At 72.6% G+C, this 54,234-nt stretch carries 47 protein-coding genes and 1 pseudogene; 27 read left to right on the top strand and 21 right to left on the bottom strand.

Annotated elements, in window-relative coordinates:
- Nucleotides 1-134: 134 nt before the first annotated feature.
- On the bottom strand, nt 135-563 hold the full coding sequence (locus tag D6689_10270; protein RMH41670.1) for a hypothetical protein: 429 nt from the start codon (nt 561-563) through the stop codon (nt 135-137).
- A 186-nt stretch (nt 564-749) separates the two neighbouring features.
- On the opposite strand from D6689_10270, the pseudogene D6689_10275 reads away from it, so the two are divergent.
- Nucleotides 750-851, top strand: a pseudogene (locus tag D6689_10275) (cold-shock protein).
- A gap of 420 nt (nt 852-1,271) precedes the next feature.
- Here D6689_10275 and D6689_10280 read toward each other — a convergent pair.
- Complete coding sequence (locus D6689_10280) at nt 1,272-1,991, bottom strand: hypothetical protein (protein ID RMH41671.1); 720 nt, start codon at nt 1,989-1,991, stop codon at nt 1,272-1,274.
- Here D6689_10280 and D6689_10285 point away from each other — a divergent pair.
- From D6689_10285 to D6689_10335, 11 genes are all read left to right on the top strand, one after another.
- Nucleotides 1,972-2,370 carry a hypothetical protein gene (locus tag D6689_10285; GenBank protein RMH41672.1) on the top strand — a complete coding sequence of 133 codons (399 nt, stop codon included), beginning with the start codon at nt 1,972-1,974 and terminating at the stop codon, nt 2,368-2,370. The genes D6689_10280 and D6689_10285 overlap by 20 nt on opposite strands.
- Nucleotides 2,371-2,516: 146 nt before the next feature.
- Nucleotides 2,517-4,052 (top strand): amidohydrolase, encoded by a 1,536-nt coding sequence (locus tag D6689_10290; protein RMH41673.1) that lies wholly within the window; start codon nt 2,517-2,519, stop codon nt 4,050-4,052.
- Nucleotides 4,049-5,359: a hypothetical protein gene (locus D6689_10295; GenBank protein ID RMH41674.1), complete on the top strand. Its 1,311-nt coding sequence runs from the start codon at nt 4,049-4,051 to the stop codon at nt 5,357-5,359. Before D6689_10290 ends, D6689_10295 begins: the two co-directional genes overlap by 4 nt.
- 48 nt (nt 5,360-5,407) lie before the next feature.
- On the top strand, nt 5,408-7,219 hold the full coding sequence (locus D6689_10300; protein ID RMH41675.1) for a serine/threonine protein kinase: 1,812 nt from the start codon (nt 5,408-5,410) through the stop codon (nt 7,217-7,219).
- 151 nt (nt 7,220-7,370) lie between these two features.
- Nucleotides 7,371-9,158 (top strand): serine/threonine protein kinase, encoded by a 1,788-nt coding sequence (locus tag D6689_10305; GenBank protein ID RMH41676.1) that lies wholly within the window; start codon nt 7,371-7,373, stop codon nt 9,156-9,158.
- 79 nt (nt 9,159-9,237) lie between these two features.
- On the top strand, nt 9,238-10,158 hold the full coding sequence (locus D6689_10310) for a TPM domain-containing protein (protein RMH41677.1): 921 nt from the start codon (nt 9,238-9,240) through the stop codon (nt 10,156-10,158).
- Nucleotides 10,159-10,308: 150 nt separating this feature from the next.
- A complete protein-coding gene (locus D6689_10315; GenBank protein RMH41678.1) occupies nt 10,309-11,046 on the top strand; it encodes a hypothetical protein in 738 nt (245 codons plus the stop codon).
- Entirely contained in the window at nt 11,043-11,609 is a 567-nt protein-coding gene (locus D6689_10320) for a LemA family protein (GenBank protein ID RMH41679.1), read from the top strand. Before D6689_10315 ends, D6689_10320 begins: the two co-directional genes overlap by 4 nt.
- Before the next feature lie 91 nt (nt 11,610-11,700).
- Nucleotides 11,701-12,315, top strand: a complete 615-nt coding sequence (locus D6689_10325; protein RMH41680.1) for a DUF2760 domain-containing protein — start codon at nt 11,701-11,703, stop codon at nt 12,313-12,315.
- Nucleotide 12,316: 1 nt separating this feature from the next.
- Nucleotides 12,317-14,104: an Hsp70 family protein gene (locus D6689_10330; protein RMH41681.1), complete on the top strand. Its 1,788-nt coding sequence runs from the start codon at nt 12,317-12,319 to the stop codon at nt 14,102-14,104.
- Entirely contained in the window at nt 14,101-16,884 is a 2,784-nt protein-coding gene (locus tag D6689_10335; GenBank protein ID RMH41682.1) for a molecular chaperone DnaK, read from the top strand. Before D6689_10330 ends, D6689_10335 begins: the two co-directional genes overlap by 4 nt.
- Nucleotides 16,885-17,002: 118 nt before the next feature.
- On the opposite strand, the gene D6689_10340 is transcribed toward D6689_10335, so the two are convergent.
- The 5 genes from D6689_10340 to D6689_10360 form a co-directional block, all read right to left on the bottom strand.
- Nucleotides 17,003-17,917, bottom strand: a complete 915-nt coding sequence (locus D6689_10340) for a glutathione S-transferase family protein (GenBank protein ID RMH41683.1) — start codon at nt 17,915-17,917, stop codon at nt 17,003-17,005.
- A 145-nt stretch (nt 17,918-18,062) separates the two neighbouring features.
- Complete coding sequence (locus D6689_10345; GenBank protein ID RMH41684.1) at nt 18,063-20,156, bottom strand: serine/threonine-protein phosphatase; 2,094 nt, start codon at nt 20,154-20,156, stop codon at nt 18,063-18,065.
- Nucleotides 20,157-20,262: 106 nt separating this feature from the next.
- Nucleotides 20,263-20,841 carry a hypothetical protein gene (locus D6689_10350; GenBank protein RMH41685.1) on the bottom strand — a complete coding sequence of 193 codons (579 nt, stop codon included), beginning with the start codon at nt 20,839-20,841 and terminating at the stop codon, nt 20,263-20,265.
- A 17-nt stretch (nt 20,842-20,858) separates the two neighbouring features.
- Entirely contained in the window at nt 20,859-21,419 is a 561-nt protein-coding gene (locus D6689_10355; protein RMH41686.1) for a hypothetical protein, read from the bottom strand.
- Nucleotides 21,420-21,518: 99 nt separating this feature from the next.
- Nucleotides 21,519-22,043, bottom strand: coding sequence for a hypothetical protein (locus D6689_10360; protein ID RMH41687.1), 525 nt, complete (start codon nt 22,041-22,043; stop codon nt 21,519-21,521).
- Between the two features lie 167 nt (nt 22,044-22,210).
- On the opposite strand from D6689_10360, the gene D6689_10365 reads away from it, so the two are divergent.
- A complete protein-coding gene (locus D6689_10365; GenBank protein RMH41715.1) occupies nt 22,211-22,909 on the top strand; it encodes a hypothetical protein in 699 nt (232 codons plus the stop codon).
- Between the two features lie 10 nt (nt 22,910-22,919).
- Here the strand turns inward: D6689_10365 and D6689_10370 are convergent, their stop codons facing one another.
- The 4 genes from D6689_10370 to D6689_10385 are packed head-to-tail and all read right to left on the bottom strand — an operon-like array spanning nt 22,920 to nt 26,743.
- Nucleotides 22,920-24,020, bottom strand: a complete 1,101-nt coding sequence (locus D6689_10370) for a hypothetical protein (protein ID RMH41688.1) — start codon at nt 24,018-24,020, stop codon at nt 22,920-22,922.
- A 49-nt stretch (nt 24,021-24,069) separates the two neighbouring features.
- Nucleotides 24,070-24,534, bottom strand: coding sequence for a hypothetical protein (locus D6689_10375; protein RMH41689.1), 465 nt, complete (start codon nt 24,532-24,534; stop codon nt 24,070-24,072).
- Complete coding sequence (locus D6689_10380) at nt 24,507-26,300, bottom strand: serine/threonine-protein phosphatase (GenBank protein RMH41690.1); 1,794 nt, start codon at nt 26,298-26,300, stop codon at nt 24,507-24,509. Before D6689_10380 ends, D6689_10375 begins: the two co-directional genes overlap by 28 nt.
- Nucleotides 26,297-26,743: a hypothetical protein gene (locus tag D6689_10385; protein RMH41691.1), complete on the bottom strand. Its 447-nt coding sequence runs from the start codon at nt 26,741-26,743 to the stop codon at nt 26,297-26,299. The genes D6689_10380 and D6689_10385 overlap by 4 nt, the downstream gene beginning before the upstream one ends.
- Before the next feature lie 74 nt (nt 26,744-26,817).
- Between D6689_10385 and D6689_10390 the strand changes: the two genes are divergently transcribed.
- From D6689_10390 to D6689_10400, 3 genes are all read left to right on the top strand, one after another.
- Nucleotides 26,818-27,624, top strand: a complete 807-nt coding sequence (locus tag D6689_10390) for a response regulator (GenBank protein RMH41692.1) — start codon at nt 26,818-26,820, stop codon at nt 27,622-27,624.
- 36 nt (nt 27,625-27,660) lie between these two features.
- A complete protein-coding gene (locus D6689_10395; GenBank protein RMH41693.1) occupies nt 27,661-28,989 on the top strand; it encodes a Xaa-Pro aminopeptidase in 1,329 nt (442 codons plus the stop codon).
- Nucleotides 28,990-29,200: 211 nt separating this feature from the next.
- Nucleotides 29,201-30,466, top strand: coding sequence for a hypothetical protein (locus D6689_10400; GenBank protein RMH41694.1), 1,266 nt, complete (start codon nt 29,201-29,203; stop codon nt 30,464-30,466).
- A 79-nt stretch (nt 30,467-30,545) separates the two neighbouring features.
- On the opposite strand, the gene D6689_10405 is transcribed toward D6689_10400, so the two are convergent.
- Complete coding sequence (locus D6689_10405) at nt 30,546-31,394, bottom strand: hypothetical protein (GenBank protein RMH41695.1); 849 nt, start codon at nt 31,392-31,394, stop codon at nt 30,546-30,548.
- Between the two features lie 64 nt (nt 31,395-31,458).
- On the bottom strand, nt 31,459-32,310 hold the full coding sequence (locus D6689_10410; GenBank protein RMH41696.1) for an MBL fold metallo-hydrolase: 852 nt from the start codon (nt 32,308-32,310) through the stop codon (nt 31,459-31,461).
- Nucleotides 32,311-32,331: 21 nt separating this feature from the next.
- On the opposite strand from D6689_10410, the gene D6689_10415 reads away from it, so the two are divergent.
- Nucleotides 32,332-33,231: a hypothetical protein gene (locus tag D6689_10415; GenBank protein RMH41697.1), complete on the top strand. Its 900-nt coding sequence runs from the start codon at nt 32,332-32,334 to the stop codon at nt 33,229-33,231.
- 6 nt (nt 33,232-33,237) lie between these two features.
- Nucleotides 33,238-36,828 carry a 5-oxoprolinase gene (locus tag D6689_10420; GenBank protein RMH41698.1) on the top strand — a complete coding sequence of 1,197 codons (3,591 nt, stop codon included), beginning with the start codon at nt 33,238-33,240 and terminating at the stop codon, nt 36,826-36,828.
- On the opposite strand, the gene D6689_10425 is transcribed toward D6689_10420, so the two are convergent.
- From D6689_10425 to D6689_10450, 6 genes are all read right to left on the bottom strand, one after another.
- Nucleotides 36,801-37,379, bottom strand: a complete 579-nt coding sequence (locus tag D6689_10425; protein RMH41699.1) for a hypothetical protein — start codon at nt 37,377-37,379, stop codon at nt 36,801-36,803. The two genes, D6689_10420 and D6689_10425, sit on opposite strands and share 28 nt — an antisense overlap.
- Nucleotides 37,372-38,055, bottom strand: coding sequence for a molybdopterin-binding oxidoreductase (locus D6689_10430; GenBank protein RMH41716.1), 684 nt, complete (start codon nt 38,053-38,055; stop codon nt 37,372-37,374). The genes D6689_10425 and D6689_10430 overlap by 8 nt, the downstream gene beginning before the upstream one ends.
- Nucleotides 38,056-38,189: 134 nt before the next feature.
- Nucleotides 38,190-39,008, bottom strand: coding sequence for an SDR family NAD(P)-dependent oxidoreductase (locus D6689_10435; protein RMH41700.1), 819 nt, complete (start codon nt 39,006-39,008; stop codon nt 38,190-38,192).
- Nucleotides 38,882-39,883, bottom strand: a complete 1,002-nt coding sequence (locus D6689_10440) for a TerC family protein (GenBank protein ID RMH41701.1) — start codon at nt 39,881-39,883, stop codon at nt 38,882-38,884. The genes D6689_10435 and D6689_10440 overlap by 127 nt, the downstream gene beginning before the upstream one ends.
- An 11-nt stretch (nt 39,884-39,894) precedes the next feature.
- The gene (cls, locus tag D6689_10445; GenBank protein RMH41702.1) at nt 39,895-41,322 is read right to left on the bottom strand and encodes a cardiolipin synthase; all 1,428 of its coding nucleotides are present in this window, start codon (nt 41,320-41,322) and stop codon (nt 39,895-39,897) included.
- A gap of 90 nt (nt 41,323-41,412) precedes the next feature.
- Complete coding sequence (locus D6689_10450) at nt 41,413-42,210, bottom strand: hypothetical protein (protein ID RMH41703.1); 798 nt, start codon at nt 42,208-42,210, stop codon at nt 41,413-41,415.
- Nucleotides 42,211-42,616: 406 nt separating this feature from the next.
- Between D6689_10450 and D6689_10455 the strand changes: the two genes are divergently transcribed.
- From D6689_10455 to D6689_10475, 5 genes are all read left to right on the top strand, one after another.
- Nucleotides 42,617-43,579 carry an agmatine deiminase family protein gene (locus D6689_10455; GenBank protein ID RMH41704.1) on the top strand — a complete coding sequence of 321 codons (963 nt, stop codon included), beginning with the start codon at nt 42,617-42,619 and terminating at the stop codon, nt 43,577-43,579.
- The gene (gene aguB, locus D6689_10460; GenBank protein ID RMH41705.1) at nt 43,576-44,442 is read left to right on the top strand and encodes an N-carbamoylputrescine amidase; all 867 of its coding nucleotides are present in this window, start codon (nt 43,576-43,578) and stop codon (nt 44,440-44,442) included. The genes D6689_10455 and aguB overlap by 4 nt, the downstream gene beginning before the upstream one ends.
- Nucleotides 44,439-45,236 (top strand): enoyl-CoA hydratase/isomerase family protein, encoded by a 798-nt coding sequence (locus D6689_10465; protein ID RMH41706.1) that lies wholly within the window; start codon nt 44,439-44,441, stop codon nt 45,234-45,236. Before aguB ends, D6689_10465 begins: the two co-directional genes overlap by 4 nt.
- Nucleotides 45,237-45,440: 204 nt before the next feature.
- A complete protein-coding gene (locus D6689_10470; GenBank protein RMH41707.1) occupies nt 45,441-46,004 on the top strand; it encodes a YqgE/AlgH family protein in 564 nt (187 codons plus the stop codon).
- Nucleotides 46,005-46,063: 59 nt separating this feature from the next.
- Nucleotides 46,064-47,176: a response regulator gene (locus D6689_10475; protein ID RMH41708.1), complete on the top strand. Its 1,113-nt coding sequence runs from the start codon at nt 46,064-46,066 to the stop codon at nt 47,174-47,176.
- A 69-nt stretch (nt 47,177-47,245) separates the two neighbouring features.
- On the opposite strand, the gene D6689_10480 is transcribed toward D6689_10475, so the two are convergent.
- Complete coding sequence (locus tag D6689_10480) at nt 47,246-48,391, bottom strand: acyl-CoA dehydrogenase (protein RMH41709.1); 1,146 nt, start codon at nt 48,389-48,391, stop codon at nt 47,246-47,248.
- Nucleotides 48,392-48,665: 274 nt separating this feature from the next.
- Here D6689_10480 and D6689_10485 point away from each other — a divergent pair, with 274 nt between their 5' ends.
- The 4 genes from D6689_10485 to serC all read left to right on the top strand — a co-directional run bounded on the left by D6689_10485 (nt 48,666) and on the right by serC (nt 53,215).
- Nucleotides 48,666-49,862 (top strand): hypothetical protein, encoded by a 1,197-nt coding sequence (locus D6689_10485; protein RMH41710.1) that lies wholly within the window; start codon nt 48,666-48,668, stop codon nt 49,860-49,862.
- Nucleotides 49,863-50,280: 418 nt separating this feature from the next.
- Nucleotides 50,281-50,778: a hypothetical protein gene (locus D6689_10490; protein RMH41711.1), complete on the top strand. Its 498-nt coding sequence runs from the start codon at nt 50,281-50,283 to the stop codon at nt 50,776-50,778.
- A gap of 102 nt (nt 50,779-50,880) precedes the next feature.
- Entirely contained in the window at nt 50,881-52,095 is a 1,215-nt protein-coding gene (locus D6689_10495) for a hydroxyacid dehydrogenase (protein ID RMH41712.1), read from the top strand.
- A 34-nt stretch (nt 52,096-52,129) separates the two neighbouring features.
- Nucleotides 52,130-53,215 carry a 3-phosphoserine/phosphohydroxythreonine transaminase gene (serC, locus tag D6689_10500; protein ID RMH41713.1) on the top strand — a complete coding sequence of 362 codons (1,086 nt, stop codon included), beginning with the start codon at nt 52,130-52,132 and terminating at the stop codon, nt 53,213-53,215.
- Nucleotides 53,216-53,238: 23 nt separating this feature from the next.
- Here serC and D6689_10505 read toward each other — a convergent pair whose 3' ends face one another.
- On the bottom strand, nt 53,239-54,225 hold the full coding sequence (locus tag D6689_10505; GenBank protein ID RMH41714.1) for a hypothetical protein: 987 nt from the start codon (nt 54,223-54,225) through the stop codon (nt 53,239-53,241).
- Nucleotides 54,226-54,234: the final 9 nt, after the last annotated feature.

The raw sequence follows: 54,234 nt of genomic DNA on the forward strand, positions 1-54,234 counted from the left end.
CTGTCGGGGAAGGCGACCATCCGCGCGGCAGCGTAGCAAAGTCGCGCGGACCGCGGCGGCGGGCGCGCGGCCGCAGCGCGCGGACCGCGGCGGCGGGCGCGCGGCCGCGGTCCAAAGTGGCGGGCGCCGCGAGACTACCAGGTGCGGACGAACGTGAACCGGCCGGCGACCGCGTCCGCCCCCGACGCTGCCTGCGTCTCGTAGCCGACGAACAGCCCGAGGGTGTTGTGGTCACCGTAGCCGAGGTTGACGCGGCCGCCGATCGGAAGGCTCACGAGCCCGGACGAAAACGGAGCCGCGCCGGCGGCCGCGTCGCCGGCGAAGTCGTTGAGCCGGTAACCGACCTCGATCTGCGGGCCGACGTGCACCGCGTCCGACAGCTTGTACAGCGCGAAGTTGCGCGTATAGGCGAGATCCTCGGCGCCGTCGGAAAACGGGCTGTTGAAAAACACCTGCACCCACGACTCGACGTACGCCCGGTCGAGGTCCACGACGGTGAACAGTTGCGGCGCGATCAGCGAGGCGAAGTCCGCCGCGGCGAAGTCAAAGCCGATGCCGACCATCGGCGTGAACGTCGCCGGGCCGATCGCCAGCGACGGTCCGAGGTCGAGTTCGGCGAACGAACCGACGACGTAGATGTCCGACGCGAGCGCCCAGTCGCCGACGGAATGGGTCGCGCCGACCCACAACTGCGTTCCGAGGGCGTCGGTGTCGATGCGAAACCAGCCGGAGGTCGCCGGCTCCGGCCCGGCGCTCGCGGTGGCGCCGACGACCGCCGGGGCGCCGGCGGCGTCCCCGGACGCGGCGTCCGCGCCGGCGGCGTCCCCCGACGCGGCGGTCGCGCCGGCGGCATCCCCGGACGCGGCGTGCGCGCCGGCGGCGTCCCCCGACGCGGCGTCCGCGCCGGCGGCCCGATCGTCGCCGGGCGCCGTGCCGGCGCCGTCGGGCGCTCCGCCGGCCCCGTCGACCGGTCGAGCGGCCGCGGGCGCGGCGGCGACGAGCGTGGCGAGCAGACTCCAGTGCGCGATGCGAATGCGTGTCATGGCGTATCCCCTTTCGCGGTTCCGAGCGCACAGACATAGCCGGCGCGGATTTCGCCGGAATGCACGGCGGGTAACGCCGATGTAACTTCGCGGTGAACGCGCGTCGCGCGCGGCGGCCAACTCGTTGCCGTTACATCTCGATCGGCACGCTGCCGAGGCGGCGCACGAAAAAACGGGGCCGGTGCGACCGGCCCCGCCGGGGATACGTCCCGTCCTGCACCCGCTCGGCTACGGGTGCCACTCGGCGAACGCGCCGAACGTGAGCGTGTCGGCCACGCCCATGCCGTCCTGCGTCACCAGGCTGCTGAAGCCGAAGAAGGCCCCGGCGGCGAGGTTCGCGTTGACGGCGTAGTGCCCGCCGAGCACGAACGGCAGCGTGAAGTTGTCGTTCGCGTCGAAGCTGAGGTCGTCGCCGGTGTACACGCCGGTCGCCACGCCCGCCTGGATCTTCTCGTCGACCTGGTACATCGCCATCACCGGGACGTGAAGGACGAGTGCCGTGCCGGTCTCCCCCATGTCGTCCGTGGCCGAGTCGAGCTGGACGCGGACCTGACCTCCGGCGTGGATGGCGATCTTGTCGAGCTCGTGGCGGTAGTCGGCGCCCGCGCCGAGCCCCACCTTCATGTCGCCGTTTGTGCCGGGGAGGAAGCCACCGCCCCACGGATTGATGACCAGCCGGCCGGGCCGCCCCGCACCGAGGATCGCCGTCGCACCGAGCTGCTCGCTGACGGCGTAGCGCCCGTCGACGACGAACGCCTGGAGAAACTCCGGGCTCGCGTCGCCGAAGTCCGGCTTGCTCAGCAGCAGCGGGATCTCGACCCCTGCGCTGATCTTGTCGTCGACGTGGTAGTGGGCCCACGGCTTGAGTTCGACCCAGAAGCCGAACTCCGGGCCGTTGATGTCACCGCCGGTGACCCCGCGCGGGACCATGAGCGCCGCCCCGGCCATCAGCTTCGGGTGCGCGTGCGCGGCCGCGCCACCGGCGTCGCCGGAGGCCTCGCCGTCGCCGGCCGCGTCCCCCGCGTCCGCATCCCCGGCGTCGCCCAATGCATCGCCCGTGTCGTCTCCGAGCCCCAGATCGTCGTACTGTGCGTACGCGGGCAGCGACGTGAGCGACAGCGCGAGCGCCATCGCGCCAAACCTGTTGCACCGTATCATCCGTGTCTTCTCCTTGCTGGTTGTCGTTCAGATAGCCTCGAGCGCCGCCGCGCGACGCCCGCGGTTGGACGGCGCAGCGACCCCGCACTTCAACCGCCGGTCGCCACGCTACCATCGCCCTGCGACAGGGCGCGAATTTCGCGCCCGACGCGCGCACGACCGCCAATGATTGCAAGCGCCTGCAACGAGTTGTGAGATCGGTCCTCCGGCCCGCGGCGCCGGCTCGCGAACGGCGCGGAGGGCCGCCATCCGGGCAAACCGCGGCCGCTGCAGCCGCCGGCGCGACCGTGCTATGTGTCGCGCATGTTCACCCCCATGTCGCCCCGGTCGCCCGCCGCGCGCAGCGGTCTGCGCACCGGCGCGTGGCCCGCCCTGCTGGCCGCCGTCGCCGCGTGCGGCGGCGCGGCCAAGCGCACGCCCGCCGCCAAGCCCCCGCGCCTCGACGTGATCGCCCCCTGGACCGACCCGGAGCAAGACCTGCCCCGGCCGCGCGAGGTGGCGCCGCGCCCGGTCGAGCCGCCGCCGCCGGTCGCAATCCGCGGCGCCACGATCCTCACCGCGGCCGGCGACCGCATCGACGGCGGCACGATCGTGCTCGCCGACGGTGTCATCGCCGCGATCGGCGCGGGCGACGTGCCCATTCCGGACGGCGCGCGCGTGATCGACGCCACCGGCAAGTTCGTCACGCCCGGGATCATCGACACCCACTCGCACATCGGCGTGTACGCCGCGCCCCACGTGGCCGCCCACAGCGACGGCAACGAAGCCACCGCGCCGGTGACGGCCGAGGTGCGCGCCGCGTACGGCTACTGGCCGCAGGACCCGGCGATCGCGCGCGCGGCGGCCGGCGGCGTCACCGCCGCGCAGATCCTGCCGGGCAGCGCGAACTTGATCGGCGGCCGCGGGTTCGTCGTGCGCATGGTGCCCGGCCGCACGGTCGACGAGGTCCGGTTCCCCGGCGCGCCGAGCACACTCAAGATGGCGTGCGGCGAAAACCCCAAGCGCGTGTACGGCGAAAAGGGCGGCCCGCAGACGCGGATGGGCGAGTACGCGGCGTTCCGCGCGGCGTTCCAGAGCGCCGTCGAGTACCGGGCCAAGTGGCGCGCCTACGCCCGCGCCCGCGAGTTGTGGCTCAAAAAGCGCGCGCGGGCGCAGCAGCTGAACGCGACACTGCCGCCGAAGCGGCGCATCCCCGGCGAGCCCGCGCCCGAACCGCCGCCGCGCGACGCCAAGCTCGACACGCTCGCGGCGGTGCTCGACGGCGACATCCTGGTGCAGATCCACTGCTACCGCGCGCCCGAGATCCGGGAGATGGTCGCGATCGCCGACGAGTTCGGGTTTTCGATCCGGTCGTTTCACCACGCGCTGGAGGCCTACAAGGTCCGCGACGTGCTCGTCGACCACGGCATCGCGATCTCGACCTGGGCCGACTGGTGGGGGTTCAAGATGGAGGCGTTCGACGGCATCCCCGAGAACGCGGCGCTGTTCGCCGAGGCCGGCGGCCGCGCGGTGATCCACTCCGACTCGTCGATTGGCATCCAACGGCTCAACCAGGAGGCGGCCAAGGCGATGTACGCCGGCCGCGCGGCCGGGATCGACATCAGCGAAGACCAGGCGCTGCGCTGGATCACGGCGAACCCGGCGTGGGTGCTCGGCATCGACGGGGTGACCGGCACGCTCGAGCGCGGCAAGCGCGCGGACGTCGTCGTGTGGAGCGCCCACCCGTTTAGCGTGTACGCGCGGGCCGACCTGGTGTTCAACGGCGGCGAGCTGGTGTACGACCGCGCCGCCGGCCCGACCCCGACGGACTTCGAACTCGGCAACTCCGCGATCGATGGAGGTCAGAAATGATGCCCCCGCGCACTGTCGCGCACCGCTCGGCGCTGCGGCACGCGGCGCTCGTGGCCGCCGCGGCTGGTGCGGCCGTCGCGCCGGCGGCCGCGCGCGCCGACAGCGTCGTCATCCGCAACGCAACCGTGTACCCGCGCCCCGGCCAGCGGCTCGACGGCGCCACCATCGTGATCCGCGACGGCGTCGTCGCCGCGGTCGGGCGCGACGTGAAGGCGCCGGCCGGGGCGCGCGTGATCGACGCGACCGGCAAGGTCGTCACCGCCGGCTTCGTCGAGCCCTACTCGACCGTAGGCCTGGTCGAGGTGCCGGCGGTGCGCGAGACGGTCGAGGGCCGCCACCCCAACGAGGCGCTGCCGGACGACGACGAGATCCACGCCGCGTACCGCGTCACCGACGGCTACAACCCTGCGTCGGTCGCCATCCCGATCGCGCGAACCGGCGGCATCACCTCGGTCGTCGCCGTTCCGCGCGGCGGCCTGGTCGCCGGCGCGTCGGCGTGGATGTCGCTGGCCGACGCGGTCACCGTCGATGCGGTCACGGTGCGCCCGGTCGCCGCGTTGCATGCACAACTTGGCGAAGGCGCGCTCGGCGTCGCCCGCGGATCGCGCGGCGTCGCGGTCGAGCGACTGCGCGAACTGCTCGATGACGCCGCGGCCTACGGCCGCAACCGGCGCGCGTACGAGCGCAACCAGTCGCGCGCGTTCACCGCCGAGCGCCTCGACCTCGAGGCGCTGCAGCCGGTGCTGCGCGGCCGCACGCGGCTCGTGATCGTGGCCGATCGCGCATCGGACATCCTCGCGGCGGTGGCGCTGGCGCGCGAGTACAAGCTGTCGATCGCGATCGCGGGGGGGGCCGAGGCGTGGCGTGTCGCCGACCAGCTCGCCGCCGCGCGCGTGCCGGTCATCCTCGACCCGACCGCGAACCTGCCGGCTTCGTTCGACCGCATCTACGTGCGCGACGACGCACCGAAGTTGCTGCGCGACGCCGGCGTGGCGGTCGCGCTGTCGACGCTCGGCGACGCGGCCGGCGCGCGCACGCTGCGCCAACTGTGCGGAATCGCGGTGTCGTTCGGCATGGCGTGGGACGACGCGCTCGCGGCGGTGACGACCGTCCCGGCGGCCATCTACGGCGAGGCCGGCGGCGCCCGGCGCGGTACGATCGAGCGCGGCGCGGCGGCCGACCTGGTCGTGTGGTCGGGCGATCCGTTCGAGCTGTCGACCCGCGCCGAACACGTGTTCATCGGCGGCGTCGACCAGTCGTTGCGCACGCGGCAGACGCGGCTGCTGGAGCGCTATCGCACGCTGTAGGTACGCCGCAGCGCCGCCCCGCGCCATCCGCGCTACAATGGCGCAGGGGTGAAGTCGGAGCCGACGGACACGTCCGAGCGCACGCAGCCCGCCGGCGACGGCGCACAGTCGACCGACGCCACGGCGCCCGGCGGCGACGCGCGCCGCGAGCCCGCGCCGCCGGCCGGCGGCGACGACGCCGACACGCAGATCGCGTCGCCGGAGGCGCTGCGGCGCAGTCGCGAGATCGCCGCCGCGAGCGCGCAGGCGTCGGCCCTCGGATCGGCGCCGTCGGTCGCCGGCAGTGGACCGCTCACGGCGACGTCGCCGGTGGACGCGCTCAAACACGAGGAGGTCGAGCGCACCCGCCAGTTCTTGTTCATCGTGTATGCGTTTTGCGCCGGCATCCCGGCGTCGCTGCCGTTTCTGGGCGGCTCGCGGCCGCTCAAGTGGGTCCTGGCCGGCGCGTGCGCGTTCCTCGCCGTCAACGGGGCGCTGTTGCACCGCCGCCTGCGGCGTCCCGATGCGTACCCGCAGCGCCAGGTGACCTTCGTCGCCTTCACGGCGGTCATCGTGGCGTACACCGGCGTGTTCTATTGGGGCGTGTTCTCCGTTGCGCCCGCCATCATCGTGATGGGGCTGTACTTCTTTTCGCGCAGCGAGAGCCTCCGCGCGGCGCTCGCCGTCTATCTGATGTGTGCGGGATTCCAGGCGTCGCTGTCGGGCATGATCCTCGCGGGCGTCTTCGAGGATCCGGGACTGTTCCCGGTACCGGACCGGCCGCGCCACGAGCTGATCCTGGCGCAGGTGATCCTTCAGGGCATCTACCTGTCGACCTATCTGATCGCTCGCGCGACCCGGCAGACGACGCTGCGCGCGATCGATCGCCTGCAGACGGCGATGGTGCAGGTCGGCCAGCGCGAAGCGCTGGTCCAGGAACTCAAACACGAGCTGGACGAGGCGCGCCGCCACGAGGGCATGGGCCGCTACAGCGATCAGGTGCTCGGCGGCTACAAGCTCGGCCGGGTGCTCGGACGCGGCGCGATGGGCGAAGTGTACGAGGCGTTCCACGTCGACACCGACGAGCCGGCCGCCGTCAAGGTGCTCCACCCGAACGTGTTGGAGAACCCGAACCACGTGGCGCGGTTCTTCCGCGAGGCGAAGGCCGCCAGCGAGTTGGCGTCGCGACACGTCGTCCGCGTGCTCACCGTGAGCGACACGATGGAGTTGATCCCGTACGTGGTGATGGAGCGGCTCGAGGGACGCGACCTCGCCGACCATCTGCGCGAACGCCGCCGGCTGAGCATCCGCCACGTGGTCAAGCTGGTCGCCGAGGTCGGCTCCGTGCTCGACCGCGCGGCCCAGATCGGCATCGTCCACCGGGACATCAAGCCACAGAACCTGCTGCTGCACGAGCCGCCCGACGGCCCGCCGACGTGGAAGATTCTCGACTTCGGCGTGTCCAAGCTCGCCGGTCAGTCGGGCACGCTCACGCAGGGGCACGTCGTCGGCACGCCGGTCTACATGGCCCCGGAGCAGGCTCGGGGAGAGGACGTCGACGGCCGCGCCGATCTGTACGCGCTCGGCGCGGTCGCGTACCGGTGCCTCACCGGCCGGCCGCCGTTTACCGGCAAGGACGTGCCGGCCATTCTGTACGCCGTGGTCTACGACATGCCGCCGCGCCCCAGCGACGTCGCGCAGCTGCCGGCCGACGTCGACCTCGTGCTCGCGATCGCGATGGCCAAGCGCCCCCAGGATCGGTTCGAGACGGCGGCCGACTTCGCCGCGGCGCTGGCGCTGGCGGCCGAGGGGCGCGTCGACGACGCGCTGCGCGCGCGCGCGCAGGCGCTGCTCGCGCGCCACCCGTGGGGCCGCGTGTGACCGCCCAGCCGATGCGCCCGCCCGCGGCACGCGCGCTCGCGCGGACCGCGGCACGCGCGCTCGCGCGGACCGCGGACGTTGCGCTCGCGCGGACCACCAGCGACCGGACGGGCCGCCGGCGCCGGCCCCGGCACGTCGAAGCGGACCGGCGATGACGCGCGGCGACGAAACCGCGATCGAGGCGCCGGCCGCGCGACGCCGGCGGCGCAGCCGAGCGCCCGGCGGGCGCGCGGGCGACGGCGCGGTGACCGACGACACCGGCGCGGCGACGGGCGACACCGGCGCGGCGACCGGCGACACCGCCAGCCACGGCACGGCCGGCGGCGGCTCCGCCGGTGGGCCGGCCAGCGACCCCCGCGGCCCCGCCGTCCGGTCGCCGGCCGACGCGCTGCGGCTCGACGAGATCGCGCGCACGCGACGGCTGTTGCCGATGGTGCTCGGGCTGTGCGTCGCGGCCGCCGTCGCGTTGCCGTGGATCGGCGGCGACCCGCGCGCCAAAGCGCTGCTGTACGCCGGCGTCGTGCTGTCGTCGCTCAGTTCGTTGTGGCTGCACCGGATCACGCGCGATGACGCGCACGGCTATACCAACCTGACCGTCGCGGCAGCATGGCTGTCGCCCTCGCTCACCATCGTCGCCGCGATCCTGTACTTCGGACCGTTTTCGCCGGCGCCCATCCTCGCGGTGCTCGCCGTCTACCTGATCGGCCTCGGTCGCAGCCGTACCGTCGCCGCGACCGTCTACGGCCTGCTCGCGGCCGGCCAGGCCGGGCTGGCGGCGCTCGCCATCGCAAACCCGGACGGCGTCCACTCGCTGGTGCGCGCCGACTACCTCGGCCTCCGCGAGCAGATCATCGGCCAGGCGCTGGTGCAGGCGGTGCTCGCGGCGACGCTGTTTACCGCGCGGCTGTCGCGCCGCGCCGCCCTGCAGGCGTTCGAGGAACTCGACCGCGCCGTGCGTGCGATCGCGCAGCGCGACGCGCTAATCGACGAGGTGCGCGCCGACCTCGACCGCGCGATGCAGATCGGCGGCCGCGGCCGGTTCACCGGCCGCCGGGTCGGCTCGTTCCAACTCGGCGTCGTGATCGGCCGCGGCGCGATGGGCGAGGTCTACGAGGCGCGCCACGTGGACACGGGCGGCGAGGCGGCGGTCAAGCTGCTGCACCCGGCCGCCGCCGGCGACGACTTCGAGCAGCGGTTCCACCGCGAGGTCAAGGCCGCCGCCGCCGTCGCGTCGCCGCACATCGTGCGCGTCATCGAGGTGAGCCCGGAAGGTGCGGCGCTGCCGTACCTGGCGATGGAGCGCCTGCGCGGACAGGATCTGGCTCAGCTGCTGCGCGACCGCCGCAGACTCGGCAAGCGGGCGCTGGTCAAGCTCGCGCGCGAAGTGGGCGCCGGAATCGAGGCCGCCGGCAACGCCGGCATCGTCCACCGCGACATCAAGCCGCAGAACCTGTTCTTGCACCGGGGGGACGCTCCGCCCGACCCGCACGGTCGCGAGGGCACCTGGAAGATCCTCGACTTCGGCGTATCCAAAGTGTTCGGCGGCGACGGCACGCTCACGCACGGCCGCGTCGTCGGCACTCCCGTGTACATGGCGCCCGAGCAGGCGCAGGGAAAGGATGTCGACAGCCGCGCCGATCTGTACGCCCTCGCCGCGATCCTGTACCGCGCGCTCACCGGGGTTCCGCCGTTTCGCGGCAAGGACACGCCCGAGATCCTGTACCGCGTCGTGTACGACATGCCCCGCCGCCCGACCGCCATCGTCGACGTGCCCGCCGACGTCGACGCCTGGTTCGCGATCGCGCTCGCCAAGCATCCCGACGATCGCTTCTTCACCGCGGACGAACTGTGCGACGCGCTGGAGGCGGCGCTCGCGGGTGCGCTCGACGACGACTGGCGCGAGCGCGGCCGCCGACTGCTGAAAAAGGCGACCGCGTAAGCTGTTGCGCCTAGCCGCTGGCTGCGGTCGCGATCTGCGGGCGATCGTCGGCCTACGTGCTCGCGCCCTTCGGTTCCGTATGTGGATACGCGCCGTCGTGCGCTGCGGGCGTGCGCCGAACCTCGCCTCGCATCGCGCAACCTCGCTGGCGCGCCGATACGCAACAGCCTCCTCGCCGCCGCGGTCGCGCCGCGGTCGCGGTGTGGTGTGCGCGGGGAAGGTGCTACGGTCGAGCCCGATGCTCCGTGGCCGCCACGCCGCCGTCGCCCTCGTCGCTGCCGCCGCTGCGATCGCATGGGCGGGCGCCGCGCGGGCGGCGACGCCGCTGCCCACCCGCGACCCGGCCCGATCGGTCTACGACACCGCGGGCGTGCTGCGCCCGGAAACCCGCCGCGCGCTGGAGGCGCTCCACCGCGAGCTGTTCGCCAAGACGGGCGTCATGATCGTCACCGTCACGGTGCCGCGGCTCGTCGACGAGACGATCGAGCAGTTCGCGGTCCGCGTCGGCCAGACGTGGGGCGTCGGCCGCAAGGGCGAAGACCGCGGCATCGTCGTCGCGCTGTCGGTTGAGGACCGGCGCATCTTCATCGCCACCGGCTACGGCGTCGAAGGCTTCTTGCCCGACGGCCGCGTCGGCGCGCTGCTCGACGCGTACGTCGTACCGCATCTGCGGCGCGACGACTTCGATGGCGGCCTGGCGAATGCGAGCGCGGCGCTCGCACGGGTGGTCGCGCGCCACTTCGGCGTCGCGCTGGACGGGGCGATCGCCGTACGCGAGCCGCCCCGCAGACGGCTCACACCCGGCGAGATCGTGGTGATCGCGCTGCTGCTGGTGGCGCTCGGCTACGCGTTCGTCCGCCATCCGGTGCTGTTTTTGATGCTGCTGTCCGGCGGCGGCCACCGCGGCGGCGGCTTCGGCGGCGGCTTCGGCGGCGGCGGCGGCGGCGGCGGCTTCGGCGGCGGCGGCTTCGGCGGCGGCGGCGCGGGCCGCGGGTTCTGACCGCGCGGCCCGCGCCCGGTGGCACCGCCGTCGGCCGGCCCGCGGCGCGGCCGGCGACACGCCGGCACGACGCGGCCGCGGCGGCGCCGCGACGGACCGCCCGCGCGCCGCGGCGCCGGGTGTGCTACGACGCGATCGCCGGGTCGCACCATGACGTCTCCCCCGAGCATTCCGCCCACCGTCACGGCCTTCGTGGATCGCCTCGTGCGCGCCGCCGCCGACGGCCTCGACGCCGCGGTCCTGTACGGGCCGGCGGCCCACGGCGACGCGTACGCCGATCCGCACGCCGTGCACGTGCTGATCGTCGCGCGCGACCTCGAGCTGGCGACCCTCGCGCGGTTCGCCCGTCCGGTCGCGTGGTGGCGCCGGCGGGGCCACCCGACGCCGCGCATCGTGTCGCGCGCGCAGCTCGCGGCGATGGCCGACGTGTTCCCGATCGAGCTGCTGGACCTGGCGAGCCACCACGTCGTCCTGCACGGCCGCGACCCGCTGGCCCAGGTGCAGGTCGTGCCGGAGCACTTGCGGCTCCAGTGCGAACGCGAGCTGCGCGAAAAGATGATGCGCCTGCGCGAAGGCTACGTGGAGGCGGCCGGCGACAAGCGGGCCCTGCTCCGGCTGCTCGTGCACGCATACCCGGCGTTCGCCCTGGTCTGGCGCGGCTGCCTGCGCCTGTTCGGCGACGACGTGCCGCGCAGCGACCTCGACGTGGCCCGCGCGCTGTGCCGCCGGCTCGACCTGGATCCCGCGCCGCTCGAGGCGGTCGACGCCGCCGCACGCGGCCGCGCGCCGCGCGAGGTCGAGCCGTTGTTCGCCGACTGCTATGACTTGTTCGGCCGCATCGTGAAGCGAATCGACGACATCGTCCCCACCACACAGGAGCCATCATGAGCAAAGCTGCCCGCATCGCGATCGGGAGCGTCGTCCTGGCCGTCCTCATCGCCGGCGGCTGCGGCGTCGCCAAGTACAACGCGCTCGTGTCCGCGAACGAAGAGATCGACGCGGCGTGGGCGCAGGTCGAGAACGTGTTGCAGCGCCGGGCCGACCTCATCCCCAACCTCGTCAACACGGTCAAGGGCTACGCGGCGCACGAAAAGGACATCTTCTCCGCGGTCGCCGAGGCGCGCAGCAAGCTGCTGGCAGCCAAGGGCCCGGCCGATGCCGCCAGCGCGCACGCCCAGATGAGCTCGGCGCTCGGCCGGCTGCTGGCGATCGCCGAGCGGTACCCCGACCTGAAGGCCAGCGCGAATTTCACGCGCCTTCAGGACGAGCTGGCCGGCACCGAGAACCGCATCGCCGTCGAACGCCGCCGCTACAACGAGGCGGTCAAGCGCTACAACACGACGATCAAGCGGTTCCCGGGCAACCTGTTCGCGAGCCTGTTCGGGTTCGAGGCGCGCGAGTACTTCGAAGCCGAGGCGACCGCCAAGCAGGTTCCCAAGGTGGAGTTCTGACGCCGCCGGGCGGTGGCGCCGGCCTCGCCGCGCCGGTCGGTCCGCCCGCGCCTTGACAGGTCCCGGCCGCCGGGCTAACCCCACAGCCGACATGCGCTTTTGGCTCGCTTTCAGCTGCTTTTTCCGGCTGCTGTTCTTCATGAAGTTGCCGGCCGCGGCCGCCCGCTACTTGCCCGCGGACGCGCTGCCCAAGGGCTTGCCGGAGCCGGATGCGGACGCGCCCGCGGCGGCGGCCGAGCCCGCGGCGGCCGAGCCCGCGGCGGCCGAGCCCGCGGCGGCCGAGCCCGCGCAGCCGCGGCGCCCGCCGGCGAACGCGGCCGAGTTGCGCCGCGAGGGCGCGCTCGCGCTGCTCGGCCTGTTCCAGCGAGAAGGCCGCCTCGTCGACTTCTTGCAGGAAGCGATCGACGACTACGACGACGCCGACGTCGGCGCGGCCGCACGCGACATCCACCGCGGCTGCAAGAAGGCGCTCGACGACCACGTGCGCCTCGAGCCGATCATGCCCGGTAACGAAGACGACACCGTCACGATCAAGCCGGGCTTCGATCCGGGCGAGATCCGCCTGTCGGGCGACGTGTCCGGCGAGCCGCCGTTCACCGGCGTCCTCCGCCACCACGGCTGGCGCGCGGTCGAGGTCAACCTGCCGGTGCTCGGCGACCAGGTCGATCGGAGCGTGATCGCGCCGGCCGAGGTCGAAATCGGCTGACATGGCGGGCGCGCGCTACGTCGTCGGCATCGACCTGGGCACCACGAACTGCGCGGTCGCCTACGTCGACACGAAGCAGGGCGGCGACATCCGGCCGCTACCGATCCCGCAGGTCGTCGCACCCGGCGAGGTCGAGCCGCGGCCGACGCTGCCGTCGTTCCTGCTCCTGCCCGGGCCGCACGAGGTCCAGCGCGGCGCGCTGGCGCTGCCGTGGCGCGACGACCCGGGCTGGTGCGTCGGCGCGTTCGCGCGCGACCGGGGCGCCGAGCTGCCGCACCGACTGGTGGCGTCCGCCAAGTCGTGGCTGTGCAACGCCGAGGTCGACCTGACCGAGCCGATCCTGCCGTGGCGCTCGCAGGCGGCGCGCGACGAGGACGACGGCGACGGCGGCGAGCGCGTATCGCCGATCGAGGCGGCCGCGCGCTACCTCGGGCACATCCGCGCGGCGTGGGACCACGCGTTCCCGGACGCGCCGCTCGCCGAGCAGGACGTCCTGGTGACGGTGCCGGCGTCGTTCGATGCGGTCGCAACCGACTTGACCGCCCGCGCCGCGCGCCATGCCGGCCTCGGCGACGTGACCCTGCTCGAGGAGCCGCAGGCGGCGTTCTACGCGTGGCTGGCGGCGTCCGGGGATTCCTGGCGCGAGCGCCTGCACGCCGGCGACGTGGTCCTCGTCGTCGACATCGGCGGCGGCACCACCGACTTCTCTCTGATCGCGGTCGCCGACGACGGCGGTGCGCTCGCGCTCGAGCGCGTCGCGGTCGGCGACCACATCCTGCTCGGCGGCGACAACATCGACCTGGCGCTCGCGCACCTGGTCGCGCAGCGGCTCGGCGACAAGGGCCGCACGCTGTCGGCCAAACAGCGCGGCGCGCTCGTCCACGCCTGCCGCCGCGCCAAGGAGCAGCTGCTGGCCGACGGCGGCCCCGACGCCGTCCCGATCGCCGTACTCGGCGGCGGCTCGAAGCTGATCGGCGGCACCCTGCGGGCCGAACTCACCCGGGCCGACGTCGACGTGCTCGTCGTCGACGGCTTCTTCCCGCCCGCGGCGCTGGGCGACGCGCCGCGCGAGCGCACGCGCATGGGCCTCGGCGAGGTCGGCCTGCCCTACGCGGCCGACCCGGCGATCACGCGCCACCTGGCGCACTTCCTGGCGCGGCACGACCGCCGGCCGACCGCGATCCTGTTCAACGGCGGCGTCATGCAGAGCGGCCGGCTGCGCGCGCGCGTCACCGAGATCGCGAGCGGCTGGTTCGGCGGCGATCCGCTGCCGGCCCTCGCCGGCACGGACCTGGACCTCGCGGTGGCGCACGGCGCCGCGTACTACGGGCTCGTGCGCCGCGGCGACGGCGTGCGCATCCGCGGCGGCCTCGGCCGCACCTACTACATCGGCATCGAGACCGCCATGCCGGCGATTCCCGGGTTCGAGCCGCCCGTCCACGCGCTGTGCGTCGCGCCGTTCGGCCTCGAGGAGGGCTCGCGTGTGGACCTGCCCGACGAGCGGTTCGCGCTCGTCGTCGGCGAGCCCGCCGAGTTCCGCTTCTTCGCGTCGACCTCGCGAACAGACGACCGGCCCGGCCAGGTGGTCGAGGTCGACGGCGACATCGTGGAGCTCGCACCGATTCGCACTCGCCTCGACCCGGGCGACGGGCACGACGCGGGCGCGCGCGTGCCGGTGAGCCTGTCGGCGAACGTCACCGAGTTGGGCGCCCTCGAGCTGTGGTGCGTCGCCCGTGACGGCTCGGGCCGGTGGAAGCTCGAGTACAACGTGCGGGAGACCGAACGGTGAGCGACCGCCCGCGCTACATCATCGGCATCGACCTGGGCACGACCAACACCGCGGTCGCCTACGTCGACACGCGAGCGGCCGACCCGCGCGTGCGCGTGTTCGACGTGCCGCAGCTCGTCGCGCCCGGCCAGCTCGAGCCGCGCCGCCAACTGCCGTCGTTCGTGTACCTCGCCGGCGAGCACGATCTGTCGCCGGCGGAGACGGCGCTGCCGTGGGCTCCCGACCGGCGCCAGGTGGTCGGCGAACTGGCGCGCGCGCAGGGCGCGCGGGTCGCCAGCCGGATGGTCGCGTCGGCCAAGTCGTGGTTGTGCCACGGCGGCGTCGACCGCAACGCGCCGATTCTGCCGTGGGGCTCGGACTCGCCCGACAAGCTGTCGCCGGTGGCGGCGTCGGCGCTGGTCTTGCGCCACGTGCGCGAAGCGTGGGACCACGTTCATGCCGGCGAGCCGGACGCCGCGTTCATCGATCAGGAGATCGTCGTCACCGTCCCCGCGTCGTTCGACGAGGCGGCCCGCGAACTGACCGTGCGAGCGGCCGAGAGCGCCGGCATCTCGGACGCAATTCTGCTCGAGGAGCCGCAAGCCGCGTTCTACGCGTGGATCGAGTCGCATCCGGGCGACCTGCGCAAGCGCGCGCTGCAGCCGGGCGACCGCGTGCTGGTGTTCGACATCGGCGGCGGCACGACCGACTTCACGCTCATCGCGGTCGGCGACGGCGACGAACTCGAGCGCACCGCGGTCGGCGACCACCTGCTTCTCGGCGGCGACAACATCGACCTCACTCTCGCCAAACAGATCGAAGCGCGCATCGTCGAACGCCGCGGCAAGAAACTGGACGCGCTGCAGTGGCACGCGCTGGTGCACGCGTGCCGGCTCGCCAAGGAACGACTGCTCGGCGACGACTCCGTCGACCGCGTTCCGATCGCGGTGGCCGGACGCGGCTCCAAGCTGATCGGCGGCACGATCAAAGAGGAGATCGACCGGTCGCAGCTCGAGGCGACCGTGCTCGACGGCTTCTTCCCGCTGGTGGATGCGGGCGCGGTGCCGGTGCGCGCGCGCGGCGGCTTGCAGGAGTTCGGCCTGCCGTACGCGGCCGACCCGGCCGTCACCCGCCATCTGGCGCACTTTCTCGCGCGCCACGGCACCGGCCAGGTCGATGCAGTGCTGTTCAACGGCGGCGCGATGACGCCGGCGTCCCTGCGGCGCCGCGTGCTCGCGCAGATCGAGCGCTGGCAGCCCGACGCCGGCGCGCCGCGCGAACTCGCCAACGACGTGCCGGAGCTGGCGGTCGCCAAAGGCGCGGCGTACTACGGCCTGGTGCGGCGCGGGCTCGGCGCGCGCATCCGCGGCGGCACGCCGCGGTCGTTCTACGTCGGAGTCGGAGCCGCCGCCGGCGCCGCCGACGACGGCCCGATGGCGGTGTGCCTGGCGCCGCGCGGGCTCGACGAAGGCGCCACCGTGGAGTTGCCGCGCGACTTCACGCTCACGACCAACCGGCCCGTGAGCTTCAAGCTGTACTCGTCGACCACCCGCCGAGACGAGCCGGGCGCCATCGTGCGCGCGGGCGACGGCGATCCGGATAGGACCGACGACGACAGCGACCTGCTCGAGCTGCCGCCGATCGTCACCGTGTTGCGCGCGCCGGGCCGGTCGACCGCGCACGTGCGGTTGCAGGTTCACGTGACCGCGCTCGGCACCCTCGAGCTGTGGTGCGTCGAACACACGCCTCCGGCCGGCAAGGAGCCGGAGCGCTGGCGGCTGTCGTTCGACATGCGGTCCGGCGGTGCGGCGCGGCGCGACGACGCGCCGGCCGGCGAGATCGACGACGCCACGCGCGACGCGCAGGCGTTCGTTCGGCGCGTGTTCCGCGGCGAGGACGACGTCAAGCCCGCGCAGCTGATGCGCGCCCTCGAAAAGCGGCTCGACCTGCGCCGCGACGAGTGGAGCCTCACCGTGTCCCGCGCGCTGTTCGACGCCGCGCTCGACGTCGAGGGCGCGCGCGAGCGGTCCGCGGAGGTCGAGGCGCGGTGGCTGAACCTGTGCGGGTTCACGTTGCGGCCCGGCCACGGCGCGCCGCTCGACGACTGGCGCTGCAAGCAGATGTGGCGCGTGTTCAACGAGGGGCTGGTGCACGACCGCGCCGAGCAGTGCCGGCTCGCCTGGTGGATCGCGTGGCGGCGGATCGCCGGCGGCCTCACCAAAGGCCAGCAGGAGCAGATCTACGACCGGCTGGCGCAGCTGTTTCTGCCCGGGCCGAAACAGAAGGCCAAGTGGCACAAGGTCAAGCCGACCAAGCAGGAGGCCGCCGAGATGTGGCGCGTACTCGCCAACCTCGAGCGCATCGACGCCGACCGCAAGGCCGCGCTCGGCGACGAGCTCGTCGACCGGCTGCAGAGCCGGAAGGCGCGGTCGGAGGCGACCTACTTTTGGGCTCTCGGCCGCATCGGCAACCGCGCGCCGCTGTACGGGCCGCTCAACGCGGTCGTGCCCGCGGCGCGCGTCGAACGCTGGATCGAGCGCCTGCTCGAGGTCGACTGGCCGGCGCCGGAGCTGGCGGCGTTTCCGCTCGCGCAGCTCGGCCGCCGCACCGGCGATCGGGCGCGCGACATCGACCCGGCGCTGCGCGAACGGCTCGCGGCGCGGCTCGAAGCGGCCCCCAACGGCGAGCGGTGCGCGCGGCTGGTCCGCGAGGTCGTGTCGCTCGAAGCGCGCGAGGAGCGCGTGGCGCTCGGCGACTCGCTGCCACCGGGCCTGCGGCTCGTCGCCGACGACGCCGCGTAGCGCGCCGCGGGACGTCGCCCGGCGGCCCGCGACCGCCCCGCGCCGGTCGCGGGCGGCGTCGCGCGGCGGCCGCGACCGCCGGTCGGCGGCCACACGCGCGCGCCCGGCTCCGCCGCGGTCACGCGAGCCGCAGATACGCGCCCTGCCCCGTCACCGGGATGATCCCGCGCGGGTTGAGAGACCGGTGGCACAGGTAGTAGTGCCGCTTGATGTGATCGAAGTCCACCGTGTCGGCCACGCCCGGCAGGCGGTACATCCGCACCGTGTGCGAAAGCAGGTTTGGATAGTCGACCAGGCGCTTGCGACTGCACTTGAAGTGGATGTTGTAGACCGCGTCGAAGCGCACGAGCGTGGGAAACAGCCGGATGTCCGCCTCGGTCAGCGCGTCGCCGACGAGCCACGTCCGGCCGGCGAGCGTCGCGTCGAGTTCGTCCAGCGCCGCGAACAGCGCGGCCTCCGCCTCGTCGTAGGCCGCCTGGGTGCCGGCAAACCCGCACTTGTACACGCCGTTGTTGACGGCCTCGTACACCCGGGCGTTGATGGCGTCGATGTCGGCGCGGTGCGGCTCGGGAACCAGGTCGCGCGGCGTGCGCGCGAGCGGCGCAAACGCCGTGTGCAGCAGGCGCAAGATCTCGGCCGACTCGTTGTTCACGATCGTGTCGCGCTCTCGGTCCCACAACACCGGCACCGTCACCCGACCCGTGAAATCGGCGCGCGCGCGCACGTACAACTCCCACAGGTAGCGCGCGCCGTGGAGCCGGTCCGGATAGCGGTCGGAGAACTGCCAGCCGTTGTCTTGCCACACCGGCTCGACGATCGACACGTCGATGGCGTGTTCGAGGCCCAGCAGCGCGCGCGCCACGAGCGTCCGATGCGCCCACGGGCACGCCAGCGACACGTACAGGTGGTAGCGCCCCGCGACCGGCTCGACGTGCATGTCGCGAAACTGCGACGCGGCCCGGTCGAAGCGACCGTCGGCGTCCCGCGGAAAGTCGGCATCGGCGGTCCACACGCCGCGAACGAGCTGTCCCATCTCGACAGGATACCGCGCAGTCACCCCGCGGTCGCGAACGCGGCCGCCGTCGCGCGCGGACGCGCCGGCGGCACCGGGGCGACATCCGCTGGCGCGAAGCGGCTCGATGCCCGCCGGCCGACCGCGGCCGCAGCCGCTGGCGAGGCTAGCTCGGCATGCCGACCTGGACGGCGACCAGCGTGATGTCCTCGCGCACCGGCCGGTCGCCGCAGTGGACCCGCACGTCGTCCAAAATCGCCGCACACAGCTCGGCCGGGTCGGCCGCCGCGCCGCGCGCGCGCAACACCCGCTGCAGCCGGCGGTCGCCGTAGCGTTCGCCGCGCTCGCTCTCGGACTCGACCAGCGCGTCGGTGAAAAGGACGATCGTGTCGCCTCCCGCCAGCGGCATGCGGCCGACGGCGATGCGCGGTTCGGGCTCGATGCCGAGCGGCGTGCCGCGCGACACGAGCGCGCGCAGCCCGGACGGGCCGCACACGTACGGAAACGGATGGCCGGCGTTGGCAAACGACACGCTCGGACCCTCTGGATCGATGAGGGCGGCGAAGCACGACATCAAGTAACGGGTCCGGCCGACCGACAACACCGCGCGATTGAGAATCTGCATCAAGTCGAACAGGCCGAAACTCGCGCCGAGCAGTTGCTGCGCCGCCTCGCACGCCCCCTCGACCGTCGCGGTGACCAGCGCCGCGGGCACGCCGTGTCCGGTGGTATCGCCCACCAGAACCAGAGTGCGCCCGTCGGCCAACTCGGCCGCCGCCCACCAGTCGCCGCCGAACTGCCCCGCCGGTAGATAGTGCGCGACGACGCGACACGCCCCCACGGCGCGCTCGGTGACGCCCGCGCTGCGCGCGCGCTGGACCGCGGCGGCGACCTCGACCTCGCGCGCGTCCTCGGCGCGCTGCGTGGCCTCGCGGTACAGTCGCAGCCACGTGAGCGCGCGCGCCGCCGAATCCTGTAGCCGCGCCATCGCGTCCAGTTCGCTGTCGAGCAGAGGACGGCCGTCGGCGCGCGGTCCCGTCGCGATCACGCCCACCAGCGTGTCGCGATCGAGGAGCGGCAGCACGACGGCTGCGTCCAGAGCAGCAAACAGCGCCTCGATTGGCGCCCGCAAGCCGCCGAGGCGCTCCACCCCGAGACGATCGCGCGCGAGCGGAGCACGGTTCACGTGCAGCCACGCGCGCACGCGGGCGTCGAGAGCGCGGCCGAGCAGTTCGTCGCCGGCCGGCAGCACCCGCGCACGCTGGAGCCCGAGCGCGCCCTCGAGCACGTCGCGCACGGCGTCTTGCAGCGGCTCGATCGCGGTGACCGCGGTACAGCGCTCGTCGAATGCGTCGAGGGCACGCTCGACCACCGCGCCGACGCGGTCCCGGCGGCGGGCGGCGCGCCGCCGAATCGCGCCGACCGCGGCGTGTCCGGCGATCATCGCGACGACGACCGCGGCGGTGGCCAGCGCGCGCGGCGCTCCGGCCACCGCCCACGCCACGCCGCCGATCGCGACGACGATCGCGAGTTCCCACGGCGTGGCGTCGTCGCGCCCGCGCTTGCGGATGACGTCGATGCGGTGCACCGTCGCCACGAGCAGGCCGGTCGCCGCGAGCGCCGGGATCCACGCGAGCGGGACGCTGCCGACGCCGTGCGCCAGCAGCAGGTCGACGCTGCCGCCGACGATCAGACCGGTGACGGCGGCGAACCGCAGATAGCGGCGGCGCGCGTACGCACCGCCGGCCGTGCGCGCCCGACGCGCCGCCGCGATCGCACCGGCGCCACTCCAGCCGACCAAATTGGCGAGATGCACCTCCAGCAGCGGCCCGGCGACCGCGTTCCACAAGCCGGCGTCGGTGCGCCACACTCCCGCCACGACCCAGTCCGTGGCCAGCGTCACCACCGCGCTCGCTGTCGCGATCGCCGCCGCCGCACCGATGAGCTTGCGAAACGCATGCAGCTGCACCTGTTCTCCCTGCAGCAGGGTGAACACGGCCGGTCCGATCAGCGCCAGCGGCGCGATCATCCAGCGATACCAGCGCGCCGCGAGCGCCGGGTCCACGCAGCTCGCCGCGGCCGCCTGCGCCGCGGCGTACACCGTGCCGGCAGCCACTGCCGCGATGAACGCCATGCGCATGACCGGGTCGCCGCGGGTAAACAGCCCGTACCCCAACAGCAGCAACAGCAGCGCCGCCACCACGAGGTACGGCACGCTCACCCAGTGCAGCGCGTAGTTTGCGGGCTCGAACAGCCCCACCGAGCCATGCTACCACCCGTCGCGACCGCGGCGTCAGCCGACGCCGCGCGCCGCACGGCACGGCGGCCGGCCGCCGACGAGCCCCCGAACCGTCGCGACCGCGACGTCAGTTGACGAGGTACTCGGCGCGCAGCTCATAGAGGTTGTACGCGCACGCTCCCGCGCAGTCGCCGCCTCCGGCGAGCTGGACCGACACGGTGTAGGCCGCCGGTCCCTTCGGCAGTTCGGCGCACACTCGTTCGGTGCCGGTGAAGTCCGGATCGGGTGTGCAGAGCTGCGCGGTCGTGACGATCTCGCCCGCTGCATCGCGCACCTGCACCGACAGCGGCGCCATCGCGATCGGGAATCGCGCCGACACGAGCAGGCGCGCGCCCGGTGCGAGACACTCGTCCAACTTGAATGCGTACACGTCGACGTCGCCGGACCGCGCGATGCAGCCGTTGGTGACCGCGCCGGCGCCGCCGCACGCCAGCCGGCCGAGCGGCGTCGCAGCGTCCGCGTCCTCGTTCGGCTCATCGGCCTCGGTTCCCTCGGGACACGCGAACGGCCGCACGGCCGCCGGTCGCTCGCACGTGTACGTGAGCGGGTCGCAGGACAGGTCCGGCGGGCACAGCATCTCGGGTCCGCAAAAATACGTGCCCGGACCGATCTCCGGCTCGCACGCGGCCATCGCGACCGCAGCCACCCACGCCCAGCGCCGCATCAAAATGTCCACGACGCCCCCGCCACTGCACCGCCCGGCACCGGCGTCCACCACGTCTGTCGCCCGGCCTCCTCCGCATCGTCGGCGTACGACCGTTCGACCGGGTCCGGGCTGGTCCAGATGAAGTACGCCACCGTCCCGACCAGCAGCACCCCGCCGGTCGCGTACATCGCGATGGCCCGCGTTCGGTTGTCCAGCGCGTCGCGCCGCCGCCGGTCGACCTCGTCGGTATACACGAGGCCGCTGTGGTCGCCGGAGAACCGGCTCACCTCGTCGGACGCCCGCTTGGACTCGAGGTGGAAGTACAGCCCCAGTCCACCGGCCGCCAGCGTGGCGCCCGCGAGCGACGCGAGGACGATCTTCTGGCCGCGCGTGCGGGGCGGCTCGACCCAGTACGTGAGCGGCTTCTGGCCCTGCTCGGAGAAATAATCGAGGGACGTCCTGTCGCCGCCGCCCGCCGGACCGGCGTCCTCGGCCCGCGCCGGCGCGGTCACCAACGCGCCGGCGACCGCGAGCCCGACCGCCGCGCGATGCGAACGAAACCGCCGATGGGTCGCCATGGCGGCATCCTGCTTTGGCGCGCGCACGCCGTCAACCCGTGCGCCGGCGCGGTGAGATCGTGTCAGGCGGCGCGAAGACGCAAGGCACGCCGCCCGCACTCAGAAGTACCAGCGAAAGCCGATGGCGCCGTCTACGCCGAGGTCGACGTCGTGCACGAGCTGCAGATCGAGCGCCAGCTCGAAATACACTTGCAGCGGCGCTCGGCGGAAGTCGAGCGCGATGCCGAACGGCATCCGGCCCCCGACGTGAATGTCGCCGTCGTGGCCGGCGTGGTCGTGCTCCGCGATCCACGGGCCGACGCCGGTGTAGATCGGCACGTCGACCGCGGACCCGCGCACCAGTTCGGCCAAGTAGAACTTCCAGATGAGGTGGACGTACACGTCCGAGTCGTCGAACGTGTCGAGCCCGACCGCGAGTTCGATCGCGTGGCCGAACCCCGGGCGCCTGCGGTGGTACTCGAGCGTCACGCCCGTCGGATCGCCGACGACGAGGCCCAGGCCGAGCGACCCGCCGGCGCGACGCTGAGCGCGCGCGGACGACGGAACCGCGAGCGCGACGGCGACGGCGGCGGCGGCGAACCAACGACCGGAGGACACCGTGAGTGGACGCGAAACGGCGCGCATTGTGGCGGCCATGCTATCGCACAACGGCGCCGCCGTGGTATCTGAGCGCCGCGGCACGCTCGCCACCGCCGGTCGCGGCGCCGGGACGTCCGCCCGTACTCGCCATGACGATCACTGACGACATCCGTAGCCGACTCGACGTTCACGACGGCCCGCGCGCCGCTCGCATTCTCGACGACGTGCTCGCGCGCTGCCGCGCCGGCGCTCCCGACGGCCTCGTCGTGTTCGACCTCGACTCCACGTTGCTCAACAACCGCCCGCGCCAGGCCCGCATCTTGCGCGAATTCGGCGTCGACCGCGGCATCCCGGAGCTTGCGCAGTCGAGGCCCGAGCACTGGACCGGCTGGGAGTTCGAGCCGGCGATGCGAGCCGCCGGCCTGCCGGACGATCGCATCGCGCAGATCGCCGCCGACTTCAAGGCGTTTTGGCGCGACCGGTTCTTCACCAGCGCCTACTGCCGCGACGACGTCCCGATCCCGGGCGCGCCGCGGTTCGTCCGCGCCGTCGCCGACACGGGCGCGCGCGTGTGCTACGTCACCGGCCGCCACGAAGCGATGCGCGAGGGCACGATCGAGTCGTTCCGCAACGGCGGCTTCCTGCTGCCCGACGGGGACCGCGTACAGCTCATCATGAAACCGACGCTCGACGAAAGCGACGACACGTTCAAAGCCGAAGCGCACGCCGCGCTGCGCGCGCTCGGTCCCGTCGTCGCCGTGTTCGACAACGAGCCGACACACATCAACGACTACCGCGACGCGTTCCCCGACGCGATGCACGTCCATTTGGCGACCGACTGCTCGCCGCGGCCGGTCTACGTGGCGAAGGGAATCCCGTCGATCCCGGACTTCTCGGCATTCGCCGCCTGACGCCGGCACATCACCCCGCGGCGGCCTCCGCCGCCACTTCGGCGGCGCGACGGCGCTCGGCGCGCGCCAACAGGTGCACCGCGCCGAGCACGAAGCCGAGCGCGAGCCAGTCGCGCAAGTGCACCGCGCGGCCGCCGAACGCCCACCAGATCAGCGTGGCGGTCGTCCCCGCGACCAGCGACGTGAGGCGGTTGACGAGCCCGGCGAACGTCGCCGTGCGCCCCTTGAACAGAAACAGGAACACGCTGAAGAACGCCGACGCGCCGAATACGAGACCGGACGCGGTGGCCCATTGCCACCGAGGCGCAGGGTCGGTGAACGCGCGGCGAACGGCGTCGACCCGCGGGTCGTCGACGTAGCTCACCAGGAGCACGGTCGCGAAGATCATCGCCCCCGTCGCCGCGAACTGTTCGAGCGCGAAGAAGCCCTTGTTGTCGAGCTTGACTCCCTTGGCGCGCGTATTCTTGTAGTAGTTCATCAGGTAGATGCGCACCGCGTACGCACCGATGTAGCTGCAAAAGATCACCAGCGCCGCCGGGTTGGTCAGAAAGTCGAACGCGCCCGGCTCGAGCACGCCGTACGCGATGTGGACGCCGACGGCGCCGAGGGCGAGCACGACCGCGAGGTTCTCCTCGGGGTACACGCGCTTGTGCAGGATGCCCTGGCGGATCTGAATGGCGTCGACCGCGCGGCTGGCGACGATCACGCTGCCGCGCATCATGGTCATCGCCACCATCACGGTGATCGGCAACGTGTACATGAGCGTCGTCGTCGGGATGACGACGGCCGTGCACACGCCGGACGGAATGATGTAGGCGAGTTCGCTCGGCCACCGGACGCCGAGCCAGGTGACCGGGCGGTTGGACTGCATGCGATACCAGCGCAATCCGACCACCACCGGAAACACGGCCGCGCTGCCGCCGACGGTGGAGTACACGAGATATTGCATGTCCTCCATCCCCGTCGACAGGAAGTACTTCACCGAGATCGCGGTCACGACGTAACACGCGAAGTACCCGGCGCACAGCTGGACGAGCTGCGCGGTGCTGCCCTCGGTCGCTCGTTTCACGGCGAAGCGATCCTTGTACCACCGGCGCACCGGCGAGCGCAAAATCCGAATCGAATCGGCCGGCGGCCCGTCCAGACCGGAGCGACCGGCGTCACTCGTCCGCGTCCACCGATGCGCGCAGCCGCTCGATCGCGGCCTCCTGCCGCAACAGCGCGGCGCGGTCGGCGGCCGCGCGGGCGACTGCGGCGAGCGCGACGATGCGCGCCGCGGCGCACGCCACGTCGGTCGCCGCCTCGGCGACCAGCAGCTCTTCGGACGGGTCGCGCAGCGCGCGTTGCGCCGCCGCGAGCAGCCGCTCGCACACTTCGTCGCACTCGACGAGCAATTCGTGTTCGTCGTCACCCCACGCCAGCCGCCGGGACAGCGCGTCGTGCAGGCCGAGGTCCAACCCCGGATCGGTGTGCTCGTACGACGCAAGCCGGCGCAAGGTGGCGTCGAACACCTCGGCGCCGAGCGCGGACTCGCCGCGCTCCGCGATGTCGAGCACTTCGTCGCGCAACACCGCGACCCGCTCGGCCAGCCCCGCCGTCACCGCCGGCCTCCCGGTGGCGCCCATCCGGGCTGCGTATCGTCCGACCGCGGGCGCGAAGTCTGCCGCACCAACGTGCGCCGCAGGGAAGCCGCGCGGTCGATCGCCTCGCGCAACGCATCGGCGATCGGTCGCCCGGTATCGACGACGAGGTGCGCCACGCCCATCGCGATGCGCCGGTGCGCCACCGCCACGCGGCGCAGCGCCGCCGCCCGCGCCGCCGGCGTCGCGGACGCCCGCGCGAGCGCGCCGAAGTGCGCGGCGCGGGCGCGGTCGAGCGCGTCGAGCAGCGGGGCGACCGCCGGCTCGCCCGCCGCCGCGGCGCCGAGCAGTTCGCGCGCGGCGAGCAGGCCGTCGAGCGCGCCGCCTCGCTCGCGCGCCGCCGCGTGCGCGCGGTCGATCACGCCGGTCGCGATCGCGCCGACGCGCGGCCGCTGGCTGTCGGCGGCCGCCTCACGTGCCGGGCCAAGGGCAGCGTCCAGACAGGCGGCGACGTCGGGCGGCGGCGGATCGGAACGCGGCACGTCGACCGGGACCGTGACCGTCTCGGTGATCGCGGCGGCGCGCGCACGGGCGGCCTCCGCGTCGGCGAGTTCGCGCTCGACCTCGCGCAGCCGGCGCGCGATCACGTGGCCGACGGCGATGTCCGCCACGACGAGCGCGCGCGGCACGGCCGCGGCGAGCAGCGCGCCGGTGAGCGGATCGTCCGCGCGAATGGCCGCGACGACGCGCGCGGCCGCCTCGCCGAGCGCGTCGAGCAGCGCCCGCAGCGCGCCGAAGTCGCCCCCCTGGTCGAACCAGCCGGCCGCGAGATTCTCGGCGTAGGTCCACACATGGATGCCGGTCGTCTGCTCGAGGTCGCGGTATACCGCCTCGCACAGGTTGCCCGCGACGATGTCGATCGCCTCGCCCTCGCTCAACACCGCGCACACGGGCGACTGCGCCACGCCCAGTTCGCGGGCGGCCGCGAGGAACACGTCGCGGCGATCCCACCACGCCGCCGCGCCGGTCGTGCGGACGATCTGCGTGCGCCGCGGCACCGCGCGCTGCCCGGCGTCGACCACGACGGCGGTCACGTTGTCGCCGCCGCCCCCCTTGAGCGCGAGCGAGACCAGCTCGCGCGCGATCTGCTCCGGGTCGAGCGACGCGCCCATCGCCGCCGCGATCGCGTGCTCGGACGCGTAGCCGGTCAGACCGTCGCTGCACAGAAGCAGCCGATCGCCGGGCCGCAGCTCGAGTTCGCAGAAATCGGGCCGCACGTCGGGGGACGCGCCGAGGTTGCGCGACAACACCGATCGGTACGGGTGGGTTCGCGCCTCCTCCTCCGTGATCGCGCCGCGCGACAGCAGCTCGGCGACGATCGTGTGGTCGGCCGTGAGTTGCTGCAGGCGGCCGTCGCGCCACAGGTAGGCGCGGCTGTCGCCGACGTGGGCGATCAGCACCCGGTCGCGCGCGAGCGAGCGGCACACGACCGCCGTGGTGCCCATGCCGCGGCGCGCGCCGCGGCGCGCCGCCTCCGCGCGTACCGCCTCCGACGCGCGCCGCAGCGCGTCCGCCAGAAGCTCGCGCGGGTCGGCGTTGGGCGCCGCGGACGCCACGACGTCGCGCACGGCGTCGCGCGCGAGCGCCGACGCGACCTCGCCGGCGAGGTGACCGCCCATGCCGTCGAACACGCCGTAGAGGCCGATGTCCGGTGCGACGAGGTAGCAATCCTCGTTCGTGTCGCGCACGTTGCCGGCGTGGGTCGCGCCGCCCGCCCGCAGTCCCGCTTCCGCCACCGCGCGCTCGGTCACACCCCCTCCTGGCGCAGCGCGCGAAGCTGCGCCGACCGCGCGGCGAGCTGGTCGGCCAGGCCGGCGACCAGCCAGCGCGCCGCCAGCGCGCTGGCGCCGTGCACCGCCGCGAGGAAGTCCGCGATCTCGCCCGGCGCCGCCTCCTTCTGGGCGACTCGCGCCGCGGCGTCGCCGACCGCCACGACCGCGTGGACCACGTTCTCGCGGGCAAACCCCTCCCCCTCGCGCAACGCCGCCCACCGCGCGACGACCTGGCGGTAGCGGTCCGCGTCGCCGGTGCGCAGGTAGGCCGCCATCTCGTCCACCAGTACTCCAATCTGGTCGCGGACGGCCGCGTCGGACACGCGCGCATAGGCCCGGTCGACGCTGCCGCGGATGGCGAGGAAGCGGTCGACGACTGCATCCCGCAGGGACTCGAGCGTCTGGGCCTGTTCCAGCCCCATCGCGGCTATGGTATCACTGCGGCCTGGCCCGTGCGCCCGTGCTAGGCTGTCCGCGGCAGGGGCGGAGGAACGACATGGCTGGGGGACGCATCCTCGTCGTAGACGATGACAACGCACTGCGCGCGTCGATCACGCGCATCCTCGAGGAGGAGGGGTACACGGTCGAGACGGCGCCGGACGGAGCGACCGCACTGCAGATCGTGGAGGAGGATCCGCCGGACGCGATCCTGCTCGACGTCATGATGCCCGGCATGAACGGGCGTCAGTTCCTGCGCGAGCTGCGCCGCGCGAAGCACACGCCGAAGATCCCGGTCGTCGTCATGACCGCTTTGCAGGGCCTGTCGGACCGCGCCCTCGAGTACGGCGCCGACGACCTGGTCGAAAAGCCGTTCGACGTCGACGAGTTGCTCAACAAGGTCGCTCTCGCGCTGTTTCGCTCGGGCGAGTACGACACGATCACGGACCGGCCGCCGCTGCCGCGCCGCAACCCGGCGAGCACCGCCGCGCCGCCGGCGCGCGCGCCGGCGCGGACCGGCGTCATCTTGCTCATCGACGACGACACGCAGTCGCTGGCGCGGCTCGACGCCGAACTCGGCGCGCACGGCTACACCGTCGTGTCCCTGTCGCGCCCCACCGCCGACCTCGCGCGGCTCGCGCGCGTCCTGGAGCCGCGCGCCATCGCGATCGCGCTGCGCGGAACCGGCAAGCAGGCGCTCGCGGCCCTGCGCACGCTGCGCGGCGAGCCGGCGCTGTCGACCGTCCCGGCGCTCGTGTTCGCCGACGCGCGCGACGCAATCGACCCGCACCGCGCCGAACTCGACGAACTGGGCGCGCGCGCCGTCAGCCCGCCGTCCGCGCTCGTCGCGCAACTGTCGACGTGACAGCCCGCCCGCGTCCCCGGCACAATGCGGGCTACCATGTTCGAAGCCGCCGTGTTCGCGCAGCGGCGCCAGCGCCTGATGGACGCCATCGGGCCCGACGCCGTCGCCGTGTTCCATTCGCCGCCGGAGGCGATCCGCAACGGAGATGCGCACTACCGCTACCGCCAATCGTCGGACCTGTTGTACCTGACCGGCTTCACCGAGCCCGAAGCGACGCTCGTGCTGCGCCCGGGCGCAGCCAAACATCGGGTGGTGATGTTCGTCCGGCCGCGCGACAAGGAGCGCGAAACGTGGGACGGCCGCCGCGCGGGCGTCGACGGCGCCGTCGACCGGTTCGGCGCCGACGTCGCGTACCCGTGCGGCGAGTTGGCCGACAAGCTGCCCGACCTGCTGAGCGCCGAAGCGCTGTACTACAGCCTCGGCAGCGATCCCGCGTTCGACCGGACGATCGCGTCGGCGATCGACCAGCTTCGCCGGCGCGAGCGCCGCGGCGTGCGCCCGCCCGCACGGGTCGTGGACCCGCGCGAGGTCCTGCACGAGATGCGCCTGATCAAGACGCCCGAGGAGATCGCCGTGCTCGAGCGGGCGGCGGCGATCTCGGTGGAGGCGCACACCGCGGCGATGGCCGCCGCCGCTCCGGGGACGTGGGAGTACGAGCTCGAAGCGCTGGTGGACTACACGTTTCGCCGGCGCGGCGGCGTCGGCCCCGGGTACACCACGATCGTCGGCGGCGGCGCCAACGCGACCATCTTGCACTACGTCGAAAACGACGCGCAGCTGCGCGCGGGCGACCTCGTGCTGATCGACGCCGGCTGCGAGTACGGGTTCTACACGGCGGACATCACCCGGACGTTTCCGGTCGACGGCAGATTCCGCGGGCCACAGCGCGACGCCTACGAGGTGGTGTTGGCGGCCCAGCGCGAGGCGATCGCGCACGTGCGCCCGGGCGCGACGCTCGACGACATCCACGCCGCCGCCGTGCGCGTGCTCACCGAAGGCATGGTCGACCTCGGCCTGCTGCCCGGACCGGCCGAGGCGCGCGTAGCGGACGGCGCGTACAAAACGTTCTACATGCACCGAACGTCCCACTGGCTCGGCATGGACGTCCACGACGTGGGCGCGTACAACCGCGGTGGCAAACCGCGGCCGCTGGCGCCGGGCATGGTGCTCACCGTGGAACCGGGCCTCTACGTCGCGGAGGACGCAGACGGTGTGCCCGACGCGCTGCGCGGCATCGGCATCCGGATCGAGGACGACGTGCTCGTGACCGACGACGGCTGTCGCAACCTGACCGAGGCGGCCCCGTCGGCGATCGCGGACGTCGAGGCAGCCTGCCGCGCGGCGGCGCCGGCGGCGATGCGATAGCGGCGCTCGCGATCGCCTCTGGCGGGGGGGCAGTCCCCGGCCGCACCGACGAAGTCCCACGGAGGCGCGGCGGTCGGGCCGCCACTTGCGTTCGCGCGCGCTGCGATTTCGGTCACCTGCACCGGGTAAGAACCTTCGTTTTCGGCCCCGAAGGCTGGCACGGGACGTGGATTACATCCGCACACCCCGATTCCAGCCCCCGGAGGTTCCCTTGAACAATCGCGCCGTCGCCGCCCTGCTGTCCGCCGGACTTTTCATCCCCGCAGCCGCCTGCCAGGACGAATTGGCGAGCGAGCCCCTGCCCGAGGTCCGCGAAATCGTCGGCACGCCGGCGCTCGCGGACGAGATGCCTCGCGGCGTCTACAGCGTGATCGATGCGGACGCGGTGCTCGCCGAGCCGACCGATCCGGAGGTCGGCATGCTGTACGCCGGCCAGGTGATCATCTACATGAACCGCTACGGCGGCACCTACACGCCCGGCATCAACGACTCGCGGAACAACCGCTCGTCCGTGCCGAGCCAGACCGCGACGATCCCGCCGTGGAACGTGAGCGACGCGGGCTGGCAGCAGGTGATGGACTGCGTGCGCGACCTGTGGTCGCCGTTCAACGTGGTGATCACCGACGTCGACCCGGGCAACGTGCCGCACCTCGAATCGGTCGTCGCGGGGCACCCGAACGACCTCGGCCTGCCGAACGGCGTCGGCGGCGTGTCGCCGTTCACCAGCGACTGTTCGACCATCAACAACTCGGTCGTCTACACGTTCGCCGAAGTGTTCGGCAACAACTACCGGGTCGTGTGCGAGGTCGTCGCGCAAGAGGTCGCCCATTCGTTCGGCCTCGACCACGAGTACCTGTGCGAGGATCCGATGACCTATCTGGGCGGCTGCGGCGCCAAGACGTTCCAGAACGTCGACGCGCCGTGCGGCGAGGACGGCCCGCGCACCTGCGCATGTGGCCAACAGACGCAAAACTCGGTGCAGATGCTGCTGCAGCGGATCGGCCCGCGGCAGGCGACGCCGCCGGAGATCGCGATCACCCGGCCGCAGGCCGGCCAGACGGTCGAGCCCGGCTTCGTCATCGAGACGGCCGTGACCGCGAGCCAGTCGATCCAACAAGTGGACCTGTATATCGACGGCACCCACTACGCGACGGTCGACACGGCGCCCTACATCTTCAACGCGCCGACGACGCTGGCCGACGGCAGCCACATCGTCGAGACGCGCGCGATCGACGTCACGGGCGCCGAGGGCAGCGCGTCGGTCACGGTCACGCTGTCGGCCGGCGGCTCGCCGGACCCGGACCCGAACCCGGACCCGGACCCGAATCCCGATCCCGATCCGAATCCGAACCCCGGCTCCGCCGGCAGCGCTGACCTCGTCGGCGGCTGCTCTGCGGCCGGCGGCTCCGGGTCGGGCTTCGCGATGCTCGTGCTCGGCGCGGCGCTGGCGCTTGGGCGCCGCCGCCGCCGGGCGTAACCCATCATTGGCCCTCCGCCCGCCCGCGCCGCGTCACTGCGGCGCGGGCGTCGGCGTTTTCGGCGGGGCGCGCGCCGCGTTACGTCGTCGCCTCGATCACCCGTACGATGTGGCCGCGGTCGGGCTCGGGTACGCCGGCGGAGGCGAAGTCCGCGGGATGGAGCAGCTCGGCGGTCGCGAACCCGCACGCGCGCAGTCGTTGGATGCACTCGTCCGGCCCCGAGAAGTGCAAATACACGTCGCCGCGCGCAAACCAACCGAGCGCGCGGCCGAACGCGCGGCGCGCCGGCCCGGCGTCGCTGCCGAGGATGATGTCGGCCAGGTACAGTCCCGCCGGGAACGCCGACAGGCACGCGGCGATGCGCTGCCACATCCCGGCGAGCACGTCGGGGGCAAAGTAGGCCGTGAGTCCCTCGGTGACGATGGCGGTGCCCGCCGTCGGGTCGAGCAAGCGCCCGGCGACGGTGCGCAGGCTGTGGTCGCCATCGTCGACGAGCGCGTTGAGCGGCACGACGCGGTGGTTGTCGGCGAGCAACCCCGCGCGCGCCAGCCGCGCGCGCTTCGCCTCCGCCATGTCGGGCAGGTCGCCCTCGACGTACACCAGCCCGCGGTCCCGGTAGCGCGCAGCCATGCGCACCCCGCGCGCCGACAGCCCGCCGGCGATCTCGACGACCTGGCGCACGCGCCCCGCCTCGATCGCCGCCGCGAGGCGGTGGTCGATGATGCGATGGCGCGCGAGCAACAGCTGCTCGAGGTCGGCACGCCGCGCGACACGGCGGTAGACGGCGTTGGCCGGAGCGAGCGCCGCGTACAGCGCGCGGCCCAGCGGCGTGCGCAGTGCGTCGTACGACAGCCCGTTGCGCCACCACACGTAGCCGGTGTAGTGCGCCGTGGGCGAGATGCGGGACGTGTCGGCGTCGGCGGTCATCGGTGGAACTATAGGGCGAGCCGGCCGACCGGCGCTCCCGGTGCCGCCCCCGCGCCCGCGGCCGTCACCCCGGCCACCGGCGCCGGTTGGGCACCAGCGGCACGACGCGCTCGCGCAGTCCCGGCGGACACCGCGCGTCGAGGATCGCGCGCACGTCAGCCGGCCGGTAGTTCTGGCTGAAGTGCATGAGGACGACCGCGTCGTTGCGGAACCGGTCCGCGTACGGCAGCAGGTCGTCGAGGTGGATGTGGCAGCTTTCGTGGGCCCGCTCCGGCGGCTTCGCATCGTCGAGAAACGTGCACTCGAGAATCAACGTGCGAGCCGACAGCAATGCGGGCTCGGCGTCGAGCACCTTCACCAAGGTGTCCGTCGCGTACGCCAACTCGAGGATCTCGCGGTCCACGAACAGGTCCTCGCCCGCGCGCCGGCGATCGCGGATCTCGGCGCCATCGAGGCCGACGTACTCGGGCCGCAGCTTCGGCACGCGCCGAAAGAACAGGTAGCCGAGCGACGGCACCGGGTGATACGTGCGAAACGCGCGCACGCGCAAGTTGGCGTGCAGCGGCGCCTCGTCGCCGGGCTCCATGCCGCACAGCTTCACGTTGACGTCGTAGCGCTGCAGCGTCGACACGAGATCGAGCGACGCGCGGAGGGTGTCCGCGATGGGCGCCGGCAGAAAGATCTTGAGCCGGCGGTTGTTGCACATGAGCATCCGCGCACCGATCAGCGTCATCAGCGCGCCGCAGTGGTCGGCGTGCCCGTGGCTGAGGAACAGCGCCTTCGCCCCGGCAAACGACCGAGGTGCGAGGCCGACGTCGAGAAGGACGTCCAGCTCCTTGACGTGCAGCGACGTGTAGATCCCGCCGACCGACACGCCGCGTATCGTGAAGTTGCCGGCGCGAATCTCCGTCAGCATCGCGCCGGTTATACTACGCGCGTGTCGTTTCCCGAGTTGGCCGACCTGCCGCCGGACCAGCGCGCGTCCGGCGCGCTGTTTCTCCGCTACGAGGACGTCACGCAGGAGGGCCGCGTCGTGCTCACCGCCCTGCCTCAGGCGGTCGGCTGGGTCGTGTGGCGCCAGCTCATCCGCGAACACGTCGTCACCGAGCTGCGCAATCGCCAGGGCATCGTGCCGATCCTGTCGCGCTTGGTGATGGAGGGGGGCGGCGGTCCGGTGTCCGTCATGCGCCCGCTCGAGGCCGAAGGCGGCTTCGACCTCGCCCACGCGGTCGACGACACCGGCCAGGTCGACCGCATCCTGATGACGATCGCGGTGCGCGTAGACGGCAAGATCGGCCGCACCGCCGGCCCACCGCCGGCCGATCGCGGCGCGCCGGTGTTCGTCGGCCGCGTCGTCGCCGAGCACGTATTCACCCGCCCGTTCGCGCCGGCCGGCGAGCGCAAGGTGCGGTCACTCGACGGGCCCGGCCTGCCGGGCGTGCCCGCCAAGCGCGCGGCGTGGCGACCGCCGGAGGCGACCCTCGAGTTGCCCGACGGCGCCGCGTGGATCGAGGACGACCTGGCACCCGACGAGGCCCCCGTCGTGTTCGGCCTCGCGCACACCGACAGCAATCAGCACGTCAACTCGCTCGTGTACCCCCGCCTGTTCGAAGACGCGGCGCTGCGCCGGTTCGCTGCGCTCGGCGAGCCGGTCCAGGTGCTGTCGCGCTACGCCGACGTCGCATACCGCAAGCCGTGCTTTGCCGGCGACCGGATGCGGTGGCTCCTGCGCGCGTTTCGCGCCGGCGACCGCATCGGCGCGGTCGGCTGCCTGGTCCCGGACGGTGACCGCGCGGCGAAGCCGCACACCTACGTGCAGATGGCGTTCGCACCGTAGCGCGCGATGGGCGGGCGACGGCGACCGCGCGGCGAGGCGCGCAGATGGCAGTTCTGGATCGACCGCGGCGGCACGTTCACCGATTGTCTCGGGCGCGACCCGGTCACGGGCGCGATTCGCGTCGCCAAGGTGCTGTCGTCCGACCGCGCGCCGCTCGACGGCATCCGCCGCATCCTCGGCCGGTCCGACGGCGATCCCATCCCGCCGTGCGACATCCGCATGGGCACGACGATCGCCACCAACGCGCTGCTCGAGCGCAAGGGAACGCCCTGTGCGCTGGCGATCACGCGCGGCTTCCGCGACCTGCTCGCCATCGGCAACCAGACGCGACCGGACATCTTCGCGATCGACATCCGCAAGCCAGAGGCCCTGTACACCCGCGTCGTCGAAGTGGACGCGCGGTGCGACGCGAGCGGGCGCGCCGTCGTCGAGCCCGATATCGACGCGCTGCGGCGCAGCCTGCGCGAGGTGCGCGGCGCGGGCATCGACAGCCTCGCGGTGGTCGTGCTGCACGCATACCGCAGCGGCGCCCTCGAGCGCGTCATCGGCGACGTCGCGCGCGACCTCGGGTTTCGCCACGTATCCCTGTCGCACGAGGTTGCCGCGGAGATCGGCATGGTCGGTCGCGGCGACACCACCGTGGTCGATGCGTACCTCACGCCGCTGTTGCGCGACTACGTGGCGGGCCTGCTGCGCGAGTTGCCCGGCAGTTCGCTGCGCATGATGCAGTCCAGCGGCGGCCTGACCGACGCGCGGCGGTTTCGCGGTCGCAACGCGGTGCTGTCGGGACCGGCCGCCGGCGTGGTCGCCACCGCACATCTCGCCCGCGAGGCCGGCCTGCCCGGCGCCATCGGCTTCGACATGGGCGGTACGTCGACCGACGTGTCGCGCTACGACGGCGCCTACGAGCGGGTCTACGAGACCGAGGTCGCCGGCGTGCGGCTGCGCGCGCCGATGATGGCGATCCACACGGTCGCCGCCGGCGGCGGCTCGATCTGCCGCGCGCGCGGCGGCCGGCTCACGGTCGGCCCCGACAGCGCCGGCGCCGACCCGGGCCCACTGTGCTACGGCCGCGCAGGCGCCCGCGACCTCACCGTCACCGACGTCAACCTCGCGCTCGGCCGCGTGTTGCCGGACCGATTTCCGCTGCCGCTTTGCCGCGAACCGGTCGACGCCGCGCTCGCCGCGCTCGCCAGCCGCGTCGGCCGTCCGCCGGAGGAAGTCGCCGCCGGATTGTTCGCGATCGCCAACCACAACATGGCGGAGGCGATCCGGCAGGTCACGATCGCGCGCGGCCGCGACGTGCGCGACGACGCGCTCGTCGTGTTCGGTGGCGCCGGCGGCCAACATGCGTGCGCGATCGCGAGACAACTCGGCATCCGCACGTTGCTGTTTCACCGATTTGCTGGCGTGCTATCGGCCTACGGGATGGGGCTGGCGGACGTGACCTGGCACGGCGAGGCGGACGCGGGCCGCCTCGCGGTCGACGCGGGCATCGCCGGCGCGCTGGAGCCGGCGTTCGCCCGCCTCGCCGCCGCGGGGCGCGCCGCGCTGCGCGCCGACGGGTTTACGCCGGACCAGATCCACACCGTGCGGCGCGTCGATCTGCGCTACCGCGGCACCGAAACGCCGATCCCGGTGGACGTCGACGACCGCGCCGACGCGGCGGCGCTGCGCGCGGCGTTCGAGGCCGCCCACGAGCGACTGTTCGGCTACGCCCGGCCCGGACACCCGATCGAGGTCGCAGCCGTCCGCGTCGAGACGATCGCGCGCGCGCGACCGCCCGACGCACGCCGCCCGCTGGTGGCGCCCGCCGAACGCCCCGCACCACCTCCGCTGCGGCGCACGCGCGTGTGGGCCGGCGACCGCTTCTGCGACGCGCCGGTGTACGCGCGCGAGTCGCTGGCGCCCGGCGTGCGCATCGCCGGTCCCGCGATCGTCGTCGAGGACACCGGCACGGTCGTGGTCGACCCGGGTTTCGCGCTCGCCGCGATCGACGCCGATCGCATCGCGGTCACCGCGACGGCCGCGACGACGACCGCGACCGCGCGGCGGCGCGCACGCGCGAGCGACCGACCCGACCCGGTCCAGCTCGAGATCTTCAACAATCGCTTCATGTCGATCGCGACGCAGATGGGCGCGGTGCTGCGCCGCACGGCCCTGTCGACCAACATCCGCGAGCGGTTGGACTTTTCCTGCGCCGTGTTCGACCGCGACGGCGGCCTCGTGGCCAACGCGCCGCACATCCCGGTCCACCTCGGCGCGATGGGCGAATCGGTGCGCTGTACGCTCGCGGCCCATCCCGACCCGCAGCCGGGCGACGTGTACGCCACCAACGACCCGGCGGCCGGCGGCTCGCACCTGCCGGACATCACGGTCGTCACTCCCGTCCACGACGACCGCGGCGTGCTGCGGTTCTTCACCGCCAGCCGCGGCCACCACGCGGACGTCGGCGGCATCACGCCGGGGTCGATGCCGCCGTTTTCGCGCTCGATCGACGAGGAAGGCGCGGTGTTGCGCGCGCTGCGGATCGTCCGCGGCGGCCGGTTCGACGAGGCCGCCGTGCGCGCGGCGCTGTCGGCCGGGCCGTGGCCCGCGCGCGATCCGGACGCCAACATCGCCGACCTCCAGGCGCAGATCGCCGCCAATCGAACCGGTGCGCGCCTGCTGCGCGACACGATCGACGAGTACGGGCTGGCCGTCGTCGACGCGTACATGCGTCACGTCCAGGACAACGCCGCCGCCGAGGTCGCGACCGAGATCGCCGCGCTGCCGGACGGCGATCATGCGTTCGAGGACGCGCTCGACGACGGAACGCCGATCTGCGTGCGGATCTCGGTCTCCGGCGACCGCATGACAGTCGACTTTTCCGGCACCGGGCCGCAGGTCGACGGCAACCTCAACGCGCCCCGCGCGGTCACCGTGGCAGCCGTACTGTACGTATTACGCGCGCTCGTCGGCGCGCCGATCCCGCTCAACAGTGGTTGCTTGCGCAACGTATCGATCCGCGTGCCGCCAGGCAGCGTGCTCGACCCGGCGCCGGGCGCCGCGGTGTGCGGCGGCAACGTCGAGACGTCGCAGCGCGTCGTCGACGTGTTGCTCGCCGCGCTCGGCAAGGCGGCGGCGAGCCAGGGCACGATGAACAACCTCACGTTCGGCGACGACACGTTCGGCTACTACGAGACGATCGCCGGCGGCGCCGGCGCCGGGCCGGGCTTTCACGGTGCGTCCGGCGTCCACACCCACATGACCAACACGCGGATCACCGGTCCCGAGGTTCTCGAAGCCCGCTACCCGGTGCGGCTCGTGCAGTTTTCGCTCCGCCGCGGTTCCGGGGGAGCCGGCCGCTGGCGCGGCGGCGACGGCGTGGTGCGCGAGATCGAACTGTTGCGGCCGATGTGCGTGTCCATCCTGTCGGAGCGGCGCGCGCGAGCGCCCTTCGGCCTCGCCGGCGGCCATCCCGGCGCGCCCGGCCGCAACCTGCACAACGGCGCGCCGCTGCCCGGCAAGGTCGAGCTGGACGCCGCGGCGGGCGACCGCATCCGCATCGAGACGCCGGGCGGCGGCGGCTACGGGCCGCCGGACCAGGCGACGTAGGCGATCGGCACCGCGGCGCCGATCGCGACGAGCACCGCGCCTCGGCCGATCAGTCCCTTGCGCCCGCGCAGCATGAACAGGCCCGAGGTCGCCAGGCACAGCAGCAACACCGCGTACGCGTCGGCGACGTACGTCCAGGCCTGCTTGGACCGGTTGTAGTGCAACCAGTTGGCGACGCGCAAAAAGAACCGCGGCCGATTGCCCTCCTCGACGACCGAACCGGTAGCGGTGTCGACGTGCAGTGTGCGACCGTCAAGTTCGATCTCGATCTGATCCGGCGCCGCGCGGTAGGCGTCGATCGGCGCGTCGTCGATGTGCAGCGCCGCGAGCACGCGCGCGATCGCGGCCTCGTCGTCGGCCGGCAGCGGACCGCCGACGTCGTGAATGCGCTCGTAGGTGACGAAGTTCGGATTCCACTGGTGGACGTGGTTGATCGCCAGTCCCGAAATCGCATAGACGAACGTGAGCCCGACGACCAGGTAGCCGGCGTCGCGGTGAAACGCGCGCAGCCATGCGCGCCACGGCAGGCTGCGACCGCGCAACTCAGCCATACCGCTGTTCGAGCCACGGGTCGCCGTGGTTGTGATACCCGCGGACCTCCCAGTAGCCCGGCTCGTCGCGGCGGACGAACCGCACGCCGGTGAGCCACTTGGCGCTCTTCCAGAAGTACAGGTCGGGCACGAGCGCGCGCACCGGCGCCCCGTGCGGCCGCGCGAACCCGCGGCCGTTCATCCGATGGCACACGAGCACGTTGTCGGCCAGCGCCTCGCGCAGCGGCACGTTCGCGGTGTAGCCGTTGGCTCCCTCGAAGATGACGTGGCGCGCAGCCGGCCGCACGCGCGCGCGGCGCGCCAGCTCGGCCACGCGCACGCCGGTCCACCGGTGGCCGAGCACCGACCAGCCGGTCACGCAGTGAACGTCGGCGACCTGTTCCACCTGCGGCAGCGCGAGCAGCTGCTCGTACGTGAGTTCGAACGGCGCGTCGACCTCGCCGTGGATGCGCAGGCGCCAGTTCTTCGGCCGCGGATCGCCCGGCTCGCCGCCCATCGGTTTGAGCTGGCGGATCACGCGCTGGCCCGGCGGCAACCGCGGGCGGCCGTCGGGGCGCCGTTGCGCGCGCGCCGCGGCGGTGAGGTCGTCGGCCGCCAGTGCGTACAGGCCGCCGCCGAGGGCGACCACGACGGTGCCGGCCGCCGCGCCGCGCAGCAGCGCCCGCCGATCCAGCATCCGGCGTACGTCCGGAGTGAGGTCGTCGTCGCGCGCAGCCACGTGTCCGAATGGTACCGCGGGCTCGCCCGGGGCGCTCGCGAAAACCCGCGCGCCCCGGCGGCCCGCGTGCCGCCGCCGGGCGCGCCGCGCCGTCACGCCGCCGCGCCGTACACGGGGACGACCGCGCCGGTCGTGACCTCGTTGGCCGGTGACGCCAGCCACAGCATCGCGCGCGCGATCGCCTCGGGCGCCGGCCACTGGGACGGGTCGGCGTCCGGCATCGCGGCGCGGTTCGCGGGCGTGTCGAAGATCGACGGCGCCACCGCGTTGACCAGGATGCCGTCGCCGGCGACCTCGCGCGCCAGGCCGCGGGTGATCGCGACCACCGCGGCCTTCGACGCCGCGTAGGCGATCATCCCGGCCGTCGGCTCGAGCGCGGGTCGCGACGCCACGTTGACGATGCGGCCGCCGCCTCCGGCGCGCCGCATCGCGCGCACCGCCTCGCGGCAGCTCACGAAACAAGTCGTCGCGTTGGTCGCCCACATCGCGTGCCAGGCCGCCGAAGACGTGTCCGTCACCGGCGCCATGGCGAACCCGCCGGCGGCGTGCAGCGACGCCCACAGGTTGTCGATGCCGGCGTAGAAGTCACGCACCGCGGCGTCGTCGCACAGATCGACGCCGCGCACCACGTGGACGCCGTCGACCGCCGCGATCGCGTCGGGCACCCGGCCGCTGCGGCTCGGCACGTGACATACGGCGCCGGCGTCCACGGCCGCGCGCACCACGGCGCTGCCGAGCGCACCGCCCCCGCCGGTGACGACGACGTGGCGTCCAGTCAAATCGATCACGGCGTGTCGTCCTCCTCTTGTGGCGGCGGCGCGGCGTGCAGGCGAGCGACCTTGATGTTGGCCCACACCGACGCAGCCACACCGGTCCCCAGAATACCGCCGATGACCACGAGCGAAACCCATGCCGGGATCGGGAAGTGGTGCTGCAAGATCATCTTCACGCCGATGAACGACAGCAAAAACACCAAGCTGGCCTGGATGTAGCGAAATCGGTCCATCGCCGCGGCCAGCGCGAAATACAGCGCGCGCAATCCCAAAATGGCAAAGATATTGGAGGTGAACACCAGAAACGGGTCGCGCGTCACCGCGAACACCGCGGGGATCGAATCGACGGCGAACAACACGTCGGCCCCTTCGACCGCGAGCAGCGCGACGAACATCGGCGTCATCGCGCGCGTCCCGGCGGCCGTGCGGGTGAAAAACCGCGGGCCGTCGAACTCGCCCGACACCGGGTAGATGCGGCGCGCGATCCGCACCAATAGGCTCCGGGACGGATCGACGTCGCCGTGACCGCCGACCATCATGCGCACCGCCGTAAACAGCAAGAGCGCCCCGAACACGTACGCCATCCAGTCGAACCGCGCAATGAGCGCGGCTCCGGCGGCGATCATCGCGCCCCGCATGACGACAGCGCCCACGATGCCCCAAAACAACGTGCGGTGCTGGTGCTGTTTCGGCACGCGAAAGTGCGAAAAGATGAGCGCGATGACGAAGATGTTGTCGACGCTGAGCGACTTTTCGATCACGTAGCCGGTGAAGAACTGGATCGCCGCCTCGCGGCCGCCGAGGTCGTGACCGATATGGCGGCCGATGCCGAACCAGTGGTGTTCGTACGCGAAATACACGACCGCGTTGAACGCGAGCGATACGGCGATCCATACCAACGTCCACCGCAGTGACTCTCGGATCGACACGACGTGCGCCTCGCGGTTGACCACGCCCAGGTCCACCGCGAGCAGCGCGAACACGAGGACGAGGAACAAAACCCACGGAATCATGGCGCCCTTCGTTACAGGTACGGCGAAAACAGCTTGCACGTGGAGTCGCGCAGCTTCATCCACAGCGGCCGCGCGTTGACGTCGTCGAGCGTCACCTCGCGGCTCTCGGCGCGCACGTCGTCGAAATGAGACACGAGCGACGCCCCGAGCGCCGCATCGTAGATTTCCAGATTGAACTCAAAATTGAGGCGCAGGCTGCGCGGGTCGATGTTCGCGCTGCCGACGATCGCGTAGTAGTCGTCGACCAGAAACAGCTTGCTGTGAGCAAACGGGGGCGGACGGAAGAACACGCGCACGCCGTGCTGCAGGATCTCCCACAGACATGCGTTGCTCGCCCACGCGACGAATGGCAGGTTGTTGTCGCTGGGCAGCAGGATCTCGACGCTGACGCCGCGCAGCGCCGCCGAGCTGAGCGCGGCGATCATCTCCCGACTCGGGATGAAGTACGGCGTCATGATGCACACGCGGTCGCGCGCCGCCGCCAGCGCACCGATGAGCACCCACTGGAGCGTCTCGAGATCCTCGTTGGGCCCGTCCATGATGCCGCGCACGAGCGCCGGCCCGCGGTCGTCCATCGGCCGGTAGCCGGGCCAGCCGGTTTCCTTGCCGGTCGTGAACAGCCAGTCGGCCGCGAATGCCTCCTCGAGGAACGCCACGCCCTGCCCCTCGATGCGAAAGTGGATGTCCACCGCTCTCTTCGGGTTGTCCGGGCGCGTCACCATGTGGCGCCCGCCGATGTTCATGCCCCCGGTAAAACCGACCTCACTGTCGACGACCAGGATCTTGCGGTGATTGCGCAGGTTCACCCGCAGCCCGCGCAACGACAGCACCAGCGGCAAGAACCGCGCCACCTCGACCCCGTCGACGTCGCGCAGCAGGCGCGTGACGCGCGGCCGCGAGTAGCGCTCCCCGATCGCGTCGACGAGCGCGCGCACCCGTACCCCCCGCCTGGCGGCCGCGGCGAGCGCGTCGACGAACTGGCGGCCGACGTCGTCCGTCTCCCAGATGTAGGTGCACAGGTGGACCGTCTTTTGCGCGTTCGCGATCGCGTCGATCATCGCGGGGTAGGCCTGCTCGCCGTTGTGGAGCACGTCGACGCGGTTGCCGGCCAACAGCGGCCGGCCGGTCACGGCCTTGGCGAGGCGCAGCAGCGACCGCATCCGGTCCGCGCTCACGGGATCGGCCGACTGCAGCTCCTTGGCCGACGCATCCGGTCCCCAGTGGCCTTCCGCCGCCCACCGCTGCGCGCGCGTCTTGATCCGGTTGACGCCCAGCAGCCAGTAGAAGAACGCGCCGAACACCGGCACGAGCACGCACAGCACCAGCCACCCGAGTTGGGACCGCGGATCGCGCTTGTGCAACAGGGCGTGGACGCCCGACAGCACGCCGGCCGCAACCACGGCGGCGTACACGGTCAGGGCGATCGCGTCGGTCCACATCGGGCCGCTATGGTAGCGAACCGCCGCGGCATCCGCCGCCGCAGCGCGCACACAAACGCCGGCGGCCCCGCTGCCCGGTCGCGGGCTCGATCAGTCGATCGGCGGGAAGTTCTCGCAGGCGGCGGAGAACGTATCGAGCGCGTCGCGCAGCGCGGACGCGAGATCGCCGTCGCAGATCGAGCTGAACACCGCGTTGTCGCCGGTGCGCGTCACGAAGTCCTTGAGCCGGACCGCTTCGATCGCATCGCCGAACGACGACGTGCACTGCGTCGGCCCGGCGGTGACCGCCACCGCCCAGCGCCCCCGATCGCCCTTGATGCCGTCGAGGAACGACAGGTAATGGTCGAGCGGAACGATGTTCGGCGAGCTGCGATCGCAGACGTCCGCCGACGTCGGGTTCGTCGGGTCCAGCGTGATCTGAATCGGATCGTCTTCGCGCGAGCAGTCGTCCTCGTCGGTGAGGATGACCACCGCGAGCAGCGCGTCGTCGCGCAGGAAGCCGGCGTTGGTGCCGTCGGCGACGCGGTCGTCGAGCGCCCACTCGAGCGCGAGCAGCGGCATCTCGACGCCCGGCCCGTCGGTGCCCACGTTGGCGACGCACGCGAACGTGCCGGCGACGTCGCCGTCGCCGCGCTCGATCCACCGGCGGGTCATGCCGCAGCCCTGGAGGAACTCGCCGTTGTCGCCCTTTTCCGTGATCGGCGGCAGCGGCGCGCCGACGAACTCGGTGGTGACGTCGCGCCCGGTCGTTGTGATCGCGATCCGGTAATCGAGCGCATCGCCGGACGACGTCATGTAGTCATCGATCACCTGCGCGAACACCGGGAAGTTGGCCGCGAGGTTCGTCTGCTCCTCCTGCATGGACCCCGAGTCGTCGATGACGAACACGATGTCCATCTTCTGGCAGGGCTCCGGCGGCGCGGCGTCCGCGAACTCGCTGCCGCCGCCGCCTCCGCCGCCGCCGCCGCCACCGCTGCCGCCGTCACCGCCGCCACCGGGTCCGGCGTCGGCGTAGTCCGCGGCGCTCGGGCCGCACGCGGCGGCCGCCGTCGCGACCACGGCGACCAGACAAAACGAGCTCGAATGCATGCGTGACAGCATCGGACAGACCTCCCCACTAGCGGGCATACCGTACCAACCCGGTGTGGCGTTCCGCCCGGTGAACGGCTCACCGTGACTGTCCGCGGCGCGCCGCCCAATGACGCGCCGCGTCGGACCGTGCGGCGCCGCGCGCCGCCGGCCGTTGACCCCGCCCGCCGGGTCGGCTATCCGTGACCGGCCGCGCGCACGAGTCATGACCGCCTCCGCCACCCTCGCCCCCGAGTGGGCCCCGCACGCCGCCACGTGGACCGCGTGGCCAAGCCACCACGACCTGTGGGGCGACGATCTGGCCGGCGCGCGCGCCGCGGTGGCCGCGCTGGGTCGGGCGTTGGTCGACGCCGGCGAGCGCGTCGACCTGCTCGTGCTGCCCGGATCCGGCGCCCCGGTACCTGGCGCGACGGCGCGGCCGGCGCCGTTCGGCGACATCTGGCTGCGCGACACCGGTCCGATCTTCGTGCGCCGCGCTGGCGTCCTCGAGGCGGCGCGGTTCAGGTGGAACGGCTGGGGCGGCAAGTACCTGCTGGACCACGACGCCGAGGTCGGCGACGCGATCGCGCGGTGGGCGGGAGCGGCCATTCGCCGCCACGGCTGGGTGCTCGAGGGCGGCGCGATCGACGTCGACGGCACCGGGCGCTGTCTCACGACGCGCCAGTGCCTGCTCAATCCGAACCGCAACCCGGGCATGGACGCGCCCGCGGTCGAGGGGGCACTGCGCGACGCCCTCGGCGTCGATCGCGTGCTGTGGCTCGGCGACGGGCTGATCAACGATCACACCGACGGCCACGTCGACAACCTGGCGCGCTTCGTCGCGCCCGGCGTCGCGATGTGCATGGAGCCAGGCCCCGGCGACCCGAACCGCGAGGTGCTCGCCGCGGCGATGCGCGACCTGCGCCGGTTCGGGCTCGAGGTGATCGCGGTCCCGTCGCCGGGACGGGTCGACGACCGCGACGGCCGGCCGCTGCCGGCCAGCTATCTCAACTTCTACATCGGCAACGGCGTGGTGGCCGTTCCCACGTTCGGCGTCGCGGCCGACGACGCCGCGTTGGCGGCGATCGAGGCGGCGTTCCCGGGCCGGCGCGTCGCCGGCATTCCAGCCCGGGCGCTGCTCGCGGGCGGCGGCGCGTTGCACTGCATCACGAAGGAGCAACCGGCATGACCACCGTCCGCATCGCCGCCATTCAGTGCGCGCTGCCCGATGACCCGGACGCCGCGATCGCCCGCGTCGCCGACCTCGTGCGCAACGCGGCGCGCGACGGCGCGCAGGTCGTGTTGCCACCGGAACTATTCTCGGGCCACTACTTCCCGCGCGAGCAGCGCGACGACGCGTTCGACCGCGCGCATCCGGTAGACGCGGACCCCGCGGTCGCGCGGTGCCGCGATCTGGCCGCCGCGTTCGGCGTCGTCATCCCCGTGTCGTTCTTCGAGCGGGCGGGCCAGGCGTTCTACAACAGCGTCGCCCTGATCGACGCCGGCGGCGCCCTGCTCGGCGTGTACCGCAAGAGCCACATCCCCGACGGCCCGGGGTATCAGGAAAAGTACTTCTTCCGCCCGGGCGACACCGGCTTTCGCGCGTGGCGCACCGCATACGGTTTCATCGGCGTCGGCATCTGCTGGGACCAGTGGTTCCCCGAGTGCGCGCGCGCGATGGCGCTGCTCGGGGCCGACGTGCTGTTGTACCCGACGGCGATCGGCAGCGAGCCGGCGGCGCCCGACCTCGACACGCGCGACATGTGGCGTCGCGTGATGATCGGCCACGCGGTCGCGAACATGGTCCCAATCGCGGCGGCCAATCGGGTCGGCGACGAAAGCGGCCAGCGGTTCTACGGCAGCTCGTTCGTGTGCGACCACACCGGCGCGATCGCCGCCGAGCTGTCGCGCGACGCCGAGGGCATCGCAATCGCCACGGTCGACCTGGCCGCGGCGCGACGCGACCGCGCCAGCTTCGGCTTCTTCCGCGACCGCCGCCCCGAGCTGTACCGCATTCTCACCACGGCAGACGGCAGCCAGGAGGTTCCATGACGACGACCGACGCTCCACTCGTGAACGTGAAGACCGCCGACGGCGTCGCGGTGTTCGAGCTGTGCAACCCGCCGGCCAACGGCTACTCGTACGAGATGTTCCGCCAGCTCGACGCCGCGATCCTGGACGCGCGGATGGACGACTCCGTCCACGTGATCGTCCTGCGGGGCGCCGGCGATCGGTTCTTTTGCGCGGGTGCGGACATCGGCATGCTCGAGAAGGCCGACCCGACGTTCAAGTACTACTTCTGCCTGCACGCCAACGAGACACTGCTGCGCCTCGAGCACACGCCGAAGCTCGTCATCGCGGCAATCAACGGCCACTGCGTCGGCGGCGGACTGGAGGTGGCGATGGCGGCCGACCTGCGCGTGGCCAAGGCCGGCGCCGGCAAGATCGGCCTGCCCGAGGTGGCGCTCGGCGTGCTGCCCGGCACCGGAGGCACCCAGCGACTCGCCCGCCTCGTCGGCAAGGCCAAGGCGATCGAGCTGATGACGCGCGGCGACACGGTCACCGTCGACGAGGCGCGCGCGCTCGGCTTGATCAACGACATCTACGAAGCGGACGAATTCTGGCCGCGCGTGATGGATCTCGCGCGCAGCTTCTGTCCGCCGAACAAGGCCGCGCGCGCAGTCGGGCTGATCAAGCGGGCGGTGCAGACCGGCGCCGAGATCCCGCTCGAAAGCGGCCTCGCGCTCGAGCGCGAGTTGCAGCAACGCCTGTTTACGTCGGAAGACGCCCGCGAGGGGCTCGCCGCGTTCGTCGAAAAACGACAAGCTCGCTTCCGGGGCCGGTAGTACAATCGAGGCATGCGGGTCTTCATCAGGGCGGTCATCACCGGGTTCGGTCTGGCGGTCGGAAAGGCGCTGTACGACAAGGTCAGCGAGCGGCTCGGGTTCGAGTCGAAGCGCGACGAGCCGCAACAGCCGCCCCCGGTCGTGCCGAGCGACGATGGCGGCGATCCCGTCCGGTCGCCGGCCTGAGCGCGCAACGAGTTCCCCATGGAAGCCAAGGTCGCGCCCGGGCTGCTGTTGTCGATGCCACATCTTCTGGACCCCAACTTCACGCGGGCGGTGGTCCTCATGGTCGAACATTCCGAGGAGGGATCGTTCGGCCTCGTCGTCAACCAGCCGAGCGACCTGGCGGTCGCCGAGCTGCTCGAGCAGCTCGACATCGACTGGCGCGGCGCCGACGACGCCGTCGTGTGGAGCGGCGGCCCGGTCACGCCGTCGACCGGCTGGGTGTTGCACGAGCCGATCGCCGGGCTCGTGCCCGACGAGGACGGGTCGATGGTCGACGTCGCGCCGGGCATCGTGCTGTCGACGTCGCCCGAGATCCTGCGCGACATCGCCGCCGCGCCGCCGCGCCGCGTCCGCTTCCTGCTGGGCTACGCGGGCTGGGGGCCCGGCCAGCTCGCGCACGAGATGGTCCGCGGCTCCTGGCTGCACGCGGCGCCGTCGCCGGAGATCATCTTCGACACCCCGGCCGACGAGATGTGGGAGCGCGCCGTCCGCTCGGTCGGCGTGGACCCCGAGGCGCTCATCCCCGGCCAGGGCGTCCATTGACGCGGCCGACGGTGCGCGGCGCGGGCGTGACCTGCCCGCCGGCCGTGCGGTAGTCTACGGTGGTGGTCCCGGACGCCGACAACGGCTTCGAGCGGCGGGGCGGCTTGCGAGCAGCCGCGTCCCTGAAAGTCACCTACACGTCGGTCGACGAACTCGTCGAGGCCTACACCGAGGACATCAGCCGCGGCGGCCTGTTCGTCCGTACGACCGAGCTGTTGCCGATCGGCGAGGTCGTGCGCGTCCAGGTCGAGATGCCCGATGGCGGCCCGGTGTACGCCGGGTTCGCGCGCGTCGCGCACACGATCGGACGCGAGGCGGTTGCGGCGGGCCGGTCGCCGGGCATGGGGCTCGAGTTCCTCGACGCCGGCGAGGCGCCGCTGGCCAACGAGATCGCCCGCCACCTGGCGGCCACCGGCCACGACGAGCCGGTCCCCCCGGCCCCGGCGGGCGTGAGCGGGCGCATCCTCGTCGTCGACAATGACGACGCTGCGCGCGAACTCGCCGCCGGCGTGATCCGCGACGCCGGCCACACGGTCGCGGTCGCGCGAAACGGCATGGACGCCATCCGCAAGGCGCTCGACGACCCGCCGGATCTGATCGTCACCGACGTCGACATGCCGGCGCTCGACGGCTGGCAGTTCCTCCGATTGCTGCGCGCACGCCCGGAGCTCGAACACGTACCGGTGATCGTACTCGCGGGCCGCCTCACGGACGACGAACGCCTGCGCGGCTATCAGAACGGCGTCAACGACTACGTCACCGTCCCGTACGCGGACGACGAACTCGCGCTCCACGTCCAACGAGCGCTCGAGCGCGCGCGCGCGTATCCCAACCGCACCGCCGCGCTCACCGGCTACATCGCGCACGTGTCCATCGCTCGCCTGCTGACGTTGCTGTCGTCGGAGCAGCGCGAGGGGCGGTTGTACGTGTCCGACCGCAAGCGCGTGGCGACCGCCTACCTGCGCGACGGCCAGGTCGTCCGCGTGGACGTTCCGGAGGACCAGGAGCACCTCGACGGCGCCGGTCGACTGCTGTGGCTGCTGGACTGGATCGACGGCCGCTTCGAGTTCATCCCGGCCGCCGTGTCCGATCCCGACAGCGTGGGCCTGTCGACGCCCCAGGCGCTGCTGCGCCACGCGCGCGCCGACGCCGAGCCGCCGACCGGGCCGTGACACAGCGCACCGCGCCCGCCGACGCCGAGCCGCCGACCGGGCCGTGACACGGCGCACCGCGCCCGCGGGTCACAGCCCCAGCTGTCTGGCGATGATGAGCTTCATGATCTCGTTGGTCCCCGCGTAGATCCGCTGCACGCGCGCGTCCACGTAGGCGCGCGACACCGGATACTCGAGCATGTAGCCGTAGCCGCCGAACAGCTGCAGGCACTCGTCGATCACTCGCTGGGCCATCTCCGTGTGCCACAGCTTCGCCATCGAACACTCCTTGACCAGGTACGCGCCCGCCGCATGCTGCTCGATCAGCTTGTCGAGAAACGCCCGGCCGACCTCGACCTGGGTCGCACACTCCGCGAGCTTGAACTGCGTGTTCTGGAACTTCGAGATCGGCCGGCCGAACGCATGGCGCTGCCGCGTGTAGTCGATCGTGTCGGCCAGGACCTTTTCGGCCGCGGCCTGCGAGCCGATCGCGACGACCAACCGTTCCTGCTGCAAGTTCTGCATGAGCTGGCCGAAACCGTCGCCCTCCTCGCCGAGCCGGTTCGCCGCCGGAACCCGACAGTCCTCGAACGCCAGCTCCGCGGTGTCCTGGGCGGCGAGTCCGATCTTGGCCAGCTTCTTGCCCTTGACGAACCCGGGCCGGTCGGCCTCGACGACGAACAGAGACAATCCGCGGTGCTTGTCGTCGGCGTCCGGATTGGTGCGCGCCACGACGATGCACAGGTCGCACAAGATGCCGTTGGAGATGAACGTCTTGCTTCCGTTGAGCACGTAGTGGTCGCCGTCGCGGACCGCGGTCGTCCGTATGTTCGCGAGATCCGATCCGGTTCCCGGTTCGGTCATGGCGATCGCCGTGACGAATTCGCCGCGGGCGCAGCCGGGCAACCAGCGGCGCTTCTGCTCCTCCGAACCGAACTTGTAGATGTAGGGGACGACCACGTCGGAGTGAAGCGCGAGCGCGAACCCCGAGTCGTACGCGTATGCCATCTCCTCCATCACGACCACGGCGTGCAGGAAGTCGCCGCCCGGCCCGCCGTACTCCTCCTCGAGCCACGTGCACAGGAATCCGCCCTCGCCCGCCTTGCGCCACGCATCGCGATCGACCATCCCATCGCGCATCCAGCGCGCCTGGTTGGGGACGACTTCGCGGTCGACGAACGTGCGGAACGCCTCGCGAAACAGCTCGTGTTCCTCGGAAAACAGCGTGCGCTTCATCGCGCGGAGTATACGGGGTCGGTCGACCGCTCGGCCGCCGCTGTCGCCCGGGACGCGGCGCGCGCCCCACGCGCGCGGGCACGGCCCGGCCGTCGATTTTCTTACCGCGCGCATCAGAAAACTGATGCCTCCGCCGCGGTGAACGCGGCCCCCGCGGCCCCGCCGACCGGCCGCACCAGCCGCGTCGCCCTCTCATCTACGCACGTTACGGCGCCCCTTCGCCCGGCCGGGTCCCGGCACAGCGGCTGGTCCGCGTCTTGCTCTATCGCAGGGCATGACGCGGTCACTGGCTTTGCTTTCCCTGCTCTCCTGGTCCCTGTTCGGCGCCGGCTGCGGCTTCTATTTCGGCGACGACGACGACGACTGTAACTACGGCCTCGACGACCCCTCGCCCGGCGCGTCCCCGGACATGCTGCGCAACCCGGAGACCGGGCAGTGCGAATACTTCGGCGGGGGCTACCCCTGCGACGATCGCTGCGGCCCCTGTCCCGAACCGGCGGGCGCGGAAGCGGACCCGATCGCATACCCGAGTTGGGCGATCTGCGACGGCTACTGCGAGACGCTCGACGAGGTGAGCTGCTGGGCGGCCGACGGCTGCCGCGCGGCGTATGTCGATGTGCCCGACGGCCCGGCGTTCTACCAGTGCTGGGGCACCGACCAGACCGGCCCGATTCGCGGCGGCGACTGCACCGGACTCGACGCCTACACGTGCTCGCTGCACGACGACTGCATCGCGGTTCACGCGGCAGACCCGTGCGGCGCGGAGGCCGACGAGGCCGTGCCCGAGCCGTGCGGCGGCGGCATCGGCTGGTTCGAGTACTGCGCCCCCGAGCCGACCGGCTGCTACGGCGACGGCGATTGCGAACCGGGCCAGCGGTGCAACGCGGACGAGCTGTGCTTGCCGCCGCCGGGCTGTGGGCCCGCGTGCGACGCGGTGTGTTTCGGCTACTGCGTGCCCGACCGAGAACCCGACCCCGGCCGCTGCGACGGCGAGGTGCTGTGCGACGTGCCGACGCCCGACTGCCCCGCGGGCACCACGCCCGGCATCCTCGACGGGTGTTACACCGGCTACTGCATTCCGATCGAGGATTGCGAGGGCGGCCGGACGTGTGGCGGCTTCGGTGGCGAGACCTGTCCGGCGGACCAGTACTGCGACTACGACGCGGGGTGCGGGTTCGATGACGGCACCGGCACCTGCAAGCCGCGGCCGGCCGGCTGCCCGGACGTGGAGGCGCCGGTGTGCGGCTGCGACGGAACGACCTATGCGAACCCGTGCGAAGCCGCGTCGGCCGGCGTCGACTGGCTGCACATGGGTCCGTGCGAGCAGCCGCCGCCGGCGTGCGGCGACCTCACCGACGAGATGGCGTGCGTCGCGCGCGACGACTGCGTCCCGCTGTACGAAGGGATCGACTGCCGGTGCGACGCCACCGGTTGCTGGTGCAACGAGTGGCGGTTCGTCGCGTGTAGCTGACGACGAGCCACGAGCATGGCGAGCGGGTCGCGCGGCGCGCGGCCCGCCGCGCGTTTCGGCCCGCCGGCGCCGCCTCGCGCCCGCGGCTCGCTCGAACGGCACGCGGTCCCGCGCCCCGCGCCCGTGGCCGCCCGCCGTCTCGCGGTGGCCCCGTCGCCCTGTGCGCTCGGCCCCCACTGCCCCGCTCCCCGCTCCCGGCAGCGAGGACGTCCCAGGACGGCCGCGCGCCCTCCGTCCGCCGCGGTCCCCGCTCACCTCCCCGACGCCCGGCAAAAACGCCGCATCCGCCGCCCGCGCGCGAGCAACTCCGCTATGCTGCCGGCCGACACGGCCTCCGGGCGACTCGTCTCGCTCGCGCCGGTGGCCAGCGTGTCGCCACACGGCCCGCCCGGGCCCCGGACTCGGAGGACAACCTATCATGCGCATTCTGATCGCTCTCGTTTCCCTCGCCGCCGCGTTGGCGACGACCGCCTGCAACAAGAGCGGCGGCGGCGGCGGCGCGCCCGACTGCGCCAAGACCGTCGATCACATGCTCGGCCTGATGCCCCCTGACATGAAGCAGATGGTCGGCGACAACAAGGAAAAGCTCGTCACCGCGTGCAAGGAGCAGTCGACGCCCGAGGAGCGCACGTGCATCGTCGCCGCGAAGTCGATGCAGGACATGATGGCCTGCAACAAGCAGCCCGCGGGGGCGGCGGCGGCCGGCGGCGCGCCTCCCGCCGCCAAACCAACGGGCGACCAGGCGGGCGCGGCTGCGGCGGGCGGCGGCGACCAGGCCGCCCAACCGGCCGGCGAAAAGGCGGGCGCGGCGGCCGGCGAGCCCGCGGCCGGCGAGGCCGACCAGGCCGGCGGCGACCAGCCCACCGGCGACCAGCCCGCCGCCGGCCAGGGCGACCAGCCCGCCGACAAGCAGTAGCCGGCCCATCCGGCCACCGGACGGCGGCGTCCGCGCCCGCGGCGGACGCCGCGCGTTTGCCGTCCTGCGCGCCGCCGCCGCCGCGCGTGTAGAATGCGCCGCATGCGCATCCTCATCGCCGACAAGTTCGAGCCCGTCGGGATCGAGGCGCTCGCCGACCTCGGCTTCGACGTGACGTCGGAGCCGACCCTCACGGCGGACGCGTTGCCCGCGGCGCTGGCCGACCGCGATCCGGACGTGCTGGTCGTTCGGTCGACCAAAGTGTCCGCCGACGCGATCGCAGCCGGCCGCCGCCTGAAGTTGATCGTGCGCGCCGGCGCCGGCTACGACACGATCGACGTGGGCGCGGCCTCCCGCGAGGGCGTGTTCGTCGCCAACTGTCCGGGCAAAAACGCGATCGCGGTCGCCGAGCTCACGTGGGCGCTCATCCTGGCGTGCGACCGCCGCGTGCCCGACCAGACCGCCGACCTGCGCGCCGGCAGGTGGAACAAGAAGGAGTACAGCAAGGCGCGCGGCCTGTATGGGCGCACCCTCGGCATCCTCGGCCTCGGCACCATCGCCCGGCACGTCGTGGACCGCGCGCGCGCCTTCGGCATGCCGGTGATCGCCTGGTCGCGCAGCCTCGACGACGCCACGGCCGAGCAGCTCGGCGTCCGGCGAGCGGCGACGCCGCTGGACGTCGCGCGCGCCGCCGACATCGTGTCGGTCCACGTGGCGTCCACTCCCGAAACGCGCCACTTGATCGACGACGCGTTCATCGACGCGATGAAGCCGGGGGCTTACCTCATCAACACGTCGCGCGGCGCGGTGGTCGACGAGGCGGCGCTCGCACGCGGCGTGCAGGAAAAGGGGCTGCGCGCCGGACTCGACGTGTACGCCGGCGAGCCGGGCGCCGCGACCGCGGAGTTTCATCCGGCGATCGTCGACCTGCCCGGCGTCTACGGCACCCACCACGTCGGCGCGTCCACGGACCAGGCGCAGCAGGCGATCGCGATGGAGGCGGTGCGCATCGTCCGCGCGTTCCGCGACACCGGCCAGGTGCCGAACTGCGTCAATCGCGCGCGGCGCAGCTCGGCGACCTGGTCGCTCACGGTCCGTCACCGCAACCGCCCCGGCGTCCTCGCCGCCGTGTTCGACGTCCTGTCGGAGGCGCGCATCAACGTCGAGGAGATGCAGAACATCGTGTACGACGGCGCGGAGGCCGCCTGCGCGATCATCCAGCTCGACAGCGCGCCGACCGACGCTCACCTGGCGGCCATCCGCGACCGCTGCGACGCCATCTTGAGCCTGGACCTGTCCCCGCTGTCGGCCGCCTGATCCGCAAACCGAACCCCATTTCCGGAGACCGCCCATGTCCGATCGCATCTACAACTTTTCCGCCGGCCCGGCCGTGCTGCCCGAATCCGTACTCCGCAGCGCGCAAGACGCCATCTGGAACCTGAACGGCTCCGGCATCGGCGTGCTGGAACACAGCCACCGCGGCGCCGAGTTCTCGGAGGTGCTGCAGCGCACCGAGGCTCGCTGCCGCCGCCTCGCGCAGATCCCCGACGACTACGCGGTCCTGTTTCTACAGGGCGGCGCGTCGCTGCAGTTCTGCATGGTCGCGCTGAACCTGCTGCCCGAGGGCGGCACCGCCGACTACATCAACACGGGCGCGTGGTCGAAAAAGGCGATCGCCGAGGCCAACAAACGCGGCGCGGTCCACGTCGCCGCGTCGAGCGAGGACGAGCAGTTCACCTACATCCCATCGGCCGATGCGATCCGCTACAGCGACGCGCCGGCGTACGTCCACTTCACCAGCAACAACACCATCTTCGGCACGCAGTGGGCGACCGAGCCGACCCCGCCGGACGGCGTCCCGCTGGTGTGTGACGCGTCCAGCGACATCTTCTGCCGGCCGATCGACGTGCGACGGTACGGGCTGATCTACGCGGGCGCCCAGAAGAACCTCGGCCCGGCGGGGGTCACGCTCGTCATCGTACGCAAGGATCTGGCCGAGCGCGCCCCCGAATCGCTGCCGACCTACTTGCAGTATCGCACGCACATCAAGGGCGGCAGCTGCTTCAACACGCCGCCGACGTTCGCGATCTACGTGGTCGGTGAAGTCCTCGGCTGGCTCGAGGACGCCGGCGGACTCGACGCGATCGCGGAGCGAAACCGGCAGAAAGCGGCCATGCTCTACGAGGTGCTCGACGACACGGAGTTCTTCCGCGGCACCGCGCGCCCGGATAGTCGCTCGCTGATGAACGTCACGTTCCGCGGACCGTCGGAGGAACTCGAGCAGCGGTTCGTCGCCGAGGCGCGCGCCGCGGGGCTGGCGGGGCTCAAGGGGCACCGCTCGGTCGGCGGCATGCGCGCGAGCATCTACAACGCCATGCCGGTCGAGGGCGTCGCCCGGCTCGCCGAGTTCATGCGCGACTTCGCGCGGCGAAACTGACGCGCGCGCCGGCCGCGCTCGCGTCACAGGCGGATCACGTACAGGATGTCGGCGGCGCCGGCCTCCTCGTCGCCCCAAAACGCCTCGACGACCACGTTGCGCCGCAACCGCCACTCGATCGTGACCTCGTTGAGGTTGGCGCTCGGGTCCGACCCGTCGCGGGTGCGGTAGCCGACGAGCACGCGCCCGCCGAACAGGAACTTGCCGACCTCCCAGCCGTCTGGATGGCGCCGGATCACGTCGATCGGCAACCGCAGCGTGTCGCGCACCGTGCCCGCGAGCACGCCGCCGACCGCGTTGGCGGCGCGCTGCTCGGGAGGCAGCGTCGAATTGTTGGCCTCGTCGGGGTCCTGGCCGAGGATGATCGACAGGATCTGGACGTCGTCGTATTCGGGGACGTCCGACGCGAACCGAACGCGCGGGTCGCTCAGCCGGTCGGACACGAAGATGCTCACGACGGCCGCCGGAAACGCGCGGCGGAGTTCGATGTCCAGATCCGGATCGATCGGCGTCGGTCCGGCGAACCGCGCCTCGGCGCGCGCGATGTCGTACTCGCGCTCGAACAACACGACGGTGCCGTCGACCACCCACACCCGGCCGGCGAGCCAGTCGAGCCCGTCTCCGATGCGCGCGGTGAGGTCGGCGCGAACCCTTGCGTCAGCTTCGGGGCTGGCGACGCGCACCGGCTCCGCCGTCGCGATCGCGAGTTCGATGCGCGTCGGTCCCGCGTCCTCCTCCTGCTCGGGCCGGTCACCGAGCCGGTCGACGTAGACGACATCCTCCAGCGGGCCGGTGTCGTGTAGCTCGCGCCCGGTGTCGGCGAGCCGCACGCGGCCGCCGTGGACCGTGACCGTGGCGCCGACGCGATCGCCGCGCCACGCGCCGGCCAGCGTCGCGGTCGCGTCGACCGTCGCGATGTACGGGCCGGCGACGACCGGGAACCGCTCGGCGACGGCGCGCCCGGCAAACGTCCAGCCGGCGCGGCGCACCGCGCCGTCGATCGCAAGCACCCCGTCGCC

Source organism: Deltaproteobacteria bacterium, assembly GCA_003696105.1.
GTDB lineage: Bacteria > Myxococcota_A > Polyangia > Haliangiales > J016 > J016.

Excerpts from the sequence above, each read along its gene's own strand:
- D6689_10270 (RMH41670.1), bottom strand. The coding sequence starts at position 563 with ATGGTCGGCATCGGCTTTGACTTCGCCGCGGCGGACTTCGCCTCGCTG.
- D6689_10285 (RMH41672.1), top strand. The coding sequence starts at position 1,972 with ATGAGCGCCGCCCCGGCCATCAGCTTCGGGTGCGCGTGCGCGGCCGCG.
- D6689_10280 (RMH41671.1), bottom strand. The coding sequence starts at position 1,991 with ATGGCCGGGGCGGCGCTCATGGTCCCGCGCGGGGTCACCGGCGGTGAC.
- D6689_10290 (RMH41673.1), top strand. The coding sequence starts at position 2,517 with ATGTCGCCCCGGTCGCCCGCCGCGCGCAGCGGTCTGCGCACCGGCGCG.
- D6689_10295 (RMH41674.1), top strand. The coding sequence starts at position 4,049 with ATGATGCCCCCGCGCACTGTCGCGCACCGCTCGGCGCTGCGGCACGCG.
- D6689_10305 (RMH41676.1), top strand. The coding sequence starts at position 7,371 with ATGACGCGCGGCGACGAAACCGCGATCGAGGCGCCGGCCGCGCGACGC.
- D6689_10310 (RMH41677.1), top strand. The coding sequence starts at position 9,238 with ATGTGGATACGCGCCGTCGTGCGCTGCGGGCGTGCGCCGAACCTCGCC.
- D6689_10315 (RMH41678.1), top strand. The coding sequence starts at position 10,309 with ATGACGTCTCCCCCGAGCATTCCGCCCACCGTCACGGCCTTCGTGGAT.
- D6689_10320 (RMH41679.1), top strand. The coding sequence starts at position 11,043 with ATGAGCAAAGCTGCCCGCATCGCGATCGGGAGCGTCGTCCTGGCCGTC.
- D6689_10325 (RMH41680.1), top strand. The coding sequence starts at position 11,701 with ATGCGCTTTTGGCTCGCTTTCAGCTGCTTTTTCCGGCTGCTGTTCTTC.
- D6689_10330 (RMH41681.1), top strand. The coding sequence starts at position 12,317 with ATGGCGGGCGCGCGCTACGTCGTCGGCATCGACCTGGGCACCACGAAC.
- D6689_10340 (RMH41683.1), bottom strand. The coding sequence starts at position 17,917 with ATGGGACAGCTCGTTCGCGGCGTGTGGACCGCCGATGCCGACTTTCCG.
- D6689_10355 (RMH41686.1), bottom strand. The coding sequence starts at position 21,419 with ATGGCGACCCATCGGCGGTTTCGTTCGCATCGCGCGGCGGTCGGGCTC.
- D6689_10360 (RMH41687.1), bottom strand. The coding sequence starts at position 22,043 with ATGCGCGCCGTTTCGCGTCCACTCACGGTGTCCTCCGGTCGTTGGTTC.
- D6689_10375 (RMH41689.1), bottom strand. The coding sequence starts at position 24,534 with ATGGGCGCCACCGGGAGGCCGGCGGTGACGGCGGGGCTGGCCGAGCGG.
- D6689_10385 (RMH41691.1), bottom strand. The coding sequence starts at position 26,743 with ATGGGGCTGGAACAGGCCCAGACGCTCGAGTCCCTGCGGGATGCAGTC.
- D6689_10390 (RMH41692.1), top strand. The coding sequence starts at position 26,818 with ATGGCTGGGGGACGCATCCTCGTCGTAGACGATGACAACGCACTGCGC.
- D6689_10395 (RMH41693.1), top strand. The coding sequence starts at position 27,661 with ATGTTCGAAGCCGCCGTGTTCGCGCAGCGGCGCCAGCGCCTGATGGAC.
- D6689_10405 (RMH41695.1), bottom strand. The coding sequence starts at position 31,394 with ATGACCGCCGACGCCGACACGTCCCGCATCTCGCCCACGGCGCACTAC.
- D6689_10410 (RMH41696.1), bottom strand. The coding sequence starts at position 32,310 with ATGCTGACGGAGATTCGCGCCGGCAACTTCACGATACGCGGCGTGTCG.
- D6689_10420 (RMH41698.1), top strand. The coding sequence starts at position 33,238 with ATGGGCGGGCGACGGCGACCGCGCGGCGAGGCGCGCAGATGGCAGTTC.
- D6689_10425 (RMH41699.1), bottom strand. The coding sequence starts at position 37,379 with ATGGCTGAGTTGCGCGGTCGCAGCCTGCCGTGGCGCGCATGGCTGCGC.
- D6689_10430 (RMH41716.1), bottom strand. The coding sequence starts at position 38,055 with ATGCTGGATCGGCGGGCGCTGCTGCGCGGCGCGGCGGCCGGCACCGTC.
- D6689_10435 (RMH41700.1), bottom strand. The coding sequence starts at position 39,008 with ATGGGTTTCGCTCGTGGTCATCGGCGGTATTCTGGGGACCGGTGTGGC.
- D6689_10440 (RMH41701.1), bottom strand. The coding sequence starts at position 39,883 with ATGATTCCGTGGGTTTTGTTCCTCGTCCTCGTGTTCGCGCTGCTCGCG.
- cls (RMH41702.1), bottom strand. The coding sequence starts at position 41,322 with ATGTGGACCGACGCGATCGCCCTGACCGTGTACGCCGCCGTGGTTGCG.
- D6689_10455 (RMH41704.1), top strand. The coding sequence starts at position 42,617 with ATGACCGCCTCCGCCACCCTCGCCCCCGAGTGGGCCCCGCACGCCGCC.
- aguB (RMH41705.1), top strand. The coding sequence starts at position 43,576 with ATGACCACCGTCCGCATCGCCGCCATTCAGTGCGCGCTGCCCGATGAC.
- D6689_10465 (RMH41706.1), top strand. The coding sequence starts at position 44,439 with ATGACGACGACCGACGCTCCACTCGTGAACGTGAAGACCGCCGACGGC.
- D6689_10470 (RMH41707.1), top strand. The coding sequence starts at position 45,441 with ATGGAAGCCAAGGTCGCGCCCGGGCTGCTGTTGTCGATGCCACATCTT.
- D6689_10480 (RMH41709.1), bottom strand. The coding sequence starts at position 48,391 with ATGAAGCGCACGCTGTTTTCCGAGGAACACGAGCTGTTTCGCGAGGCG.
- D6689_10485 (RMH41710.1), top strand. The coding sequence starts at position 48,666 with ATGACGCGGTCACTGGCTTTGCTTTCCCTGCTCTCCTGGTCCCTGTTC.
- D6689_10490 (RMH41711.1), top strand. The coding sequence starts at position 50,281 with ATGCGCATTCTGATCGCTCTCGTTTCCCTCGCCGCCGCGTTGGCGACG.
- D6689_10495 (RMH41712.1), top strand. The coding sequence starts at position 50,881 with ATGCGCATCCTCATCGCCGACAAGTTCGAGCCCGTCGGGATCGAGGCG.
- serC (RMH41713.1), top strand. The coding sequence starts at position 52,130 with ATGTCCGATCGCATCTACAACTTTTCCGCCGGCCCGGCCGTGCTGCCC.